The 56,569-nt window shown below is 40.0% G+C and carries 60 protein-coding genes, 1 other RNA gene, 4 pseudogenes and 1 riboswitch (2 of these 66 only partly in view); of the genes and pseudogenes, 28 read left to right on the top strand and 37 right to left on the bottom strand.

Annotated elements, in window-relative coordinates; all coding sequences use genetic code 11:
• The 3 genes from SYN7502_RS10145 to SYN7502_RS10155 form a co-directional block, all read left to right on the top strand.
• Window positions 1-524, top strand: the 3' portion of a protein-coding gene (locus SYN7502_RS10145) for a hypothetical protein (RefSeq protein WP_015168742.1). The gene continues 37 nt to the left of window position 1, outside the view; 524 of the gene's 561 nt are visible here — the last part of the coding sequence; its start codon lies off the left edge, out of view; the stop codon is at window positions 522-524.
• A 139-nt stretch (window positions 525-663) separates the two neighbouring features.
• Window positions 664-1,170, top strand: a complete 507-nt coding sequence (locus SYN7502_RS10150; RefSeq protein WP_015168743.1) for a hypothetical protein — start codon at window positions 664-666, stop codon at window positions 1,168-1,170.
• A 51-nt stretch (window positions 1,171-1,221) separates the two neighbouring features.
• The gene (locus SYN7502_RS10155) at window positions 1,222-1,839 is read left to right on the top strand and encodes a sensor histidine kinase (RefSeq protein ID WP_041429360.1); all 618 of its coding nucleotides are present in this window, start codon (window positions 1,222-1,224) and stop codon (window positions 1,837-1,839) included.
• Here SYN7502_RS10155 and SYN7502_RS18325 read toward each other — a convergent pair.
• Window positions 1,822-4,476, bottom strand: coding sequence for a response regulator (locus tag SYN7502_RS18325; RefSeq protein ID WP_015168744.1), 2,655 nt, complete (start codon window positions 4,474-4,476; stop codon window positions 1,822-1,824). The genes SYN7502_RS10155 and SYN7502_RS18325 overlap by 18 nt on opposite strands.
• A 160-nt stretch (window positions 4,477-4,636) precedes the next feature.
• Between SYN7502_RS18325 and SYN7502_RS10165 the strand changes: the two genes are divergently transcribed.
• Window positions 4,637-5,608: an NAD-dependent epimerase/dehydratase family protein gene (locus SYN7502_RS10165; protein ID WP_015168745.1), complete on the top strand. Its 972-nt coding sequence runs from the start codon at window positions 4,637-4,639 to the stop codon at window positions 5,606-5,608.
• 16 nt (window positions 5,609-5,624) lie between these two features.
• On the opposite strand, the gene SYN7502_RS10170 is transcribed toward SYN7502_RS10165, so the two are convergent.
• From SYN7502_RS10170 to SYN7502_RS10200, 7 genes are all read right to left on the bottom strand, one after another.
• Window positions 5,625-6,839 (bottom strand): dihydroorotase, encoded by a 1,215-nt coding sequence (locus SYN7502_RS10170; RefSeq protein WP_015168746.1) that lies wholly within the window; start codon window positions 6,837-6,839, stop codon window positions 5,625-5,627.
• A 3-nt stretch (window positions 6,840-6,842) separates the two neighbouring features.
• The gene (locus SYN7502_RS10175) at window positions 6,843-7,697 is read right to left on the bottom strand and encodes an Rpn family recombination-promoting nuclease/putative transposase (RefSeq protein ID WP_015168747.1); all 855 of its coding nucleotides are present in this window, start codon (window positions 7,695-7,697) and stop codon (window positions 6,843-6,845) included.
• Between the two features lie 4 nt (window positions 7,698-7,701).
• Entirely contained in the window at window positions 7,702-8,412 is a 711-nt protein-coding gene (gene ispD, locus SYN7502_RS10180; RefSeq protein ID WP_015168748.1) for a 2-C-methyl-D-erythritol 4-phosphate cytidylyltransferase, read from the bottom strand.
• The gene (locus SYN7502_RS10185; protein WP_015168749.1) at window positions 8,409-8,918 is read right to left on the bottom strand and encodes a GIY-YIG nuclease family protein; all 510 of its coding nucleotides are present in this window, start codon (window positions 8,916-8,918) and stop codon (window positions 8,409-8,411) included. The genes ispD and SYN7502_RS10185 overlap by 4 nt, the downstream gene beginning before the upstream one ends.
• The gene (locus SYN7502_RS10190) at window positions 8,919-9,134 is read right to left on the bottom strand and encodes a DUF2839 domain-containing protein (protein ID WP_015168750.1); all 216 of its coding nucleotides are present in this window, start codon (window positions 9,132-9,134) and stop codon (window positions 8,919-8,921) included.
• A gap of 219 nt (window positions 9,135-9,353) precedes the next feature.
• Window positions 9,354-9,743: a type II toxin-antitoxin system VapC family toxin gene (locus SYN7502_RS10195; RefSeq protein ID WP_015168751.1), complete on the bottom strand. Its 390-nt coding sequence runs from the start codon at window positions 9,741-9,743 to the stop codon at window positions 9,354-9,356.
• Complete coding sequence (locus SYN7502_RS10200; RefSeq protein WP_015168752.1) at window positions 9,727-9,936, bottom strand: hypothetical protein; 210 nt, start codon at window positions 9,934-9,936, stop codon at window positions 9,727-9,729. Before SYN7502_RS10200 ends, SYN7502_RS10195 begins: the two co-directional genes overlap by 17 nt.
• Window positions 9,937-10,115: 179 nt before the next feature.
• On the opposite strand from SYN7502_RS10200, the gene SYN7502_RS10205 reads away from it, so the two are divergent.
• The 4 genes and pseudogenes from SYN7502_RS10205 (at window position 10,116) to SYN7502_RS10220 (ending at window position 14,276) form a co-directional block, all read left to right on the top strand.
• Window positions 10,116-10,439 (top strand): hypothetical protein, encoded by a 324-nt coding sequence (locus tag SYN7502_RS10205; RefSeq protein WP_015168753.1) that lies wholly within the window; start codon window positions 10,116-10,118, stop codon window positions 10,437-10,439.
• A gap of 89 nt (window positions 10,440-10,528) precedes the next feature.
• A pseudogene (locus tag SYN7502_RS20980) lies at window positions 10,529-11,131 on the top strand (transposase); the annotation flags it as partial.
• Window positions 11,132-11,442: 311 nt separating this feature from the next.
• Window positions 11,443-12,162: a phosphoribosylaminoimidazolesuccinocarboxamide synthase gene (purC, locus tag SYN7502_RS10215; protein ID WP_015168754.1), complete on the top strand. Its 720-nt coding sequence runs from the start codon at window positions 11,443-11,445 to the stop codon at window positions 12,160-12,162.
• 161 nt (window positions 12,163-12,323) lie between these two features.
• Window positions 12,324-14,276: a BamA/TamA family outer membrane protein gene (locus tag SYN7502_RS10220; protein ID WP_015168755.1), complete on the top strand. Its 1,953-nt coding sequence runs from the start codon at window positions 12,324-12,326 to the stop codon at window positions 14,274-14,276.
• Here the strand turns inward: SYN7502_RS10220 and SYN7502_RS10225 are convergent, their stop codons facing one another.
• Window positions 14,277-15,035, bottom strand: coding sequence for a sterol desaturase family protein (locus SYN7502_RS10225; RefSeq protein ID WP_015168756.1), 759 nt, complete (start codon window positions 15,033-15,035; stop codon window positions 14,277-14,279).
• Window positions 15,036-15,074: 39 nt separating this feature from the next.
• Here SYN7502_RS10225 and SYN7502_RS10230 point away from each other — a divergent pair, with 39 nt between their 5' ends.
• On the top strand, window positions 15,075-15,857 hold the full coding sequence (locus SYN7502_RS10230) for an MOSC domain-containing protein (protein ID WP_015168757.1): 783 nt from the start codon (window positions 15,075-15,077) through the stop codon (window positions 15,855-15,857).
• An 18-nt stretch (window positions 15,858-15,875) separates the two neighbouring features.
• Here SYN7502_RS10230 and SYN7502_RS10235 read toward each other — a convergent pair whose 3' ends face one another.
• Window positions 15,876-16,460 carry a transposase gene (locus SYN7502_RS10235; RefSeq protein ID WP_371257757.1) on the bottom strand — a complete coding sequence of 195 codons (585 nt, stop codon included), beginning with the start codon at window positions 16,458-16,460 and terminating at the stop codon, window positions 15,876-15,878.
• Entirely contained in the window at window positions 16,414-16,725 is a 312-nt protein-coding gene (locus tag SYN7502_RS10240; protein WP_041429164.1) for a transposase, read from the bottom strand. The genes SYN7502_RS10235 and SYN7502_RS10240 overlap by 47 nt, the downstream gene beginning before the upstream one ends.
• Before the next feature lie 128 nt (window positions 16,726-16,853).
• Between SYN7502_RS10240 and SYN7502_RS10245 the strand changes: the two genes are divergently transcribed.
• Window positions 16,854-17,123 (top strand): BolA family protein, encoded by a 270-nt coding sequence (locus SYN7502_RS10245; RefSeq protein ID WP_015168758.1) that lies wholly within the window; start codon window positions 16,854-16,856, stop codon window positions 17,121-17,123.
• Window positions 17,124-17,506: 383 nt separating this feature from the next.
• Here the strand turns inward: SYN7502_RS10245 and SYN7502_RS10250 are convergent, their stop codons facing one another.
• The gene (locus SYN7502_RS10250; protein ID WP_015168760.1) at window positions 17,507-18,070 is read right to left on the bottom strand and encodes a hypothetical protein; all 564 of its coding nucleotides are present in this window, start codon (window positions 18,068-18,070) and stop codon (window positions 17,507-17,509) included.
• Window positions 18,071-18,266: 196 nt separating this feature from the next.
• Between SYN7502_RS10250 and SYN7502_RS10255 the strand changes: the two genes are divergently transcribed.
• Together SYN7502_RS10255 and SYN7502_RS10260 are read left to right on the top strand one after the other, a co-directional pair.
• Complete coding sequence (locus SYN7502_RS10255) at window positions 18,267-18,956, top strand: diacylglycerol/polyprenol kinase family protein (protein WP_015168761.1); 690 nt, start codon at window positions 18,267-18,269, stop codon at window positions 18,954-18,956.
• Between the two features lie 42 nt (window positions 18,957-18,998).
• Entirely contained in the window at window positions 18,999-19,832 is an 834-nt protein-coding gene (locus SYN7502_RS10260) for an isopenicillin N synthase family dioxygenase (protein WP_015168762.1), read from the top strand.
• 15 nt (window positions 19,833-19,847) lie between these two features.
• Here the strand turns inward: SYN7502_RS10260 and SYN7502_RS10265 are convergent, their stop codons facing one another.
• The 4 genes from SYN7502_RS10265 to SYN7502_RS10280 all read right to left on the bottom strand — a co-directional run bounded on the left by SYN7502_RS10265 (window position 19,848) and on the right by SYN7502_RS10280 (window position 23,185).
• Window positions 19,848-20,750 carry a cation diffusion facilitator family transporter gene (locus SYN7502_RS10265; RefSeq protein WP_015168763.1) on the bottom strand — a complete coding sequence of 301 codons (903 nt, stop codon included), beginning with the start codon at window positions 20,748-20,750 and terminating at the stop codon, window positions 19,848-19,850.
• Window positions 20,751-20,812: 62 nt separating this feature from the next.
• Window positions 20,813-21,103, bottom strand: a complete 291-nt coding sequence (locus SYN7502_RS10270; RefSeq protein ID WP_015168764.1) for a hypothetical protein — start codon at window positions 21,101-21,103, stop codon at window positions 20,813-20,815.
• A gap of 59 nt (window positions 21,104-21,162) precedes the next feature.
• On the bottom strand, window positions 21,163-22,563 hold the full coding sequence (locus tag SYN7502_RS10275) for a sensor histidine kinase (protein ID WP_015168765.1): 1,401 nt from the start codon (window positions 22,561-22,563) through the stop codon (window positions 21,163-21,165).
• Entirely contained in the window at window positions 22,508-23,185 is a 678-nt protein-coding gene (locus SYN7502_RS10280) for a response regulator transcription factor (RefSeq protein ID WP_015168766.1), read from the bottom strand. The genes SYN7502_RS10275 and SYN7502_RS10280 overlap by 56 nt, the downstream gene beginning before the upstream one ends.
• 395 nt (window positions 23,186-23,580) lie before the next feature.
• On the opposite strand from SYN7502_RS10280, the gene SYN7502_RS10285 reads away from it, so the two are divergent.
• Window positions 23,581-24,114, top strand: a complete 534-nt coding sequence (locus tag SYN7502_RS10285; protein ID WP_015168767.1) for a DUF2808 domain-containing protein — start codon at window positions 23,581-23,583, stop codon at window positions 24,112-24,114.
• 3 nt (window positions 24,115-24,117) lie between these two features.
• Here SYN7502_RS10285 and SYN7502_RS10290 read toward each other — a convergent pair whose 3' ends face one another.
• Both SYN7502_RS10290 and murJ read right to left on the bottom strand, forming a co-directional pair.
• Window positions 24,118-24,771, bottom strand: a complete 654-nt coding sequence (locus SYN7502_RS10290; protein WP_015168768.1) for a hypothetical protein — start codon at window positions 24,769-24,771, stop codon at window positions 24,118-24,120.
• 263 nt (window positions 24,772-25,034) lie between these two features.
• A complete protein-coding gene (gene murJ / locus SYN7502_RS10295) occupies window positions 25,035-26,690 on the bottom strand; it encodes a murein biosynthesis integral membrane protein MurJ (protein ID WP_015168769.1) in 1,656 nt (551 codons plus the stop codon).
• Between the two features lie 382 nt (window positions 26,691-27,072).
• On the opposite strand from murJ, the gene glnT reads away from it, so the two are divergent.
• Both glnT and glyQ read left to right on the top strand, forming a co-directional pair.
• A complete protein-coding gene (gene glnT, locus SYN7502_RS10300; RefSeq protein WP_015168770.1) occupies window positions 27,073-28,377 on the top strand; it encodes a type III glutamate--ammonia ligase in 1,305 nt (434 codons plus the stop codon).
• A 187-nt stretch (window positions 28,378-28,564) separates the two neighbouring features.
• The gene (gene glyQ / locus SYN7502_RS10305) at window positions 28,565-29,458 is read left to right on the top strand and encodes a glycine--tRNA ligase subunit alpha (protein WP_015168771.1); all 894 of its coding nucleotides are present in this window, start codon (window positions 28,565-28,567) and stop codon (window positions 29,456-29,458) included.
• 1,199 nt (window positions 29,459-30,657) lie between these two features.
• Here glyQ and SYN7502_RS20985 read toward each other — a convergent pair.
• A pseudogene (locus SYN7502_RS20985) lies at window positions 30,658-30,831 on the bottom strand (IS701 family transposase); the annotation flags it as partial.
• 120 nt (window positions 30,832-30,951) lie between these two features.
• Between SYN7502_RS20985 and ssrS the strand changes: the two are divergent.
• A non-coding RNA gene (ssrS, locus tag SYN7502_RS18610) (6S RNA) lies at window positions 30,952-31,139 on the top strand.
• Here the strand turns inward: ssrS and SYN7502_RS10315 are convergent.
• Both SYN7502_RS10315 and SYN7502_RS10320 read right to left on the bottom strand, forming a co-directional pair.
• Complete coding sequence (locus tag SYN7502_RS10315; RefSeq protein WP_015168772.1) at window positions 31,139-32,467, bottom strand: D-alanyl-D-alanine carboxypeptidase; 1,329 nt, start codon at window positions 32,465-32,467, stop codon at window positions 31,139-31,141. The genes ssrS and SYN7502_RS10315 overlap by 1 nt on opposite strands.
• A 161-nt stretch (window positions 32,468-32,628) precedes the next feature.
• A complete protein-coding gene (locus SYN7502_RS10320; protein WP_015168773.1) occupies window positions 32,629-33,114 on the bottom strand; it encodes an allophycocyanin subunit alpha-B in 486 nt (161 codons plus the stop codon).
• A gap of 209 nt (window positions 33,115-33,323) precedes the next feature.
• Here SYN7502_RS10320 and SYN7502_RS20205 point away from each other — a divergent pair, with 209 nt between their 5' ends.
• Complete coding sequence (locus SYN7502_RS20205; protein ID WP_015168774.1) at window positions 33,324-34,532, top strand: hypothetical protein; 1,209 nt, start codon at window positions 33,324-33,326, stop codon at window positions 34,530-34,532.
• Between the two features lie 161 nt (window positions 34,533-34,693).
• Complete coding sequence (locus SYN7502_RS10330) at window positions 34,694-35,134, top strand: Hsp20/alpha crystallin family protein (RefSeq protein WP_015168775.1); 441 nt, start codon at window positions 34,694-34,696, stop codon at window positions 35,132-35,134.
• A 112-nt stretch (window positions 35,135-35,246) separates the two neighbouring features.
• Here the strand turns inward: SYN7502_RS10330 and SYN7502_RS10335 are convergent, their stop codons facing one another.
• From SYN7502_RS10335 to SYN7502_RS10350, 4 genes are all read right to left on the bottom strand, one after another.
• Window positions 35,247-36,155 (bottom strand): FTR1 family iron permease, encoded by a 909-nt coding sequence (locus SYN7502_RS10335; protein WP_015168776.1) that lies wholly within the window; start codon window positions 36,153-36,155, stop codon window positions 35,247-35,249.
• Between the two features lie 12 nt (window positions 36,156-36,167).
• Window positions 36,168-37,202: a J domain-containing protein gene (locus tag SYN7502_RS10340; RefSeq protein WP_015168777.1), complete on the bottom strand. Its 1,035-nt coding sequence runs from the start codon at window positions 37,200-37,202 to the stop codon at window positions 36,168-36,170.
• A gap of 195 nt (window positions 37,203-37,397) precedes the next feature.
• The gene (locus SYN7502_RS10345) at window positions 37,398-37,862 is read right to left on the bottom strand and encodes a photosystem I reaction center subunit II PsaD (RefSeq protein ID WP_015168778.1); all 465 of its coding nucleotides are present in this window, start codon (window positions 37,860-37,862) and stop codon (window positions 37,398-37,400) included.
• A gap of 133 nt (window positions 37,863-37,995) precedes the next feature.
• On the bottom strand, window positions 37,996-38,523 hold the full coding sequence (locus SYN7502_RS10350; protein ID WP_015168779.1) for a GNAT family N-acetyltransferase: 528 nt from the start codon (window positions 38,521-38,523) through the stop codon (window positions 37,996-37,998).
• Between the two features lie 78 nt (window positions 38,524-38,601).
• Between SYN7502_RS10350 and asnS the strand changes: the two genes are divergently transcribed.
• From asnS to SYN7502_RS10365, 3 genes are read left to right on the top strand one after another with little or no spacing between them, the layout of a single operon-like run.
• On the top strand, window positions 38,602-39,993 hold the full coding sequence (gene asnS, locus SYN7502_RS10355; RefSeq protein WP_015168780.1) for an asparagine--tRNA ligase: 1,392 nt from the start codon (window positions 38,602-38,604) through the stop codon (window positions 39,991-39,993).
• A 56-nt stretch (window positions 39,994-40,049) separates the two neighbouring features.
• Window positions 40,050-40,364: an REDY-like protein HapK gene (locus SYN7502_RS10360; RefSeq protein ID WP_015168781.1), complete on the top strand. Its 315-nt coding sequence runs from the start codon at window positions 40,050-40,052 to the stop codon at window positions 40,362-40,364.
• 1 nt (window position 40,365) lies between these two features.
• Window positions 40,366-42,108, top strand: a complete 1,743-nt coding sequence (locus SYN7502_RS10365) for a succinate dehydrogenase/fumarate reductase flavoprotein subunit (protein WP_015168782.1) — start codon at window positions 40,366-40,368, stop codon at window positions 42,106-42,108.
• Between the two features lie 49 nt (window positions 42,109-42,157).
• On the opposite strand, the gene SYN7502_RS10370 is transcribed toward SYN7502_RS10365, so the two are convergent.
• Window positions 42,158-42,460, bottom strand: coding sequence for a hypothetical protein (locus tag SYN7502_RS10370; RefSeq protein WP_015168783.1), 303 nt, complete (start codon window positions 42,458-42,460; stop codon window positions 42,158-42,160).
• Window positions 42,461-42,539: 79 nt separating this feature from the next.
• Between SYN7502_RS10370 and SYN7502_RS18895 the strand changes: the two genes are divergently transcribed.
• The 4 genes and pseudogenes from SYN7502_RS18895 to SYN7502_RS21545 form a co-directional block, all read left to right on the top strand.
• On the top strand, window positions 42,540-42,716 hold the full coding sequence (locus SYN7502_RS18895) for a transposase (protein ID WP_015168784.1): 177 nt from the start codon (window positions 42,540-42,542) through the stop codon (window positions 42,714-42,716).
• Between the two features lie 173 nt (window positions 42,717-42,889).
• Window positions 42,890-43,201, top strand: a complete 312-nt coding sequence (locus SYN7502_RS10380; protein ID WP_015168729.1) for a transposase — start codon at window positions 42,890-42,892, stop codon at window positions 43,199-43,201.
• Window positions 43,155-43,502, top strand: a complete 348-nt coding sequence (locus SYN7502_RS10385; protein ID WP_371257759.1) for a transposase — start codon at window positions 43,155-43,157, stop codon at window positions 43,500-43,502. The genes SYN7502_RS10380 and SYN7502_RS10385 overlap by 47 nt, the downstream gene beginning before the upstream one ends.
• Window positions 43,503-43,516: 14 nt before the next feature.
• Window positions 43,517-43,621: pseudogene (locus tag SYN7502_RS21545) on the top strand (IS701 family transposase); the annotation flags it as partial.
• A gap of 92 nt (window positions 43,622-43,713) precedes the next feature.
• Here SYN7502_RS21545 and SYN7502_RS10390 read toward each other — a convergent pair.
• Window positions 43,714-44,184: a transposase gene (locus SYN7502_RS10390; protein WP_371257760.1), complete on the bottom strand. Its 471-nt coding sequence runs from the start codon at window positions 44,182-44,184 to the stop codon at window positions 43,714-43,716.
• A complete protein-coding gene (locus tag SYN7502_RS18900; protein WP_041429369.1) occupies window positions 44,138-44,437 on the bottom strand; it encodes a transposase in 300 nt (99 codons plus the stop codon). The genes SYN7502_RS10390 and SYN7502_RS18900 overlap by 47 nt, the downstream gene beginning before the upstream one ends.
• A gap of 48 nt (window positions 44,438-44,485) precedes the next feature.
• On the opposite strand from SYN7502_RS18900, the pseudogene SYN7502_RS10400 reads away from it, so the two are divergent.
• Window positions 44,486-45,406: pseudogene (locus tag SYN7502_RS10400) on the top strand (IS701 family transposase); the annotation flags it as partial.
• A gap of 51 nt (window positions 45,407-45,457) precedes the next feature.
• On the opposite strand, the gene cobI reads toward SYN7502_RS10400, so the two are convergent.
• From cobI to SYN7502_RS18905, 9 genes are read right to left on the bottom strand one after another with little or no spacing between them, the layout of a single operon-like run.
• Window positions 45,458-46,165, bottom strand: coding sequence for a precorrin-2 C(20)-methyltransferase (gene cobI / locus SYN7502_RS10405; RefSeq protein WP_015168786.1), 708 nt, complete (start codon window positions 46,163-46,165; stop codon window positions 45,458-45,460).
• A complete protein-coding gene (locus SYN7502_RS10410; RefSeq protein ID WP_015168787.1) occupies window positions 46,162-46,791 on the bottom strand; it encodes a precorrin-8X methylmutase in 630 nt (209 codons plus the stop codon). The genes cobI and SYN7502_RS10410 overlap by 4 nt, the downstream gene beginning before the upstream one ends.
• Complete coding sequence (locus SYN7502_RS10415; RefSeq protein ID WP_246828905.1) at window positions 46,788-47,474, bottom strand: SAM-dependent methyltransferase; 687 nt, start codon at window positions 47,472-47,474, stop codon at window positions 46,788-46,790. The genes SYN7502_RS10410 and SYN7502_RS10415 overlap by 4 nt, the downstream gene beginning before the upstream one ends.
• Window positions 47,475-47,479: 5 nt before the next feature.
• On the bottom strand, window positions 47,480-48,853 hold the full coding sequence (gene cobG / locus SYN7502_RS10420; RefSeq protein WP_015168789.1) for a precorrin-3B synthase: 1,374 nt from the start codon (window positions 48,851-48,853) through the stop codon (window positions 47,480-47,482).
• 6 nt (window positions 48,854-48,859) lie between these two features.
• Window positions 48,860-49,678: a DNA adenine methylase gene (locus SYN7502_RS10425; RefSeq protein ID WP_015168790.1), complete on the bottom strand. Its 819-nt coding sequence runs from the start codon at window positions 49,676-49,678 to the stop codon at window positions 48,860-48,862.
• Window position 49,679: 1 nt separating this feature from the next.
• Window positions 49,680-50,813, bottom strand: coding sequence for a hypothetical protein (locus tag SYN7502_RS10430; RefSeq protein WP_015168791.1), 1,134 nt, complete (start codon window positions 50,811-50,813; stop codon window positions 49,680-49,682).
• Between the two features lie 3 nt (window positions 50,814-50,816).
• Window positions 50,817-51,866, bottom strand: a complete 1,050-nt coding sequence (cobW, locus tag SYN7502_RS10435) for a cobalamin biosynthesis protein CobW (protein ID WP_015168792.1) — start codon at window positions 51,864-51,866, stop codon at window positions 50,817-50,819.
• An 8-nt stretch (window positions 51,867-51,874) separates the two neighbouring features.
• Window positions 51,875-53,074, bottom strand: coding sequence for a hypothetical protein (locus SYN7502_RS10440; RefSeq protein WP_015168793.1), 1,200 nt, complete (start codon window positions 53,072-53,074; stop codon window positions 51,875-51,877).
• A gap of 46 nt (window positions 53,075-53,120) precedes the next feature.
• Complete coding sequence (locus SYN7502_RS18905; RefSeq protein ID WP_015168794.1) at window positions 53,121-53,309, bottom strand: CbtB domain-containing protein; 189 nt, start codon at window positions 53,307-53,309, stop codon at window positions 53,121-53,123.
• 25 nt (window positions 53,310-53,334) lie between these two features.
• A riboswitch (cobalamin riboswitch) is annotated at window positions 53,335-53,487 on the bottom strand.
• A gap of 265 nt (window positions 53,488-53,752) precedes the next feature.
• Between SYN7502_RS18905 and gyrB the strand changes: the two genes are divergently transcribed.
• Window positions 53,753-55,693: a DNA topoisomerase (ATP-hydrolyzing) subunit B gene (gene gyrB / locus SYN7502_RS10445; protein WP_015168795.1), complete on the top strand. Its 1,941-nt coding sequence runs from the start codon at window positions 53,753-53,755 to the stop codon at window positions 55,691-55,693.
• Between the two features lie 17 nt (window positions 55,694-55,710).
• Window positions 55,711-56,569, top strand: the 5' portion of a protein-coding gene (locus tag SYN7502_RS10450) for an ABC transporter substrate-binding protein (RefSeq protein ID WP_015168796.1). 311 nt of this gene lie beyond the right edge of the window; 859 of the gene's 1,170 nt are visible here — the first part of the coding sequence; its start codon is at window positions 55,711-55,713; its stop codon lies beyond the right edge, outside the window.

Genomic DNA, 56,569 nt, shown 5'->3' on the forward strand with positions numbered 1-56,569 from the left:
CTAAGATGGTTTTAATTGAAAGTAGCTCTCTCAATGAAGCTTTAGTACATACAGAAGTAGATGTGAAGGAATTAAAAAAAAGTAATGCGACCGTTCCCCTCTTGTTTGAATTGGATTACAGTGAGACAGGTAGTGAATCTTTTCCCAAATCTGATCAAAGAATTTCTGTGATTGAAGTTTTTTCTTCTTATCAAGAAGCAGAAAGAGTCGTATTAGCATTCCAAAGACAGGGTTTAGCATCCTATCAGATTTCCATAATTAGTAAAAAAGAGCGAGATATTAAAGTCTCAATCAACTGTGAACATATTTCCATATCAAGGGAATTTTTGATCGAAGTTTTAGATGAATTACAAACAGATCATCATGCCAAACTAAGATTTATCAATGCCGTGGATGCTGGCAAGTTTCTAGTGATTGCGATCGGTACTGCTTGGGAAGCCAGAAAAGCACTTTATGTTCTTGATAATATTGCCCATTGGCATTTCATCAATCTTTTTAAATCAATTTTAACTTTCCCCTTGTAAATAACTAAATCATTAGCCAATTTATAAATTGCAGTGAGATTGAACTTAAGTTTAATAGTTCTGATCTAAGGTAAAAGCCCCAAATATCCGCAAAGTAAGCTAAAAAATTTAATTAATAGTAAATAAATTGAAGAATGTTATGAATACAGTAGTTTTTAATCTTGAGGAACTTGAGTTGGAACTAATTGATGCACAAATTGATCATAATGCGATCGCTGCCAAAGAAGGTTTAGAGAGGGATTTTAAGAATAATGGGCGTGTCTATAAATCTCCATATTCAGTCGGTAATGAAAGAGAACATAGCGTCACGGTAGTAGATATATTTTCCTGTCAGTGGGAAGCAAAAAATGCAGTAGTGGAACTACAACGTCAGGGCTTAAGTTGTCAGAATATTTGGCTGATTGCCCATGAATATCAAGCAATTACAGAATCTGTGGGCTTGGTTCGCAAAGAGAATGGGACAGTGACGGAAAACCTAACTTTATTTTTGAATCAGTTGGGAATTTCTAATCCAGACTTAGGGGAGTTGATAGAAGCAATTAAAGATGGCAACTATTTAGTAGTGGCGATCGTTACCAATCAAGAAGCCAGTCAAGCTCAGCATATCCTTAAAAATATTGGTCATTTAGCGATCGCTGTATATTAATTCAATTCACACTATAGGAAAGAATCCATGAATATTAGGAGGAAATATCCAATGGCTAATACCCAAGCCATAACTCAAACTGGATTAACGGATACCTATAGTAAAAATATTCATAGCTCCTCTTCTCCCCATCACCAGACAGATAGAGATAGCAATTCAAAAAAGCATTGGCAATGGTTAATTTTAGAAATTGAGGATATATCGAATTCCGCTTCAAGATTTAGAGTTGATGATGTAATTGCTGATACGATTTCCGTATTATCCAGAGTTGCTACACCTAAAGGTATTGATATTATTTTTACTCCCAATCCTGAGGCGATCGCCCATTCAGATCCAGATATAACCTATTCTATGAGCCATTATCTGCTTTCCAACTTGGTTAAACTAAGTCAGAGAGGTGAAACAATAAGAATTTCTTCTAAAATTGATCAAAACATAGTTCTTATCTCGATTACTAATGTGGAAATAGGAATGAATAAAGAAAAATTAGATCAGCTTTTTAAGGTGAACTCAGACTCGACAAGCATGGGACTAGTTGGAGATTTAGTACCTAGAATTGAGCTATTGCTATGTCAGAACTTTGCTAGAGAGAATATAGGTGTTTTATCGGTTATCTCTGGAGAAACTCAGGGTGTAACATTTACGTTTACTTTACCCAAGGTGACTTAAGACCTGACGGGAAAATTCTGAGATAATGCGATTAAAATCTTGAATCGGAATAGGCTTAGGCAGAAAGTCATTCATTCCTGCATCAATACAAAGTTGACGATCTTGTTCTAAGGCATTGGCTGTTAAAGCAATAATCCAAGGTTGAGGTTTGTCAGATTGACGAATAATTTTTGTGGCTGTAAGTCCATCTATTTCTGGCATTTGCATATCCATGAGAATTAGATCGTAAGATTGCTGTTCTACCATCGCTAATACTTCTAGTCCATTATTGGCAATATCGGCAATATAACCCAGTTTTCTAAGCATCATTGTCGCTACTTTTTGATTGACTGGATTATCTTCAGCAAGAAGAATTTTTATGGGTGGTTTAGCGATCACATTACTCTGTTGAGAACCTGATTCAGACTTAAGTGGAATTATTGATGATTGGATTTCAGTTTCAGAGAATGTTTTTAAGCGAATTGTAAAATAGAAACTAGAGCCGTGGGTGTTGCTTAGGGAATGCCAATCCCCAGGGAAGTTACCAGATATATTGCCAAGGCTTTCCACCCAAATCGTGCCATCCATTAACTCAACTAAGCTTTTACTAATTGTTAAACCCAATCCTGTACCACCAAATTTGCGAGAAATAGAAGAATCAGCTTGAGTGAAGGGGTGAAATAGTTGATGAATGCGATCGCTATTAATGCCAATACCAGTATCTTTGACGGATATTAATAACTCTAGGTGTGAATTGTTCAGAGTTTTATGTTTAGCCACTGTAATGATAACGCTACCATTTTCGGTAAATTTAATAGCATTTCCCACCAGATTTAAGAAGATTTGACGGAGGCGAGTGCTATCTCCGATCACTTTTAGGGGAATATCAGGGAAAATTACATACTTCAGATCAAGGTTTTTAGATAGGGCTTGCTTACTCAAAAGTTTACATACGGAAGTAATTAAATTATTTAAATCAAAGGGGTGATCTTCTAATTCCAGCATTCCTGACTCAATTTTGGAGAAGTCGAGAATATCATTAATAATAACTAACAGAGTATCGCCACTATCTTTGATCGTTTGGACAATATCCTGCTGCTCTTCTGTCAGATAGGTATTTGCTAGTAACTCTGCCATTCCCAAGACTCCATTCATGGGTGTACGAATTTCATGACTCATGTTGGCGAGAAACTCACTTTTAGATTTTGCGGCTGATTCGGCAATTTCTATGGCTTTGGCTAGGGCTATTTCTGCTTGTTTGCGATCGCTAATGTCAGATACTGCGACTAATACTTCATTATGATTGAGGGGAACAATACGAGCTTTTTCGTAGTAGGTTTGATCTTGATCAATAAATTTATACTCTTGTTTCTGAGTTATACCAGTGGAGATTGCCAGTTGAGCTAGCGCAATCCGTTCTTGGGCGATCGCTAAAGGCATGATGTCAATTATGTTATAACCTACGCTGTCTTGAGGTCGATCAGGTTTAGTATCGGGATTAGTGACTGCATGTAAACAGTGAATTGCCCCAGCATTAATAACTTCCATCTGTAATCCATCTTGCCGCATGCGGATCAATAGGTCTGGGATCGCATGAATTATGGCACGGGTAGTAGTTTCACTTTTTTGGAGAGCTAGTTCTGCCTCTTGGCGATCGGTAATATCTCGGACAATTACTAGTGCTTCCTTGTCGTTAACGGCAACTATGCGAATTTCTTCGGTGACTAACTTGCCGAATTTAAAGAGTTGATGACTATAAACCTGCAATTCCTTAGTAGCGATCGCCTTAGCAATGGTTTCAAGCTGGCGTTGCAGTAGATCGGGTGGCAAAAATTCCAATAGATGGTGCTGAATTGGCGCAAACTGATTGTCGGTGGAAGGGAAAAAACTATCCAGACAGTAGCCATCAAGATCAACCTGTAGGATTAAATCGGGCATTGCCTCAAGAATAGTTCTTTGCCGCAGTTCACTTACCCTTAAATTTGCTTCGCTATCTAAAAGAGTTTGATTGATTTTTTCTAATTCTGATATTCGAGCTTGAACTTGTGCTTCAAGATTCTCTTTCTCAGCCTGTAATTTCTCTAACAAAGATGCTTGATGGACGGCTATGCCCAGTTGAATGGCAATTTGCTGTAATCCATCGATTTCTTGGGGCTGCCAAGAGCGAGGTGCAGTGCAGTTATGAACAATAATTAGTCCCCAAAGTTGGGATTGATTGAATACTGGAATTACTAAAATTGCTTTGACTTGAGCTTGGTTTAAAAAGTCGGCATCGCAAGAGTTAAGGTTGCTACTGGAAATATCATTGATAGCTATAAAATTATGATCTTGATCAACAGCCAGTAAACCAGACTCAAGGTACTGATCACAGACTACCTGATTAATTAACGAAAACCGAGGATCGGAAATAGACTCTACTACTATTTGACCTTTTTGATGCGAAGTAAGATGGGGAGTAATGTGATTAAGCTGATAAATTAATACCCGATCGCATCCTAGCAGTTGATGTACTTGATCCGCAGTGGTTTGGAGAATTGTTTGTAGATTTGAGGACTGATGAATTTGCAACGCAATGGAAGCAATAAAGTTACTCCAAGCTAGTTGGGCAGAGTAATCTATATCACTGAGATTTTGAGTAGTAATAGGGCGTAAATCCATGCCGCAATTGTCCGTTGTAGGTATTGATTCGTCACTGCATAGGGCATTTTGTTTTAGGTTTTTCCGTCTCCATTATCCATAATAATTATAGATGATGGTTTATAGAAATTTCCGTGGGCAATTTGGTAGTAGGATCAGCTTAATTTTTGATGCAGGATGAATGACTAAAAAAGTTTTTATTACGGGTGCCAGTGGATGCGTAGGGCATTATTTAGTGGAGTCTTTAATTCATAAAACCGATTATGAGCTTTATCTTTTAGTGCGCGATCGCCACAAGCTTAAGGTGGATATAAACGTCCGTGCGGGCATTAATATTGTTGAAGGCACCATGCAGGATATTGAGACATATCGAGACTTGCTCGGCACCATGAATTATGTGATCAGTACGGCGGCGGCTTGGGGCGGAACGGAAGTTACCTTTGACACCAACTTACATAAAACCGTAGATTTATTTGCTGCCCTTAATCCTGCTGTGTGTGAGCGAGCGATTTACTTTTCCACTGCGAGTATTCTGGATCAAGATAATCAACTTTTACCCTCAGCAGGAGAAATTGGCACAGACTATATTCGCTCTAAATATGCTTGTCTGGAAAAATTAGAACATTCTGCCATTAGCGATCGTCTAATTACGGTATTTCCAACTTTGGTATTTGGCGGAGATGGCAATAAGCCTTATTCACACCTGTCGGGTGGTTTAAAAGAAGTGGCAGGATACATTAATTTAATTCGATGGGTAAAGGGTGATGGCAGTTTGCATTTTATTCATGGTAGCGATATTGCCCAGATTATTACTCAACTAATTACCAGTGATGATTGCCGTCTAAGTTGGGATTTAGATGACTTTAATTTCCCTGTGCGTTTGGTATTAGGAGAACCTAGACTTACGGTTAATCAGGCGATCGCCGAGGCTTGTGCATTTTTTAAAAAGCCCATTGGCAGATGGTCACCCCAACTAAATCTTACGCCTTGGTTAGTTGATATTGTGATCAAGCTCTTTAAGATTCAGGTGGCGGAATGGGATCGGTTTTGCATTAAGCAACGGCATTTCACCTATAAAGTCGTGAGTCCCGAAACCTTTGGGCTTAAGTCTAATTATCCGAATATTGCTAGTCTTTTAGCGGAGATCAATTAACCAAGATCAAATAAATTTACGGTCTCAACACCTTACCTGTGAGGGTTTTGCCATATACAGAAGTATTAGTGGAGAGAGAGGCGATCGCTTTGACTGTCCAAGTCTGATTAGGATCGAACAGAGTAGCAAGTTTTAGGTTTTGCGGATCAAGGTTTAAACATTGAGCAGGTCTAATACTGAGTGCTTGCCATAGTTCCAAGGGTGTGAGCTTTTCTGTTACTACCAGTTCTTGCCATAGAGTCGCTAAAATCAACTCCAACCCAATGACCCCAGAGGGTGCTGATTCAAAATCCACGGTTTTTTCTTCGTAGGTATAGGGTGTATGATCGACGGCGATCGCATCAATTGTGCCGTTTTTTATACCATTAATCAAGGCTGCCCGATCCTCGGAATTGCCCAAAGGTGGAGATAGGCGTAAATTGGGATCGTAGGAGTGTAAATCTTGATCCGATTGCCATAAATTCATCCAACAGACACTGGCGGTTACGGGTAAATGGGAGTTTTTGGCTTGGGCGATTAATTCCACACTACGGGCAGTAGAAATTTTCATAAAATGGGTGGGAGTTTTAGTCAAAGCTACTAATTCTAATAAGCTTGCTAAAGCTACGGTTTCTGCTATTTCAGGGATGCCAGCCAACCCATATTGTAAAGACCATTTACCTTCACGCATGACCCCAGATTCAGCCAAGTTACTATGCCACGCCCACAGCATTAGGGGTTTATGTAGAGGTTTTACATACTCCATCACTCGTCGGACTAACGCTAAATTCGATATGGGTTTGCCATCACTAAATCCGACCACATGGGGTGCTAGTTCTGCTAAATCTGTAATTGCCTTACCTTCGCAGTTAATAGTGATTCCTCCCCAAGGTAAAAATAAAGAATGCGATCGCCAAAATTCCGTAGCAGTGGCATTATCGATTGCTGGTTGAGTATTCGGTAAAATACCGACTTGAGAAAATCCCCCATTTTTAGCAGAGGCAGTCAAAGACGATAGGGTTTCCCGCTTTTCAAATCCCGGCTCTCCACTGTGGCTATACATATCAACTAAGCCTGTACCTAAAATGAGCCCAGAGCGATCGCTGATTTCTACATCTTCTGGAGGCGAATCTAATCCAATTTGAAAGTTACCATCAGATGTGAGCAAAATATCTTGAATAGATTCAGTCTGGGTAATGGCATCGATTACTTTAACTTGTTTAAATTGAGAAGCTTTAAATAATGCAGGCATGGGTTATTCTTGGACTTCCTTAGCTAAATTAGCTTGACTATTAAACCAATTTTCTAAGTCATCGATTGATTTGAAATCTAGTAATTGCTCGGCGAGTTCTTCGATTTGAGTGACTTCTAGTTTTTGGAGGGCTAGGATATGGCGATCGCTTAACTTTCCAAACCGTCGGTTAAGTATTCTTAAAACAAGGGATAATTCACCTTCTTGGCGACCCTCTTGGCGACCCTCTTGACGGGCATCTTGATAAACTCTGGTTTGCTTGAGGTCACTAATGGTAAACATTGCTTCGATCTCCTGTCGTGATAGTTTTGGAAATTTATAAACTAATACTGTTTCAATTAATTTTAGTATTTCTGCTTGGGTATTGGCATTGACCGCTAATTGCTTTGCTAAATTTATGGCATTTATCGGTTTTGCAATTACAAGTTGAACCACCCCTAGGGCAAGGGATTCGGGATTTACTAATAATTCATCTAGGTAAATGGGAATGATTCTGCCACTGTCAAAAAATTCTTGATAGTGATGTAAACTTCCATAATCCAGGGTGCGTTGGGCAAATATGGCTACAGCCTTCCACTGATTTGGAGGTTTGTACTGCCTTAAATATAAGCAGATTTCTGCCATTAAATCCCAGTAAAAATCTGATTTATGCTGGAATTGCACCTCAACAAAGTAAATCGGTTTTGCTTGTAGAGTATCGGGCGGTGTGAAAATCCCATCAAACCGAAAGGCTTTTTCTTTAACTTCTACGGATTCAAATTTATATCCCACGGCATTTTCAATTGGTTCACCTATTAGCTCAAACAATAAGGTGTCAAAGGTTTGAAATAATTGGTAAAAAATAGTATCTGTACGCATGAGTCTAGTTAAGCGGGTGGGGCGATCTTTGCTTTAAGATAAATTCGGCGATCGCTAAATCTTGAGGGGTAGTAATTTTAAGATTTGTCTCTTCCCCCATGACAATTTGTACAGGCAACCCAATTTTTTCAAATAAGGCGGCATCATCGGTTACTGCCCAGTTTAAGGTTTGAGCTTGAAAATGTGCTTGTTTTAGCTCTTTGACTGCAAATCCTTGGGGGGTTTGGGCAGCCCATAAGTAATTGCGATCGGGAGTGGATTGAACTATGCCATCATTGACAACCTTAATGGTGTCTTTAACTTGGATAGCGGCAATCAAGCCTAAATATGTTTGTAATGCCTCAGCACAGCGTGTAAATAAATCAGGAGTAGCTAAACATCTTGCCCCATCATGGATCAAAACATACTCAGAATTTGCAGGCAATGCGTTTAAGCCGTTAAATACGGATGCTTGGCGCGTATCTCCGCCTTGAATTAGGATAATGATTTTCTCAGAGTTTAATTTGGCGAATATTTCCCTAAACGCAGGAAAGTCATAGGGCTGACCAATGACACCAATCCATGAAATTGCGGAAGTTGAGATCGCTGCCTCCAGAGTCCATTGCAAAATTGGTTTACCTAAAAGTGGTAGTAAAAGTTTATTGCGATCGCTACCCATGCGCCTCCCACTCCCAGCCGCAGGAATTAATAATTCACAAGTTGGTACAGAAATCATGGTTTTAAATCCAAAATCCCCTGACCCTTGAGTTTGGGATTAAAGCGGACTTCAAAACCCACACCTCGGCTTGCTAGTTGCTGTAAAATGTCTTGTTCAATGCGTCGTGCCAAGTTCTTTAATACTTTTTCCTGTTCCGCTTCATTCATAGTATTTTCATAGGCAGCTTTTTCAGCATCGGTGATCCATCTCAGGCAGTTCAAGGGTTGTTCCCATAGCTCATGATCGGTATTTGCACAAGATGCTTGCCATGCTGCTTGAATTTCCAGTAAGGCAGTACGACTGGGCTTGGCAATGGTTTCTATTTTTAGCCAATGACATAAACTGGGAACCCTGACAATATGCAGCTTTAGACTTACCGCTATATCACGGGAAATGCCCACATACTGAAGTTGGCGATCGCTATCAAAGATGGCATACACTCCAATCTTACCCACTAGATCAGGAGAAATATTACCAGTTTGATCTAAGTAAGGTAAAAACTCAATATCAGTTAAAGCCGCCATTTAGTATACTTTCCACCAACCAAAGGCTGGACCAATAAACCGAATTGTCACCCAGTAGGCAACCATGATCCCAATGCCAATCCAAGCACCCGTCGTCGTAATTTGCACAAACTGATTAGCTTTTTGTTTTGTCAAAAAAGGGAGCCAAGATACAATCGGTTCTGGTTGTCCGTAATTATCCCCCAATTCCGCCTTACGTCGTTTTGACTCGCCCATAATCGTTTTTTCCTTAGACTATCTATTCAAATATATAGCTTAGGTTTACTTGATTCGGGATTTTGACAAAAGTTTAAGAAAAATGGGATCGATTAACCAATAAATTAAGACGGAAATCAATAAACGACATTATGATTACTCACATTGCCTAAAAGAACTATCTCTTCATTCGTGTCTTGTCATTTGTCCTACCGTTAGTGCCACATTTTCAGATTTAAGCTAGCTTATTGTTTGTAGCCAAGAACAACTAGTAAGATGAACGTCAACCGTTGCTAATTTTAGATTGTAAAAAACTGCTGAAGCAACTATAAATCGATCAGCAGGGTCTTGGTGAGGTAGTTCAATCTGGCGACTTAGTAATGCGATGTCATTGTTTAAAGTGGCTTCATAAGTTCCTAAGTTTTTTAGGGCTAGATTTACCCATGTAGTCGTGTTAGGCTGCAAAGATATTCGGTTTTTCTCGGCAAGGATAATGGTCTCCCAGATGCTAATCGGACTGAGCCAAAGCCCATTATTCGGGTCTGCGATCACGTTTTGTAAATTAGTTGAAAGTTTCGGATTTTTCAGTAAATACCAAAGCCAAATGTGAGTATCAAGCAAAAGCTGCACTCAGTACCTCCCATTCTGTTATAGATAGAGATGGCTCAACAATATCCTCTACAATTTCCCCAGTTCCTTCCATACAACCAAAAGAGGCTCGTTTGCCATTTGCAGATAAAGATGCCATTAAAGTATTGATTAAATGTTGTCGCTCTGCCTCAGATAGGCTCAAAGCTTCTCTTTCTAACTCATGAAATTTCATAGTCTTTCTTCTCTTCTTGCTTGGGTTTCTTGGTATTTAGAGTTTAAGTTTACCATTTGGGATATTTGCTTCACTGAATTTAGAGCTTAGTAATTGTTTGAAACCGTTGCACAGTAATTACTTGACAAAAATAAATGGGGGGGGGTAAGGTTAGCTATCCTCTGTAATTTCTAAGTTTAATGCTTAAATCTCTTCTGACTGCTTCTTTAGCGGCAATTGGTACGACACTAGCTACACTTCCCGTTCACGCCTTATCTCTTTCAACAACCTTTGTAGCTGGTAATAGTAGTAATGGAGCTATGTTTGATGCCACTACTTTTGGTAATTCTCTCAAGGTTACTGGATTAGAAATAAATCAAAGTTCTATCAGCTTTTCTGGACCCGATCAGCTAGAAGTGTATATTAAGCCTGGGACATATATCGGTTCTGATACAAACCCCGCTGCTTGGACTTTAGTATCTCAGACTTTAGTTTCAGCCATTAGTGGTGCAGAAAAGTCTTAAAAGGGTTGACAGACACTGGTTTTCATAATGAGACAGGGAAAGGGGTAAAACATGAGATGCTCAAGTTCTCCAACAAAAGTTCTAATGCAATGCCCCACCTCTATCTTCAGCTACAAACACAACTGCGTCAATGGATTAAGCCAAAAGATCAAAGACATCTCCAAGGATTTTCCGAGGCAGTAGCAGCCATACTCCAATCAAAAAGTGCCTGCTTGAGCCATTGGCTACCGTACTTAAGCCATCGGAACTGCAAAGCAAGAAGTCAAATGGAAAGACTAAACTACCTTGTCCATAACCCACACATTATCGCTGAAACATTTTATAACTCACTGCTGAAGAACTTTCTGCAAGCATTTGTAGGAGCATCGTTAGAACTAGTTCTAGACACAAGTGTACTGTGGGATAAATTTTGTTTGATAGAAGTATGCTTAATTTGAGGAGGAAGATCGATAAGCCTAGCGCAAGTAGTTCTAGAACATGGTAGTGCCACAGTTGGGTTTGAGCATTATCGTCCAGTGCTAGAACAAGTCCTCACCGTATTACCAGCCCAGAGTAATGTCACTTTGCTAGCCGACCGAGGGTTTGAACACGGAGAATTAATACGTTGGCTTCAGCACAATCAATGGTCATGGGCAATTCGGGCAAAGACTAATCTACAAGTGACTTTATCGAGAGGTAAGACTAAAAGTGTAAAAGGCGTTGCAGATATAGGTATGAAATATACAAACCTTAGAAATTAAAGCTTATGCTGGATATTATTCCTAGCCTTTAAACAATATTTGGTTCATACTAAACTCTGCAACGCCCAGATTTTGCCTAAATTCAATCCTCTTCCTGCCTGTGCTTCTCAATCTAAACGAGAGCTGTTGGATTACCGTATTGAATTCTCTCGTGTTACTCCTGTCTCATTCTAAGACTTAAAAAGTTTTCTGCACCACTAAGGGTCTAAAGTGAAGATTTTAGAGTTAGAATCTTAGCCTAGTGTCAAGTTTGCATATAACGCATGAGTCAAAAACTTTACGAAGGCAAAGCTAAAATTCTCTACACCACAGATAAACCAGAGATTTTGTTAACGCATTTCAAAGATGATGCCACAGCTTTTAACGCCCAAAAGAAAGGACAAATTACCAGAAAAGGGGAAATTAACTGTGCGATCGCTACTCATTTATTTCAGTTTTTAGAAAATCAAGGTATTCCCACCCACTTCATTGCCCAGACTGCCCCTAACCAAATGGAAGTAGCCGCAGTCAAGATTTTACCTTTAGAAGTTGTCGTTAGAAATATTGCCGCAGGAAGCTTTGTTGCCCGCACAGGGATTACATCTGGAACTGTACTTAAGTATCCTCTTGTCGAATTCTTTTATAAAAATGATGACTTGGGTGATCCACTATTTACGGAAGACCATATTCAACTTTTAGAGCTTGCTACTCCCACACAGGTGACTCAATTAAAGCAAATGGCACTCACTATTAATCAATACTTACAACAATTTTTTAGCGATCGCCACCTAACCCTAGTAGATTTCAAACTAGAATTCGGGCTAGACAGTTCAGGGAAAATTCTATTGGCAGATGAAATTAGCCCAGATACCTGTCGCCTTTGGGATACTTTAACCACCGATCCAAAGCAAAAGATCATGGATAAAGATCGGTTTCGTCAAGATTTAGGTAATGTTGCAGCTGCATACGAAGAAGTTTTAGCTCGAGTAATGTCGCAAAATTGACGAAATCATGGATACTATTAAGGACTAAAAATAAAAACTTTTATAAAAGCTAAGGTCTGTATTAAAAATCAAGAACTTAATTAGCTAAAGTTAGTCACTTAGATAAGTTATTTTGATAAGTTGTAAATTGCTGTTTATTAATTGGTGTAGGTGAATTCAGTATGCGTTTAAGCCCTGTTATCTTAGCAGCCCTAGTCTCATCTAGTTTTGCATCTCTAATTAATCCATCCCAAGCGCAGCCAACTAAACCTACAGCCCCAACCACTCCCTTAACTACTCCTGTAGTTCCAACTACACCCACAACTCCAACCGCTCCAGAAACCCAAGTTTTGATTGGTGAGGTTGTAATTTTAACCCCAGATGGCAAGAGATTACCCCCTCAGCTAGAACAGGAAGTCTATGATGTCATTACTACTAAACCTGGTCGCCCTACCACTGCTAGTCAAATTCAACGCGATCGCGAAGCCGTGTTTGCTACTGGCTATTTTACGGGGCTACCTGACGTTGATCCCCAAGATACTGACATTGGCGTTCGAGTCGTATTTACAGTGCTACCCAATCCCATTCTGAAAGCAGTGAATGTGGAAGGAGCAACAGTACTTGAGGCTGGGGTTGTAGATCGGATATTTTCTCCTCAATATAATAAGATCACCAATCTTTCTACCTTACAAGCGGGAATTAAAGAATTAGAGAAATATTACCAAGACAGAGGATTTGTGCTTGCCCAAGTTGTGGATGTTAAGTCTCAACAAGACGGTAATGTGAAGTTAACCGTGGCAGAGGGGCAAATTGAAGATATTAAAGTTGGTTTCTTAAATGAAGATAACAAAACTCAAAATGCCGATGGTACGCCTGTGAAAGGTAATACCCGTGACTTTATCATTACCCGTGAACTCAATCTCAAGCAGGGGGATGTATTTAATCGAAATTCTGTACAGTCCGATCTACAAAAAGTCTATGGACTGGGTATATTCGATGATGTCAATGTGGGGCTAAATCCTGGTACCGATCCACGAAAGGTTGTGGTCACAATTAATGTAAAAGAACGCAATACTGGCTCAATTTCCTTTGGAGCGGGTTTAAGTTCTGCCACGGGATTATTTGGCACCTTTAGCTATCAACAGTCTAACCTTGGGGGAAATAATCAAAGAATTGGCTTCGAGACTCAAGTTGGAGAGAAAGAGTTACTATTTGATGTCAGCTTTACTGACCCCTGGCTAGCAGGTGACCCTAACCGTACTTCTTTCACTGCTAATATTTTTAATCGCCGTCTATTTAGCTTTGTGTTTGATAGTCCTGTAGGTATTCTTAATCCTAATTTTGATGCCAATGGTAATAGACTTGATGACATTAATCCCCGTGAAAATCGTCTGGGCTTTGGTTTTAGTTTTGCTCGTCCTATTACTAATACAATTAATGCTTCTGCGGGATTTAGGTATGAGCGGGTAACTATTACAGATGACAATGGTAATGTTTCTCCTTTTGATCGACTGGGTAATCAGCTTTCGATCAGTCCTTCGGGTACCGATGACTTATTTTTATTTCAGTTAGCAGCAGCCCAAGATTTACGCAATGATCCGACTAGACCAACCAGTGGTTCTGTACTACGTGTAGCCACCGAGCAATCTATTCCTCTGGGCAATGGCTCTATCTTTTTTAATAGAGTAAGGTTGAGCTATAGCGTGTTTTATCCCATTAGTTTAATTAATTTTTCTGAAGGTCCGCAAACCATTGCCTTGAACTTTCAAACGGGAACCGTAATTGGAACTTTACCACCCTATGAAGCATTTAGATTGGGAGGAAGTAACTCTGTGCGAGGTTGGGATGAAGGTAAAATCGGTACAGGACGTAGTTTTGCTTTGGTTTCAGCTGAATATAGATTTCCGATATTTTCCATTGTTGGTGGGGTATTATTTGCTGAGTATGGCACCGATCTTGGCAGTGCCAGTAGCGTACCAGGGAATCCCGCAGGTGTGAGAGGTAAGCCCGGTAGTGGGGGTGGTTATGGGATTGGGCTACGGGTAAACTCGCCTTTAGGGAATATTCGCATTGACTATGGGTTAGCAACTAATGGCGGAACTCAGTTTAGCTTTGGGATTGGGGAGAAGTTTTAATTAGTTCTTGGGCTCATTATTCTTAAAGGGATAGATAAGCTGCTGCCAATAATTTTGAGGAACAAAACTATCTATTCCGTAGCGATCAGGCATACGATTTTTGGGCAAATAGAAAGTACCAAATATTAGATCGATCGCTGGAAAGCCAGAGAAGTTACAACTTTTAGAATCATTGTTGTGATGCCAGTGATGAAACTCTGGTGTAGCAATTAGCCATCGTAAAATTGGGAAAGATAATTTAGTATTGGCATGGTTGAGGATCGGAAGAATTGCTGAAAAAATCAAATAAATTCCAAAGGTATCTTTATTAAATCCTAAAAAAAATAGAGGTAAGCCTACGGCAACATTTGTAACTATACCCTCGATAGGATGAATGCGGACAGATGCTAGCCAATCTAGTTCACTACTGCTGTGGTGAATGGTGTGAAATTTCCATAGGTAGGGGTTGGTATGTGCTAACCGATGAATAATGTAAAAGGATAGGTGTGCGATCGCAAAAGCCTCTAAAAATTGGAGCAAAGGTGGTTGAGAACACACGGCAAGCAGCCAAGGGAAATCCATAAATTTATAAAACAGAAGATATAAAGCGACAAAACCCACATAACTTCCAACATTAATTAAAAAATGGCTGATAAAAAAATGCACAACATCGGTGAACCAGCCCGACCGAAAGCGTTTTTGCTGTGGATTTAAGGGAAAATAATGCTCTATGGCACCGAAAAAAATACATAAAATGATAAAACCAATTACAATCTTCATAGATTTCCACCCCGTGATTCAGAGTTATATTCTGAGATTATGCCTTACCTTGATAAGATTTTTATCTATCCAATTAAGTCTCTAGATCGAGTTGAAGTATCTGAGATTGAAGTATTACCCAGTGGGGCTTTGGTGGGCGATCGCTCCTATGCCATGATTGATAATTCTGGGCAGTTTGTTAATGCGAAGCGTTATCCTAAAATTCACCTGTTGCGATCGCAGTTTGATTTAAAGCACAAAACCGTAGAAATTAAAATCCAAGGACAGGATCAGAATTTTTACTTTGATTTAAGCTCCGATGCAGGCACCAAAGATTTAGAAGAATGGATGAGTGGTTTTTTTGAATTTAAGGTAAACCTAATTAAAAACTTAGAAATGGGATTCCCTGATGATACCGAGTCTCCTGCTCCCACTATTACTAGTACTGCAACTTTAGAGATGGTTCAATCTTGGTATGGGGATTTGAGTTTGAACGAGGTACGGGCAAGGTTTCGGGCGAATTTAGAGCTTGCTGATGTGGAACCATTTTGGGAAGATCAATTATTTGCTCGTAAGGGTGATAATTCAAAATTTCAGATTGGGAATGTGGAATTTCTGGGTATTAATCCCTGCGCTCGGTGTGTGGTGCCAACTAGAAACCCTGAAACTGGTGAAGTTTATCCCAACTTTCAAAAAACATTTAGTAAGAAAAGGCAGGAACTTTTACCTGCTTGGGCAGAGCGATCACAGTTCAATCATTTTTATCGTTTGACTGTGAATACAAGACTTAGTAACCTAGGAGATGGAATTTTACGAAAGGGCGATCACATCACAATTTTATAGACTTTTATAGAGCCTGTTTCATATCTCATGAGTAGCAATTCTTTTTAGCATCAAACGAATAAAGCAAAGATTGAGTTTAGCTGTAGCATTAACGAGAGTTCTCTCAAAGTTCTTAACTAAGATTTTGCATCTTTCAACCCAAGCATTTGACCTTTCAATTACCCACCTTGTCGGCACAACTACAAACCCAGACAGACCTTTTTCTGCCTTCTGTTGCTTTGATACCTTAGGAGAAATTTCAAACCTAATCTTAGTCATAATCTCAGGATATATCTTCTCTAGTTCTTGGATCAGTTTCTCGATATGATAACCACTATCCAGCAATATCGTAGTTAGCGTAATGTCATCTGGTTTCGATTTGAAGTAATCAATGTTAATCGTTAACATCTCAATCAGTCCTTGGTCATCTGATACATTTGCTCTTGTTAAATAGGTAAAGAAAGGAAATCCCAGAGTGTCAACGGCTAAATGTCTTTTGATCCCGTTAGTTGCTTTGTAGGAGCAGAAGCCCTTGGATTCTATACTTGCATTACAAGTATTTTTCACTGCTTGTGAGTCAATGATGATTAAAGTTGTCCATTTTGATTTTTTTTGACTGTTCACGGGCTGTTGAATGCAAGGTTTCCATAATCGCAGTAAATGTACCTGTATCTTTCCACTCCTTGTAGTATCGATAGACTGTAGAGAATGGTGGTAAGTCTCGGGGCATATCTCGCCAATTACAACCGTTTTTGAGTTGGTAGAGTATGCCGTCTAAAATTTGTCTTTTTGTCCAAGTTGGCGGTCTAGTTTGCTTTTTCTTTGGGAGCAATGGTTCTATAATTTCCCATTCTTTATCTGTTAGGCTACTTGAGTATGGATTTAGCATTTTCTAAGTATCATACATCTTGCTCATAATAGATATGAAACAGGCTCTATAAACCATCATAAAATGAGGGTTGTGGGTTCTGTGCTAAATTAGCAACAAATTCACTAAAAATATAACTAAAAATCCCAATGGTTTCTACTGAAGATATTAAGTCTTTAATTTTACAAGCTTTACCTGATGCTCAAGTCGAAGTATTAGACCCCAATCGAGATGGTCAACATTTTGCGGCGATCGTGATTTCTGCTCAATTTGAAGGATTATCAATGATCAAGCAACATCGATTTGTCAATGATGCCCTCAAGGAATACCTAAATAGTGGTTTAGTCCATGCTCTACAGCTTAAAACCTATAGCCCTAGTCAATATCAGCAGACCAATTTTAGGGTCGAGATTAGCTAAAAAATTAGACTAAGCATATAGTCTCAATAGGTGTTTCATCTTTACCTCGCTTTATCACATCTGAATTTTTGCATGACAGAACACCCCTGTTGTCCATCCCATCTGACGGACTGATTCGTAACATTTTTCCTCATCGATTAGATGGGTTAAGTTCACACTCAGCATAGTGTTAGCTGCTTCTGGGTTTCGCTACAGTATTATCAAACTCTTCCTTTCTTTCACCTTCCCGAAATACCTATTGAGCCTCTTTTTTAACTTTCCGCTTCTATACAGTCTTTTATGAGTTTGTGTATTACGGAGCTTGAACCTCTGCGTGGTGTGCAGCCCCATACCCCAACGTATTACTTGGTCGTAAAATAGGTTGTAATTTTCCAGTGAAAATGTTACTCGCTTAATTCATAATTGGAGTTAATCAAACTTGACTCTAGTTCTCTTTGTTCAGATTCAGCAACATCTATGGCAACCGTGGGCAGGGCTGCTCCTGTCAGTCCACGTTTAATCCGTTCAGGGGTATAACTACAAGTTACAAATAAAGGATAAAGATATTCGCCCTTATCATTCATAATCTGATGATGCTTCCAGGGGAGTAGCCAACTATACTCATTGCCAAGTATTACTTCTACCTGCCGCCACCGATTTAATAACTCAGAAAATTCTTCGTTGGGACGATGGATAAAGATAAATACCTCCCTCCCCGTTTTAATTTTCCACTCTGGGTCACACATAAGCAGAGCAACATCGCACATTAGTTGAAAGTTTTGATCATTTTCTTTGTAGTTAGATATTTTAACCACAGGTAATGGGATTGTAATTACACTATCCGTAGCTCGACGTAGGCTGGGAATCAACTCAAAATATGGTCTATAGCGTTTGAGTAAATTAATCGCTTCTAATTGATTGCTATAGGCGCAAAGTAAGGTTTCATAAAGAACTTGATCATTTGTCATTTTGACCTCATTGCCGTTAAATGCTGGCAAATATACGGATAAATAGTTGAGGATTGCGCTACTAGCACAGAGTTTGAGGTAAATTTAATAAAAGTTTGTCTAATCTTTATTCAATATAGCAATTTCTAACCTCGATCATGAGCATTTTAATATGCAGCAAGATAAATAATTTAACCAGCAAGCTTGATAGATTAATATGCCTGATTTAATTTCGTCTCCTTTTCCTCTATGGCTTCAAGTTGGGGCGATCGCCATTTGGCTAGGAGGTGTATTACTAATTGCAGAAATTTTACGGCAGTGGAAAGGTGAGTCAGAGCTAGTTCGTAAAGTTGTTCATATTGGCACGGGAAATATTATTGTTTTGGCTTGGGGTTTAGGTATTCCCTTGTGGGTGTGCCTAATTGCCTGTGTTAGCTTTTGCATTATTACTTATATCTCTTATCATCAGCCGATTTTGCCAATGCTGAATAGCGTGGGACGTAAGACCTTGGGCGTATTTTATTATGCTGTGAGTATTACCTGCTTGGTGGTGTGGTTTTGGAGTATTAAGCTACCTGAATATGCTGTGGTGGGTGTATTGGTGATGGCGTGGGGCGATGGCTTAGCTGCCTTAATTGGGCAAAAATGGGGCAAACATCCTTACCTATTTATGGACAGTAAAAAAACTTGGGAAGGCTCTTTAGCTATGCTAGTTACCAGTTATATAGTGACGGTTGTGGTTTTGGCGATCGCTGGTCAATTTTCATGGTTAATTCCTCTACCTGTGGCGATCGTGGCAACTTTGTTTGAAGCAATTTCACCGGGGGGAACAGATAATTTGACCGTACCTTTAGGGAGTGGATTTCTCTGCTATGGTTTATCGATGATGGCGGGGATTGTCGGTTAAAGAATTTTATCCTTAAGTATATTCAGAGCCAGATTTAGCAATATGCAATTTCCTCAGGTTAACTATACAGATCAAATTGCGCCGCAGTTATTGGCAGAGGCACTCCATAATATTGGCTTTGTCGTACTTTCCGATCATCCCATTGATGCCCAGCTAATTAGTGATGTTTATACCGAGTGGGCAGAGTTTTTTAATTCCCCAACTAAAACCCTTTATACTTTCAAGCCAGAAATTCAAGCGGGTTATTTCCCTTTCCAAACTGAAACAGCTAAGGGATATTCCCAGCCAGATTTAAAGGAGTTTTTCCATCTGTACAAATCCCATAATTTACCCAAGGGGATGAGCGATCGCAGTTGGCAATTATTTCAAAGTTTAATTAACCTTGGCGAAGAGTTATTAAGTTGGATTGAGTCAGTTTCCCCCGATGTGGTGCGTGACAATTTAACTATGTCCCTTGAAGGCATGATTAAAAATAGTCAAGAGAATTTATTACGAATTCTGCACTACCCGCCTCTAACTTCAGAATACACTGATGGTGCAATTCGAGCCGCTGCTCATGAGGATATTAATTTAATCACTTTGCTGCCTGCCGCTACTGCCACAGGGTTACAGGTTTTGGATAATTTTGGAGTTTGGCATGATGTGCCTTCAAATTTGGGTGATATTGTCATTAATGTTGGTGATATGTTGCAGTTAGCAACCGGGGGCTATTACCGCTCCACAACCCATAGGGTAATTAATGGTGAATCTGCTCATATTTCTCGCTACTCCATGCCGATGTTTCTCCATGCCCGTCCTGAGGTGGTTTTATCTGGGACAAAAACTGCTAGGGAATATCTACAAGAACGGTTACGAGAGATTGGTTTAATAAAATAGCCTTTAAAAAGAAAGTTAATTTAATTTTTCATCATCCCAAGATACTGGGTCTTCTATCGGTTCTAAGTGGGTAAATACATGGGTTTCTGGTAGGGCTAAAGCGATCGCCTGTTCAATTTCTTCGCAAATATCATGTCCTTTCTGCACTGTCCATTCGCCGGGTACAAGGATGTGAAAGGAGACAAACCGATGGGAGCCTGCAACTCTAGTCCGCATACAGTGAAACTGGATACCTTGGCGATCATAGGGAGAAAGAATATCCGTAATCAATTGCTGTTCTGTATGGGGAATTGCCGCATCTAAAAGAGCAGAGCCACTTTCCCCAATGAGCTTAACGCCTGTCCAGACAATATTAACCGCCACAAACAAAGCCACAATCGGGTCAAGTACTAACCAACCTGTTAAGGGTACGAGTAATAGTCCTAGAATCACACCAACGGAAGTCCAAACATCAGTAAGTAAATGATGGGCATCGGCGCGTAGAGTAATAGACCGCAACCGCTTTCCTGCTTTTAGTAGTATTAATGCCAATCCACCGTTTATGAGTGATGCTACAAAGGAAAGTGCTAGTCCTATGCCAAATTGCTCTAAGGGTTGGGGATGAAATAGTCTCTCTATAGCAGCGATCGCAATACTGACAGCAGCAACTAAAATTAAAGCTCCCTCTACGCCACTGGAAAAATATTCAGCCTTAGAATGACCAAAGGTATGTTCTTGATCTGGGGGCTTCGCAGCATAGGTCAATGCCCACACAGCAACTATGGCGGCAACTAAATTAACACCTGACTCCAAGGCATCGGAAAGTAGCCCAACTGAACCAGTGAGTAAATATGCACCTAATTTGAGGGCAATTGTCATTACTGCCGCACCAATAGACAGAAACGCATAAAAACGGGCTGATTTGCTACTTTTTTTCATGAAAGCGTTCCTATAATCTGGATTTGCTAATAATCTTAAGGTGTCTTAACTGCTGTCTTACTTTAGGATTTCTTAGGATTACGGCGGAATATACCAGTTAGAGAAATACCACTAACCAAAAGCCCAATCAACCCCAAACCACTTAAGATTGGATAAAATGCCTGCAAGTTAAAGATGGCACCTGTGTGTAAATCAAGCAAAAATCCCCGTGATAGGTGAATATCCAGAAATTGCCATTGCTCTTCTATGGTTACTGCCATGCCAGTTAGCACAATTAAGGTGAATGGAATCGCAATAATTATGGCAATCAGACGATGGAACTTGCGGAATAATTGGATGAGCTTAGCATTCATAGCAAATTCAAGAAGTTAATGCTCCAAGTTTATCATTAGTACCTCAGCAGTTAAGATACCTAAGCCGATGGTAAAACCAATGTGAAGCAACTACCGACATTGAGTTGGCTAGAGACAAAAATTTCCCCTTTGTGCATGCGGGCGATCGCTTGGGCAATTGCTAGACCCAGACCTGAACCTTCCTCAAAATATGAACGGGCTTGATCGGCACGCCAAAAACGGTCAAATACCCTATTAATTTGGTTAGGGGCAATCCCAATTCCAGTATCTTCAACTTTGATAGTGATTACGGTATCAGTTTTTAAGAGACTAACCCTGACCTCACCACCACTAGGAGTATATTTAATGGCATTATCAATTAAGTTTAGTAATAGTCTCCTTAAGTTACTAGCATCACCCTGAACCCCAAAATCCCCTGACCATTGCCCTTGAGATTGTAGAGAGATATGTTTTGCGATCGCCATGGGTTCCAATAATTCTAGTAAATCTTCTAAAACCTCATCAACAGGAATTGTAATAGCAATAGGAGCCAGAGGGTGTGTATCCATCCGATCTAAGAGTAGTAAATCCTCCACCAGTTGTCCCATTTGATGGGTAGCACTAACAATTGCCTCTAGTTTATTCACATAACTAGCATGAACTCGTTCAGGATGGCTTTGTATGACCTCTACCGCAGTTCTAATGGCAGTTAGGGGACTTCGCAACTCATGGGAGGCATCGGCTGTAAATTGTTGTAATTGTCGGATACTTTTCTCAATTGGCTGTAGCGATCGCTGAGTTAGCCACAAACCTGTACTGGCGATTAAAACCAAAGAAATACCACCCCCAATTTGCAATCCCATTAGTAATCGAGATAACTCATCAGCAGTGGGAATGCTAACTCGCACATAGCCGTACAAGACTTGTTTTGGGGGCTTAGAACTGGACATATATACTGGCATGGTTAAGGAGCGCAATCCATTTTCTTGGAAGGTCTGGAGACTTTTACCCAAGGGTCGGCTTGGTATGCGCTCGCCCGTACTCGCTAATTGCTTCCCCTGAGAGTCAAACCATTCTACAGTTTGGTGATTGCGGCGCAGGTCTTGCCAAGGAATTTCTAGCTCACCATCATTATCAAGGTTATGCAGAGTTTGGGTTACCACTAGATTTTTACTCATTTTGCCTGAGAGGGCATTGGGTAAGCTGTGAGCAGCAGCAGTAGCTAGGGTTGATAATTCCTGATCTAACTCACGATAGAGATTTTGGGCAAAAAACTGATACACAGCGATCGCTGAGACTCCCATAATTGCCAACATCGTAAACGTATAGGGTAATAACAATCCCCATGTCAAGTTAGAGAGAAAGGGTATTTTCGGATAAAGGCTTCTGGTTTTTCCTACGGAATAATATTTATATTTTATTCTTTTAAACACCCTGCTTAAGGCGGTATCCCAACCCATATACAGTTTCGATAAAATCATGACTCGCGTTTACAGCTTTGAGTTTTTGTCTTAATCCCCGAATATGGACTTTAACCGTTTCCTGACCGGGCGGGTCTTCCGATGACCACAGATGATCCAAAATATCGTTGCGACTAAGCGTACGACCATTATGACGTAAAAGTAATTCCAAAAGCATGTATTCCTTCGGAGTTAAAAAAAGTGGGTGATCGCCATAGGTAACCTTACAGGTAGCTGGATCAAGTTGCAGATCACCACAGACTAAAATTGGTGAACTTGATCTGGTTCCCCGCCGCAGTAAGGCTCGAATCCTTGCTAATAACTCCTTTAGATCAAAGGGTTTAATCACATAATCATCAGCCCCCACATCTAAGCCTGATACCTTATCACTGCTAGTGTCCTTGGCTGTTAACATCAATACGGGCATAGTATAGCCAGCTTGACGCAATTGATGACATAGGGAAATTCCATCTAGCTTTGGTAACATTAAATCTAATACCACCAGATCGTAGGGGAAAGTTTTAATCAGTTCCCACCCCGCTAGCCCATCGATGGCAGTATCAACGGCATAGTGGCGATCGCTCAAAGCTTCAACCAAAGACATTAAAATTCTCTGATCATCTTCAACCACTAATATTTTCATGACATATTTTCATGGCAAAATTTTTATAGATTGACGAGCTAAGAATAGCGACTTAGATAAGTAGGAACTGATAATTCAATTTTAATTAATGGATTTTATGGATTTTAAAGACCTGATCCTGATCAGGACTTACGCAGCATAAAAGAAAAACCTAGATTTAAAAGGGGTTTGGGGCAAAGTCCCAACTGAGGGCGTAGCCTCAAACTCCCTTCTACCATTACTTTATAAATTTGAGTGCGTAAGTCCTACCTGATAATAAGATCACAGATAAAAAATGTGGTCAATAACTTTAATGGGACTACAGAAATATTAATAATGTCAGTGCTAGACTAGTCCCTAAGGAGATTGCTACCTGAACTACTAAATTAGTTCTAATCAGTTTTATAGAGGGAATTATGGATCGCCTAATCTATCCTGTAATCTATAATTTAGGATTTGCCTTAACTTTATTCGCTGTGCTACCTATTGGTGCTAGTGAAGCTGTACGTTTGCGTGATGGTAAAACCTATTTTAATCAAGTTCCGCAACTGGTGGATGCCTACACCACCCAAAATCTTGTTAATGTTACCAATGCCGTTTATTACTTCAAAGTTTCTGTGCCTAAGGATGCGGGTGAATCTTTGCAAAGGCTAGAGATTAAACCCTATAAGTCCCTTGATGACGTTAATTTTGAAGTTGATAATACAGTTAATAACCCAACAGGGATAGCGATCGCTCAGGATCAAGACAAAAATATTACCGTGGTATTTAATCCTGCCATTGCTCCGGGTGAAACCATTAATATTCCCCTACGGGCAGTGCGTAATCCCCGATACGGAGGAGTCTATTTATTTGCAGTAACAGCTTTTCCCCAAGGCGATACCGCCCACGGACAGTTTTTAGGTTATGGGCGACTTAATTTTTATGACAGCGATCGCTTTGGTTATTAAATATTAAAAGTTATCCCTAGTTGTGAAGGTGATGTTGTTTCTAGTCACAATAGTAAAAGGAGTAGAGGGTTCAATGACCACAACTTGAGGGGCTGTAACATTTCCAACGATGACCCCTGCGGCAGCTCCACCGAGGATTTTTTCCGTAGAAATCGAGCGATCGCCAAAAATCCCACCTAAAAGCGCTCCAGCCAAACCACCAATCGCTGCATCACCGGCAATGGAACCAACTCCAGTTTCACGGGGGTCTTTAACATCATTGATTAGGTCGGATTCAGCCAATAGTCTTACGGTTCCACCTCTGCTAGTCAAGGTTTTAGCCACAAATTTTGCACCACCAGATACTGGGACAAACTCACCGCCAATGATCGCACCTTCAGGGATTAAAACGGTACCGTTAGCTGAGATTACATCTTGATCAACACGGAGGTCTGCGGTTTTTCTTTCACCTTTGCCGATATATAAGGTTTCAGAACTGTCTAGCCTAACTTCAATGCTTTCCCCTGCTCTTAATACTGAATTTTGGCGAAATACTTGAGCTATTTTAAAATTACGACTGGGATTAAACTGATTACTCTCTGCCTGAATGGGTGGGATATGCACGGCTCCACTCACGATCGCAGTTAGCACTAAGGATGAAATAGCTTTAGATAACATAGAATAACCTCCGTCTGAACTTATACACAACATGACCAAATGCGATCGCTTTCAGTTCCCATTTTAGTGATAACGGTTGAATTCATCGCATCATAACAAAAAGCCTATTTCTCCATTCCATCTGTCATTCGTCAATTTATCTTAGAAAATCTCTTACAACCTCTACCAACCTGAATCCATACATCGTCATTTCTCTAAATGCGTAAGTCCTATATCAAATCAAACTAACCACGGAAATTAAGAGCGGAGGTAATGCGGTTAAACTAGCTAGGACGGAAAAATTTTTGTTTGACTAGGGAAACTAATCCTTTTATCTCTGGTAATTTCATTTGCCAAGTTAAGACTGAGAATATTACTAAACCAACCAAACTCGCCAAACCTAATTGGATTAATTGCCATAACAAACCTTGATTTAGGCTTGGGGTAGCGACTAAGACTAGCCAACTACCAATACCAGCTAAAAAACTAGCCCCCGTTAATCCCAAAATTAGTAGGCTCCATTCTTGCCAAGGTAATCCATTCAGCCTACGATCTAAAAAATATAGTAAGGCAATCATAGAGGTAATATTCACACCTACGGTTGCTAATACTAAACCCGGCGCTCCGAACCTTTGTACTAGTAGATAATCAAACAGCGCATTCAAAAAAATATTGATAACACTAATGCGAAAAGGGGTATCACCATCACCGAGGGCATAAAATACCCGTATTAAAATATCCCTTGCCAAGTACACAAACATGCCAACCGCATAGGCAACTAAAACCGCAGCCGTTAGCTGGGAAGCTTGGTTATTAAAGGCGTAGCGTTCATATACTACTCTGGATATGGGTAGAGCCAGAGCAATCATTAAAGCACTTAGAGGCAACATGGTTAGAGCAGTGAGAATTAACCCTTGGCGAATCCTTTGTTTTAATTCATCCCAATCACTAGGATCGGTGAGCTTTGATAGAACTGGGAATAGAGGTACAAGGATTACACTAGATAAAATCCCTAACGGTGTTTGAATTAATAACCCTGCATAGCCCATTGCTGATACTGCCGCCGCCGCATTGGGAATAAAAGAGGCAAAAAATAAATCTGTCCAAACGTTAATTTGCAGCATTCCAGAGGAAAAAGTAGCAGGTGCCATAATTTTAATTACAGCTTTAACTTCGGGACGTTGCCAATCAAAGCGTAGGCGTAAACCTCCCATTCCCGATCGCCACTGAGTCGGAATTTGGACAAGCCATTGCAAAACAGCCCCTGCTAAAGTTGACCATGCCAATACTGCGCCACCTAAAACTGCATATTCTGGTGATAAAATCTTGCTCCCCAACGTCCAAGCCAAGCCCCCAATTCCTACTAGTACCGTAAGGCTGGAAAACAAAGGACTAACCGAAGGTAACCAGTAAGCATCCGCAGCATTAAGTGCGCCAAATCCTATGCCGATTAAGCCAGCGAGTACCGCCATCGGTGCCATAATTTGCAGTTGCTGAATGGCAATATCTCTAGTGATCCTTAGATCAGCGATCGCCGCCAGATCAAAACCCTTAGCCCGCAGTTCTGATTCCGCAATAAATAAACCCGGAGCAGCAAGATGCATTAACGGCTCTGCAAAGATCATAATTGCTAATGTTACCAGCAATAAAATTCCCGTAACGAGGGTGGTAATAGTCTCCATAATCGGAGCAACATCTTGACGATCATGCTTAGACAAGACACTAACGATCGCACTATGGAAAGGTCCATTAATTCCGCCCAGTAAAATTAGCAAAAACCCCGGAATTACATAGGCAAAGTTATAAGCACCATAGGCGGTTCCATTACCAAATGCAGCAGCGATCGCCACTTGGCGTAGTAATCCTAAAACTTTACTGAGCAGGGTTGCAACCGCAACAATTCCCGCAATACTGACAAGGGATTTAGATTTAGCTGTCATTACTAGTTCAAAACCCTAAATTTATGAGCTTAAGCATAGCTGGTAGTTGCGTTAATTCAATGTCAATTATGTTTTGAGATGTTAATTATAGGGGCTAACTTTACAGCAAAATTAATTTAGTATACAGCAATACTAAATCAGTTAAGAATTAGGTTCAAATCCCCGAATTTATTTTGCGATTAATCTTGAGATTAAATTAAGCGCCATTATTGTTCAGGCGATCGCACTCACTAGAAACTACACCACAAATCACAGATGTACTTTTTTGACAGTATTAAATGAATCAAAGATCAGAAAAATTATTTGGTAGTTTATTTGAGCTACATTTTTACTCTATAGAAATCTTTATTCAGACTGCTTAGGTAAACTTAGGTAAATAAATATGACCAGCCTCAGCACCATAGCTCAAGCCAAAGGAATTCGGTATTTTCTCATATCTTTTACAGATTTATTTGGCATCCAAAGGTCTAAACTCGTCCCAACGGCAGCAATTGATGATATGGCAGCTAATGGTGCAGGATTTGCTGGTTTTGCCACATGGTTGGACATGACCCCTGCTGATGCCGATCTGTTTGCTATTCCCGATCCCAAAAGTCTTTTCCAGTTACCTTGGCAACCTGAAGTTGCGTGGCTGCCTGCGGATTTGTATATGAATGGGCTACCCGTTGATCAAGCTCCCCGCCTAGTCTTAAAACGTGTGTTGGGGGAAGCCAAGGCTATGGGCTATCGCATCAAAACGGGTGTGGAGTGTGAGTATTTTCTGTTATCTGCCAACGGTGATCAAATTTCCGATCCCCGCGATCGCGCCAGTAAACCTTGCTATGACCAACAGGCATTAATGCGCCGCTATGACATTATTGCGGAAATCTGCGATGCTATGCTGACTTTGGGCTGGGGAGCCTATCAAAATGATCACGAAGATGCCAATGGACAGTTTGAGATGAACTGGAGCTATGCCGATGCTCTAATCACTGCTGATCGCCATGCTTTCTTTAAATACATGGTAAAAGCGATCGCCGAAAAACATGGTTTCCGTGCCACCTTTATGCCCAAGCCCTTTGCTCACTTAACTGGCAACGGCTGCCATACCCATTTGTCTGCATGGAGTCTAGATGGAGACCAAAATCTTTTCCATGATCCCCAAGGAGAATTAGGATTATCAGAGATCGCTTACCAGTTTATTGCAGGAGTTCTCCACTCAGCCGAGGCAATCTGTGCAATTACAAATCCTACCGTTAACTCTTACAAGCGTATTAATGCCCCAGTTACGACTTCAGGAGCCACATGGTCGCCAAATACCATTAGCTATACGGGCAACAACCGTACCCACACGATCCGTATTCCCGAAGCAGGACGGTTTGAGTTCCGATTACCTGATGGGGCAGCAAACCCCTATCTTTTACCCGCCGCATTAATTGCCAGTGGTCTTGATGGCATTAAGCATCAACGCTCACCGGGAAAACGTTACGATCACAATGCTTATACCGATCCCCTACCCGTAGGTACATTAAAGCAATTACCTAGCAATTTACTGGATGCCCTGCGGTGTTTAGAAACTAACGCAATTTTGCCCACAAGTTTGGGCGCAGATTTTGTCAAATCCTATTTAAAGCTAAAGTACCGCGAATGGAGTGATTATGGCGATCGCATTACCCCTTGGGAGTTAGAAAATACACTGGATTGCTGAGCTTATTGTTTCATCAGATATTCAACTTTCCTCAGAACTAGCTCTTAGGACTAGGAACTAAATAATATTTAGACTATTAAATCGCCATTAAATATTGGTATTTAAATTTGGTATAAATAGAAAGCTTATAAAATTCGAGCTTTCAAAGCTATAACTTTCCAAAATAACTTTCCAATTTATAACTTCTGTGGACTTTCAGTCAGTAATTCTAGCTTTACAATCCTTTTGGGGCGATCGCGGTTGTTTAATTGCCCAGCCCTACGATACCGAAAAAGGAGCAGGTACTATGAGTCCTCATACTTTTTTGCGGGCGATCGGTCCCGAGCCTTGGCGTGTAGCATACGTCGAGCCTTGCCGTCGTCCTACGGATGGTAGATACGGTGAGAATCCCAACCGTCTTCAGCATTATTATCAATTTCAGGTACTGATTAAGCCCTCACCCAATGATATTTTAGAGCAGTATTTAGAGAGTCTTAAATTTATTGGTGTTAACCCTGCTGATCACGACGTTCGTTTTGTTGAAGATGACTGGGAGTCTCCAACTTTAGGTGCATGGGGCGTAGGATGGGAAGTCTGGCTCGATGGTATGGAAGTTACTCAGTTTACTTATTTTCAGCAAGTAGGTGGGCTTGATTGCCGCCCAGTTGCGGTGGAAATTACCTACGGACTAGAAAGGCTAGTCATGTATCTACAAGGTGTTAATTCGGTATTTGATATTACATGGCAAGAGCATCCAGCCTTGGGCAAAGTAAAGTATGGACAAGTGCATCATCAAGGAGAAGTAGAGCATAGCTACTATAACTTTGGTAAAAAAAATAATGACTCAAGCCTACTCCTAGCTTTATTCAATTCCTACGAACAGGAAGCAGGTAACTTAATTTCTGATGATTTGGTTTTACCCGCCTTTGATTATGTGCTTAAGTGTTCTCATACTTTTAATTTACTCGATGCTAGGGGTGTGGTTTCCGTAACTGAACGAGTAAGATATATTGCCCGTATTCGTAATTTAGCTCGTCAAGTTGCCAAACTGTATTTAACCCAAAGAGAAAAAATGAACTTTCCCCTTGGTAATTGCCTTTAGCCATCTATGTTCCCATCTTTAGAATCTATTTAAGGAAGTATTTATACTTGACACAGGGAGAATATTACCAATAAAAAAATGCGCCAACCTTACGATAGTGACTTAACAGATCAAGAATGGGAAATAATTGTGCCAATGTTGCCAAAAGCATTCAAGCTAGGGAGACCAGCAACTGTTAATATGCAATGGTAAATAGGCTGTACATGGCAAAACTTATCCCCACCATACTCAAAAGTATATTTTTACTTCCGAAGATGGACAATCATTGGGTTAATCACAAAAATCAATTGAAAATTAAGAGAACAAATAAGGGTAGAGAACGGGAGAGAAGCAACACCAAGTTTATCAAGTCTTGATAGTCAAACAGTAAAGACAACTGAAAGTTCAGGAAGTTGAGGTTTTGATGGCGGGAAAAAGATAAAGGGCAGAAAGTGATACATCATCATAGACACCTTGGAATTATTGATAGGCGTATTTGTACATACTGCTGCGGGGAAAGAGCAGGTGCAAAACTTCTACTATCAAGGATAAAAAAGATACTGGTAGATAAAGGATATTCTGGGGCAGAGATGACTGATTGGGGTAAGGATAAGTTTAATTGGATCTGGGAGGCGAGTAAAAGTTCAGATAACCAGAAAGAGCTTATACCAGAATTGAAGCGTGAACCTTCGCATGGTTAGGTAAATGTCGGAGGTTAAGTAAAGACTATGAGTATCACGAAAAAATATCTGAGTCCTTTATATGACTTGAAAGGGAACCTGCAATAGAAATAATAATGGTGATGGTTTAGGCATTTTGTGGCTGGGCTTGTTATTCAATTGCTGAATCAAAACGTCGAAATAAAGAGCTATACGCATTACTAGAAGTGCTATATTCTAGCGAGTAGTAGACTTTATCTTGCCAAAGGGAAAAAATTTAGGTTTAACCTTCACAGATGAAGAAATAGAAAGACTATACCTTAACACTTAATAGACTTTACTTTATTACAAGACTGAAAGCAAAGAGTTAATAAGGAATTTAATTCTTGTTTATGAGTATTATGAGACATCTCATCACAATTATATGACTACCATTAATTGAAAGTTCAGACTATATTAGGACTTACACATTGACAAAAATGGCGATGTATGGATTCAGGTTGGCGCAGGTTGTGAGAGATTTTCTAAGATAAATTGACGAATGACAGATATAAAAAATCCCTCGATAAACAAGTCTTTAGGTGTATGATTCTCGAGCAATAAAAAATGGTTTACGCTGTCATGACTCAAATCAATCGCTCATGATCTTGGCTAAGACTTTGGTTCTGTAGGCAAATATAAAGTGTAGAGGTGGCAATTACACTTTGCTGTTGAGGGCTTTGTCTGTTCTCTCACTCCAAGACCACCAGATAAACGCTTAATTTACAATCACCATATCTTTGCTATTCTGTCAATGTGTAATTCCTGTAGAAAGATATTAGCTAAAGATTAAAATATCGAAGTTATAATAAGTTCAATCCTCTGTGATGTGCGTGACTGCCAAAAACGTTCTTTGATCTATAAGCGTTTTTAAGGAAGCACCCTCAGGTTAGTGGCAGTAAACCAGACTTGTATCTGGAAACTTTAAGCTAGCTAAATGCCCAGCTTCCACCTTGGTTATCCCGGGGTCAAAAACTGCGGTAAGACGGCATTACGGAGGGGGTTATTGAGGATTAAGCTCAAGCAACGGCAGGATGACTTCGCTACGATTACGCTCTTGCCAAGGAATGGGCTTAAAACTAGGAAAATTCGGAAAATTAGAGGCAATTCCCTGCCCCCATTTTTGGGTAAGTGTCAATAAAACCTGATCTTGTCCACGGTGAAAAATATCTATATCGCCCGCTCCACGGTTGAGAATAGCAAACCAAATAGTACCGCGATCGCGGGTTTGAAATACTCCTCCTAAGGCACTAACATCAGAGAGGGTTCCCGTTTTCACGATCGCCCCAAGGGGTAAATTACGATTTCTAATGGTGCCGCACCGACATTCAGTTGAAGCGAATAGGTCTGCTAAAGATAAACCCTGAGCCTGAGCCAAATTTTGAATGGCGATTAGCATTGCTACTGTAGCTCTAGGGGAAATTTGATTTTGCTGCCCTAATCCAGAGCCATTAATTAATCTAACCTCTCCCGATAATCCCGTAATATTAGTAACCTTTTGAGCGATCACCTTGCCACCACCAAGGGAACTTGCCAATATTTCCGCCATATCATTATTACTAAAGATATTCATGCGCTTGAGTATCTGCCACAGCGGTAAAGAGGAATGTTCAAGTAAGGGAGTTGTTGCCGTAGGATAAGCACTAGTGTAGAGAGACTTACCTAGAATCAGCACCTGTGGGGGGGATATTTGGGGAGTCATGGACTGGTATGTTCTTTGAATTGCTGCCGTCCATTGCTGAGAATTAATGGCTTGTCGTAAAAAAGTCGTACTTAATTTGGGATCGGTTTCAAAGTTCATATAGAACCCTTTAGTTACGATCAAGTTACCTTGGACTCGATAGATACCTAGACGATTAATAGCATTACCTATGGCGATCGCATCTTCCCACACAAATAAAGGATCAGTACTACCCTGAATAATTAAATCTCCTTGCAGAGTATTACCCACGATTCTGCCCGTTGTCGAGACCTTAGTTATAAACTGATAGTTACTACCCCAAGTATCCAGAGCCGTCAGCGTAGTGGCAATTTTAGTTAAAGAAGCCGCAGAAATTGGTTTTGTCCCGTTATGGTCAGCAAGAATGGTGCCATTGCTGGTTTGCATCCATATCCCCTGACTATCGGCGTTATAACCTTCTTTTTTTAAGTTGAGGAGTAAAGACTTAACCGCCAGATCAGCATCGGGGTCTGAGGTTGATGATGCCGAGGCTAAAACTATGGGACTAGTAAGCGACGAAAGTAGGGAAATCGGAATTCTGACCGCTTGCTGCTCGAGCTGAGATACTTGCACTTTAGATAAAAGAGCGATCGCTCCCACTAGATTCCACATAGGTTATTTGCGTGATCGTAAATTCTGGACTGATTATAGACTATGTGAGTTAGGGAAAAAGTTCACTAGAATCCAATAAATTACCAAAAAAGGGAGCCATAGCCACTCCCTAGTTAAAATATTTGATTTGGATTTTAATTACCAATTTGAATTGCCAAAAGTTAAGACATCGCTTGAATCACATAATCAAAGTACGGTTCGGCGAGGTCAGCATCTTCTTCGGACAATAGCTCAAGGGAAGCTGTTTTCAGGCACCGCACCGAGTCAGCCATCCCATTTACAGGCACACCCAAGGAGTTATACATTTCCCGCACGCCAATAATACCGATCGATTCGATGGGGTCTTTATCTCCCGCCAAAATCCCATAGCTAATCAGACGCACATACCAACCATAGTCACGCAGACATTGAGCACGCTGTCTTTGTCCATAGGCATTACCGCCAGGGGCAATATAGTCGGGATGAATCTTCCACAACTCAGCACTAGCTTTTTTAACAATTTTGCTTTCATTTTCTGCCAAAGTTGAAGCAATCCGAATCCGTTGCCCACCCGTCTGCAAAAAAGTTTTAATATCTTGAAGCTCGTCTATAGTAGGATAGCGGAGTTCATCGTCGGCTTTGAGTAAAACTTGACTAACTACACTCATAAAATTTAATACTCGTAAAATTAAATAAAACCGGTCAAAGTATAACTATTAGTTTACAGATACTTGCCCAGATGTAGTTAGTACTACTCTACAAATCTTCTAAAACAAAACTTAGATATTCATCTTACGGGTAGTGTTACAGTTTTAGCGAACCTATGTTTTTGCAAAGTTTTTGTAAACTCATTGAAAAAATATTTAACCAGAATCCTATGCTAAATCCATCCCATCTGCACAGACTATTTTTATATGGATCAATCCTTTTATCTCAGGTATTACCCCTTGCTGCCCAAGCAGAAACCCCCGAAGAGATAGCCTGTTACAACGATGTTCAAGGCAAAGTGGCATGGAATCAAAAAGGAACAAGAACTTGGGGTGAAGATAATGCCCGTAATTTATGTAAAGGTGTTGTGCAAAGAGCAAAGCGCATTTCCTGCTTTGAAGCTGGCATTCTGTCCCATAACAATTGGAGTAAAGCCATCAGTGACTGTGCCCAAACTGGTGGAGAAGCCATAACTGCGATCGTTCCAGGTAAACAATGTATCTACAATCGAGGCGGCTATGCTTTGACTGTACAGTGGTACAACCCCGGCTTAATTGTTTTTAATGGCGGTGATGCTGATGATTATAGTAAATACTCCACACCCGGCACTCCATTTAGGACTGAAAAAATTGCCTTAGGGCAAACTTCCTGTACAGATGCCGCAAATCGGGCAGCAGTTGTGAGGATCATTGGACAAGGATTTCTGAATGAAGGAATTACGATTGCCGTTGGCACAAGTGTAGGCATAGGAACTGGTGTCCTTGGAGCCATTGCCTGTGTTGGCACAGCAGGTGTGGGTTGTCCAGCAGCAGTGGCTGGAGTATCAGTAGCAACTGCAGGAGCAATTTCAGCAGTGGGCTTAGCTCTGCCTGAAGTCAAGGAAATCGCCTATATTGGGGTACCTGGTTCCACAAATTATTTGGACTTTTCTGGCACAGCTTGGAATGTGGGGATTTCAAATAAAGTACCACTTAGCCAAACCCGTAATTTTGCCAAGGAATCTGCCCAGACTGTCGCAAGCAGCATTAAGGACTTTGTCACTGGAGGCACCCCTGGACCAAGAAGTATTACCTTTAACAACCAAGCGGGCTATGTGGCAGAAATGGTGGTGATCTATCAGATTTATAAGGATTTTGGCAATGGAACTATAATTCCGATCCCAGTTACCAAGAGTTCTGGTCAGATATCTCTAGGATTTTCTAAGCACATTGATATTCCTGTGGAAATTGCAAATCTGCCGATTAGCGTGTTTATAAACGGTGTAGGTACTACTAAAAATCAGATCCTAGGTGCTACTGTTCCTGCTAACTTTTCTGGCAACAGATGCTTTAAGTCCTTCGGCACAATTTTTAATCCCCAAAGTAGCAACTGTAATTAAGAGTAGGGTTTTGCGATCGTAGAAACCGAACTTTGATCTCTTGAAGCTATTGTTAAGATAACTCTAGTGAAAAGCTAATAGTTAGTATTAGTTGAAATCACTAAATTACCTAGAAACGCTCGGTTTTTAGTTAAGTAATATTGATTTTAGGAGATAAGACTATGACTATTATTCGTTGGCAGCCCTTGCGTGAAATTGATGCTTTGCAAAGGGAAATGAATCGTCTATTTGAAGGTTTGACCCCTATCACTGAAAATGCTGCTTCCAACAACTTTGTGCCATCAGTGGAGTTGGAAGAAGATACTGACGTTATTCACTTAAAACTAGAAGTTCCCGGTTTAGAAGCTAAGGATTTAGATGTACAAGTAACGGCTGAATCTGTCTCTATTAATGGTGAACGCAAGTTTGAGCGTACTGCTAGTGAAAATGGCATAACTCGTTCTGAATTCCGCTATGGTAAGTTCCAACGGGTCATTCCTTTACCTAGTCGAGTGCAAAATACCGCAACCCAAGCTGAATATAAAGATGGGATTTTACGCTTAACTTTGCCTAAGGCTGAAGATGAAAAGAATAAAATATTTAAAGTTAGTCTAGGTAATTAGATGACTAATTTGAATATTAGAGATCTTAGTGTTTTAGGTATTAGTTAAGAGCGGGGAACAAAATAATTTAAGGATTAAATAGTCACATTGGGAGATTAATTTCTCCCTTTTTTTATGTATTTTTAGATGAATTTTTGATAGAAAATAATCTGGTATTTGTAAGGATTTGCCAGTAAATTGTGCCTATACCAACTAGAAATCCTAGGTAGGCGATCGCCTGAACCAAATAAAGTCGATCAGTGTAACCAAATAACGCCCGTAATACTATCCCTGGAAACTGTCTTTGAGGTAGAACAGTACTCAAGTTCCAAACTAGTCCACCAAGGATACAAGAGTTTGGACTTGCCCAGCATAGGGATAGGGACTCTGATTGGGATAGCAAGCGAAAAACGGTATCAAAATGTCCTAGGGTGGAAATTACTAGCCCCGATACAATCAGGATTAGAAGTACCCCCATCACCCGAAAGAAGTTGCCAATATTAATTTTGATCCCAAACTGAAATAGGCACACACCGATCAAAACACTGCTGATTAAACCTGTGATCGCCCCTAAAATTGGTAACGCCCCTTCTTGAAACTTGGCAGTAATGAAAATCACCACCTCAAATCCTTCTCGCAACACAGCAAATAGAATTAGGCTAAAAATTCCCCATTGTTCACCCCTCTGCCCTAGAGATTGATTGAGAGCAGATTCTACCTCTCCTTTAATTAATTTACTCTGTTGAGTCATCCACACTAGCATCCAACTCAGCATGGCGATCGCCACTAGGGTAAAACTACCTTCTAGTAAAGGCTTAAATATGGGAGCAACTTCTGGAGTATCAAAGGATTGTAGGAGCCAGTTAAAAGCCAAGCCCACACCACCACTAATTAATATTCCGCCCACAACCCCAGCAAATACCCAAATGTATAGGTAGGTACGCTCTAATTTCTGGAGGTATGCCATGACAATCCCCACGACTAAAGCCGCTTCTACTCCCTCTCGTAAAGCAATTAAAAAAGTTGGCAGGGCAAATTCCATAGGGATTTTAGTTTAGCTAAATAACATTTCCAATAATTCCTCATCAGAGATTTGATGGTGGAGAGTCAATGTCGCTGGGCCTTTTAAAAATTCTTTAATGGTGATACGGCGATCGCGAAAATCAGTAACAAACTTATATATTTCTTCCGTCATCTTAACTTGAGCTTCCATTCCTTCCACAGCCTCGGCAATAGGATCAATACCTAATTTGGTGATCTTTTTATACTCTGATGCCATGCCCCCTTCATTGGTATTTTTAGTGGTGCGAAGTTCCCGCTTCAAATTCTCAAATTGACTTTTCAAAAACGCATTTTCAGCTTCCACCTTGGCACATTGGCGGGATAGTTCATCGGTACTGTTGCGATTAATAATCTGTCCTAGTTCCTGCTGCTTTTCGATCGCTAAAAGTTTGGCTAAGTCTCCAGTTTGGTATGCCTGATTAACTTCCTTCATTACCTCGGTGTAGTATTCCTTATCCTCAGCATCGGTTAATTTATCGGGGTGAAAAATCTCTGCCAAGCGCAGGTAAGTTTGACGAATTTTTTTTAGCTCTTCTCGGTCTAGCTTTTCTGCATCTTGCTTAATTTCCCGTTGCGATCTCTGCTGCTTATATTCCTCATCTGGCTCACCTTCAGGAAAGTCAAAGTTAAACTCAAACATATTTTTGTGATTAGGTTCACGTTTAGGGCTAATTAAGCCACTAGCTTGCAGACTATAGTAAACAGATTCAATATTTTGGCGGGACTGTTTCCCTAACTTTCTCCCAGTAAAAATTTCTGTAAATACGGCATGAATCTGCCCATTTAGTTCTAGAAGCTGCTGCATGATGGGGATAGTGTGTTGTCTAATCTTGATCCCAAGCTCATTTATGCCATCAGTGAGCTTATTTAACTCTGTTCGTTTTTTCTCAATCTGCTGTAGTAGTTTGGCATTTTCCTTTTCTAAAAAATTTAAACGCACACGCAGTTCAGAAAGATCAAGCTCATTGCTTGAATTATCGGGTGGAGCCACAGCATTACGAGTTGAGGCTTTGGGTTTTCGAGCCATAGTTTAGATCGTTTGCTCCAGAGTCACAGCATTAATAGTTTAATATAGCTTTCCATAACCTCTAAGTAGCAAAGTTACACTACATCTATTCAAATACAACTTCATGGGCTTTAAATTCATACCTAACAAACAAAAAATCAAGGGTAAAGATTTTTCCTTACCCCTAAGCAATATTCGATTATGCCAAACTTAATTTTAGACTTCGTAGGTAGCTTTACCCGTGAATTTAACGGAGATAGGATTAGGATTATCACCAATTTTACGGCTGACACTATTTACAGCTACACGCCCAGCATTAACTTTCTCAGGGAAAACACCATCTTTAGGATGTAGATATACTTGATCCCCATTGGGAAATTCACGCCAAACTTTATAGTTATTGATTTTGAACTTTCTAAGCTGAGTGCCTAGAGCTAGTGCCTGTTCCTTTTTAGCAAGGTATAAAGCATTGTCACCCTGATTCATAATGGCTGCGCCACCAGTAGGTAACTCAAATACTTGTTCTTTGGGGCTATTCCAAGTAATCAGGTATTTTTCTTCTAAATAAGCAGCAGAGAGTAAGCCGCCAGTGCTACCGCCCCAGATCGGGGTTTTACCTGAAGGTTTACCAGGGGTAAAGGTCGCAGGGGTCTCTTGAACTTCTTGAATTTCTTCTGACATTAAATTTATCTCCCAGTTTATAGAAACTTTGTTTCTTATCTATGAGCAAACATATCACTATCACCTACCCCCTCTTCAATAGAACTTAATGATCCTTTACCTAGGCAGACTCTAATTTTAGTTGATGTTCAGTTTACAAACGCAGTCCCAAAATTGCTAAATCTCGCTCTACTTGATCTAGTTCCGCCACTTTGGGTAAAAATCCCCATTGGTTGAAGCCGAGATTAGCAAAAAGTTTAAGGCTGGGCAGGTTATGTCCAAAAATAAATCCCAGTAGGGTTGATATTCCGAGATTAGGACTAGCTTGAATAGTATGGCTCAGTAAAAGTTTACCTAAGCCTTGGTTTTGATAATTGGGATGAATGTAAATACTCACCTCGGCGGTTTTGTGATAGGCAACTCTACCATAGAAGGGCTGTAAGCTTACCCAGCCTAAAATTTGATCTTTTGGTTCTACTGCTTCTATGGGATTTTCTATGACCCAAATGGGATGAGTTGCAGAATTATGGCTAAAAAACCAGCTACGTTGACTAAATACGGATACTGGTTCTAGGTCTGCTGTGGCTGTGCGATCGGGAATGGCAGAATTATAAATCTCGACAATCGCCCCTAGGTCACTTTCCAGTGCTTCACGAATTTTTTTATAGACTTTATCGGACATTTGCACTTAATTCCATCATAGCAGCCTGTCTTTATAAGATAATAGCTAAAACCCTAGCAAATCTCTTAGCACTTTAGTATGCCCAGAATTAATGACCTAATCCGTGATGGCGAACCTAATCAGCAAGTAATCGCTCAGGGCTGGGTTAGAACCAAACGGGAGAGCAAGGGTATAACTTTTTTGGAATTAAATGATGGCTCTTGTTTATCCAGTCTGCAAGTGGTTGTCCAAAACGATCGCTATGAGGAATCTTTACTTAAGCAAATTACTACGGGAGCATCACTGCGGGTAAATGGGGTATTGGTGGCATCCCTAGGTAAAGGACAAAGAATTGAAATGCAGGCGCAAGCGATCGAAGTATTTGGCACTGCCGATCCAGAAACCTATCCTTTACAAAAAAAGCGACATTCCTTTGAGTTTTTACGGGAAATTGCCCATTTGCGATCGCGGACGAATACCTTTGGGGCAGTTTTTAGAGTCAGAAATGCCTGTTCCTATGCCATTCACAAATTCTTTCAAGAACGAGGTTTTATTTGGGTACATACCCCAATTATTACCAATAGTGATTGTGAAGGGGCAGGAGAAATGTTTGCGGTAACAGGGCTGGATTTGCCTAAACTGGCTACTTCTGGCAAGGCGATCGACTATAGCCAAGATTTTTTTGGTAAGCCCACATTTTTAACGGTGAGCGGACAACTAGAAGCTGAGGTCATGGCAACGGCTTTTACTAATGTTTATACCTTTGCCCCCACCTTTAGGGCAGAAAACTCTAATACTTCTCGGCACCTAGCGGAATTTTGGATGATTGAACCCGAGATGGCGTTTTGTGATTTGGAAGGGAATGCTGATTTGGCTGAGGAGTTTCTTAAGTATATTTTTAACTATGTCTTAGAACATTGCTCTGAAGATATGGCATTTTTTCAGCAACGGATTAGCGATCGGGTTATGCCCAATGCTGAGAAGATTATTAAAGAAAAGTTTGAACGTATTACCTATACTGAAGCTGTAAATATTCTGATAAATAGTAATCAAGCCTTTGAGTTTCCTGTTCAGTGGGGGCTAGATTTGCAATCAGAGCATGAACGATATTTGGCGGAAACCCACTTCCAAAAGCCTGTTATTGTCATGGATTACCCCGCAGGTATTAAGGCTTTTTATATGCGTCTTGATGATACCTCTAACCCTGATCGCCAAACCGTAAGGGCAATGGATATTTTAGCTCCTGGGATTGGAGAAATTATTGGCGGTTCCCAAAGAGAAGAACGGCTAGAGGTCTTGGAGGCAAAGATTAGAGCGATTGGGCAGAATCCTGAAGACTATTGGTGGTATTTAGATTTACGGCGCTATGGGACTGTGCCCCATTCTGGCTTTGGCTTAGGCTTTGAAAGGTTAGTGCAATTTATCACAGGTATGGCTAATATTCGGGATGTGATTCCGTTTCCGCGATCGCCTCTCAATGCTGATTTCTAAAACTTTTAATTAGCACTAAACTCATATTTATCAATAATCCTCAATTTACAATCAAAATGTCTAAAATTATCCTCACCTACAAACTTAAAGCTGAAGTGAACCGTGAACAATTTGAAACTTGGCAAAGAGAATTTGATTATCCGAGTATGCGAGGACTAAAACGCGTAAGTTCTTTTGTCAATCATCGAGTGATTCGTCCATTGATAGGTGAAAAAGCTCCAAGTGTAGATTATATTGAAGTCTTTGAAATTTCTGATCTGGAAGGTTTTATCCAAGAAGATATGGGTGGAGATGTCGTTCAATCAGTAATGGGGCAATTTATGGGCTATGTGGAAAATCCAGAGTTTCTGATTGTTGAAGAAGTAGTTTAATATGATCGACCATGATGTTTTAATTGTAGGTGGTGGTTTAGCGGGTTCAAGGGCTGCGGTAGCGATCGCCCAAAATTATCCTCAACTAAGTGTCGGCTTAATTTCTAAGGTACATCCCATTCGTTCCCATTCAGTCGCCGCCCAAGGAGGAATGGCAGCCACATTGGGAAATTTAGATAGTGAAGATAACTGGCTCAGTCATGCCTTTGACACGGTTAAGGGTTCGGATTATCTTGCCGATCAAAATGCCGTAGAAATTTTAACCAAGTCTGCCCCTGCAGTAATTATTGACTTAGAACATCAAGGCGTTCTGTTTTCAAGATTTGAGGATGGACGCATTGCCCAACGTGCCTTTGGTGGTCATAGTAATCGCCGAGTTTGCTATGCTGCGGATAAAACTGGACATGCGATTCTGCACGAATTGGTGACTGGATTAATCCGTTATGGTACCAAGGTTTACGAAGAATGGTATGTAATGCAGTTAATCTATGAAGAGGGAGAAGTAAAAGGATTAGTTGCCTACTGCCTAGAAACAGGAGAAGTGGAAGTATTCAGAGCAAAGGCAGTTTTATTTGCTACAGGTGGCTATGGTCGAGTTTTTAATACCACATCCAACGACTTCGCTTCTACGGGTGATGGTTTATGCTTGACCGCGATCGCAGGCTTACCGTTACAAGATATGGAGTTTGTGCAGTTTCATCCTACGGGTTTATATCCAGTCGGTGTTCTAATTTCAGAGGCAGTCAGAGGGGAAGGCGCATATTTAATTAATGATCTGGGCGATCGCTTTATGGGAAATTATGCTATCAGCAAAAATAAAATGGAACTTTCCCCCCGTGACATTACTTCTCGGAATATTGCCCAAGAGATTAGGGAAGGCAGGGGTATTAATGGTGGAGCTTTTGTGCATTTGGATGTTAGGCATTTAGGCAAACGGAAGATTATGAGTCGGATTCCTTTTGCCCGTGAGGAAGGGATAAGAATGTTGGGAATTGATTGCATAGAAGCTCCTTTACCTGTGCGTCCTACGGTGCATTATTCTATGGGTGGCATTCCGACTAATACTAATTGTCAAGTGATTGATGGAGATAGTGTTCCCATTAGTGGCTTCTTTGCGGCGGGAGAATGTGCCTGTGTATCTGTGCATGGGGCAAACCGATTGGGAGCAAATTCACTTTTGGAATGTGTAGTCTTTGGGAAGCGATCTGGTGAAAAAATTGGCGAATATGTCCAAAATCGCTCTTTACCTAAATTAAATTCTCAGTTTTACCAAAGTCAGGCTGAGTTTAGACTGCAATCAGTTCTTAATCAAAATGGTAGTACTTCTATTTTTAATCTTAGAACCCAACTCCAAGACCTGATGACCGAATATTGTGGTATTTATCGAGATCACGAAAGTCTAAGTACAGGCTTAGGGAAACTGCAAACTTTGAAAAGAATTTATAATCAAGATTTAAACCTAGGCGATCGCAGCCCTGTTTTTAATATGGAATTAACAGCAGCCTTAGAACTAAAAAGTCTAATCACCGTAGGCGAAATTATTATGGCAAGTGCATTAGCAAGAAAAGAAAGTCGTGGAGCGCATTCCCGCAGTGACTATACGCAACGAGATGATCAAAACTTCTTAAAACATTCTCTTGGCTATATGCGAAATAATCAAGTTTATACTAGCGATCGTCCCGTAGATATGAGTTTGATTGCCGTAGATAGCGATCGGTTCACCCCCCAAGAACGAAAGTATTAATCTCCTAAGAACCACTTAAGCATTACTATAGAAAGCTGATTCAGAGTATTTAAGCGGGTTGAATATCCCATCCAGTTAATTCATCAACTGAAAAAATTTGACCAATCGATATTACTTGCATTCCTCGTTCTCGCATCTGATCAATTTGCTTATTTCCGTGATCATTGACCTCAGTAATTCTAAAGATCACTTTTTCATTATTTTTAATCACTATTCCTTCAAAGGAGATACTTGTGACTAGGGTGCCAATTGCCTCCGGGTGGCTAGGAGATTGAGGAAATTCCGACCCTCTAGATATTCTTCCAACTACTTTTCCATCCAACTCAAATTTTCCTTGGATATTACTGTTCATATTTTTCTTGTGTTATTTATTAAGAACCCATTTAATAAAGCATATATACTTAGTAAAGAAAAAATATTAGTAATAAAAAATGCGCCAAGGCTATGACAGTGATTTAACAGATCAGGAATGGAAAATAATTGGAGGAATGCTACTAACCCCATCAAAGCTAGATAGACCAGTAATTGTAGATAAGCGAGAAGTCGTGAATGGTATTTTCTACATACTCAAAAATGGCTGTACATGGAAAAACTTACCGCATGATTAACCGTATATTTCTACTTCCGAAGATGGACATTCATCGGGCTAATGGTAGAGATCAATCAGAAATTAAGTGAACGAGTAAGGATAGAGGATGGAAGAGAAGCAACAGCAAGTTTGGCAAGTCTATATAGAGCCTGTTTCATATCTATTATGAGCAAGATGTATGATGCTTAGAAAATGCTAAATCCATACTCAAGTAGCCTAACAGATAAAGAATGGGAAATTATAGAACCATTGCTCCCAAAGAAAAAGCAAACTAGACCACCAACTTGGACAAAAAGACAAATTTTAGACGGCATACTCTACCAACTTAAAAACGGTTGTAATTGGCGAGATATGCCCCGAGACTTACCACCATTCTCTACAGTGTATCGATACTACAAGGAGTGGAAAGATACAGGTACATTTACTGCGATTATGGAAGCTTTACATGCAACAGCCCGTGAACAGTCAAAAAAAATCAAAATGGACAACTTTAATCATCATTGACTCACAAGCAGTGAAAAATACTTGTAATGCAAGTATAGAATCCAAGGGCTTCTGCTCCTACAAAGCAACTAACGGGATCAAAAGACATTTAGCCGTTGACACTCTGGGATTTCCTTTCTTTACCTATTTAACAAGAGCAAATGTATCAGATGACCAAGGACTGATTGAAATGTTAACGATTAACATTGATTACTTCAAATCGAAGCCAGATGACATTACGCTAACTACGATATTGCTGGATAGTGGTTATCATATCGAAAAATTGACGACTGATTTACATAGGACTTACGCAGAAGAATGATTTGAGGGAGAGCAATGTCAAAAAAGTTTACTACCCTAGATTATTGTCAGTACTTGCTAAGTAGTCAAATAAACTACACAATCACGAATTTAGCAGAACATATAGAGCCTGTTTCATATCTCATGAGTAGCAATTCTTTTTAGCATCAAGCGAATAAAGCAAAGATTGAGTTTAGCTGTAGCATTAACGAGAGTTCTCTCAAAGTTCTTAACTAAGATTTTGCATCTTTCAACCCAATTACCCACCTTGTCGGCACAACTACAAACCCAGACAGACCTTTTTCTGCCTGCTTTTGCTTTGATACCTTAGGAGAAATTTCAAACCTAATCTTAGTCATAATCTCAGGATAAACCTTCTGTAAATCAGTCGTCAATTTTTCGATATGATAATCACTATCCAGCAATATCGTAGTTAGCGTAATGTCATCTGGCTTCGATTTGAAGTAATCAATGTTAATCGTTAACATCTCAATCAGTCCTTGGTCATCTGATACATTTGCTCTTGTTAAATAGGTAAAGAAAGGAAATCCCAGTATGTCAACGGCTAAATGTCTTTTGATCCCGTTAGTTGCTTTGTAGGAGCAGAAGCCCTTGGATTCTATACTTGCATTACAAGTATTTTTCACTGCTTGTGAGTCAATGATGATTAAAGTTGTCCATTTTGATTTTTTTTGACTGTTCACGGGCTGTTGCATGCAAAGCTTCCATAATCGCAGTAAATGTACCTGTATCTTTCCACTCCTTGTAGTATCGATAGACTGGTAAGTCTCGGGGCATATCTCGCCAATTACAACCGTTTTTGAGTTGGTAGAGTATGCCGTCTAAAATTTGTCTTTTTGTCCAAGTTGGCGGTCTAGTTTGCTTTTTCTTTGGGAGCAATGGTTCTATAATTTCCCATTCTTTATCTGTTAGGCTACTTGAGTATGGATTTAGCATTTTCTAAGCATCATACATCTTGCTCATAATAGATATGAAACAGGCTCTATAGAAGGACATAGCCATGACAAGATCAACCGATATTTGGCATCCCAGAGATTAACACCGAGATTGCTATGGCAGAATGTGAAATCAACAATTGTGTCAGATGAAGCCGAGTATATGTACGTGCTGTTTGACGACACAGTATTAGATAAACGCCATGCCAAAAGACAATACAGTGGCAACGAACATGGAATTGTGCAAGGTATAGGGGTGGTCAACTGTGTGTATGTAAATGTCAAACGGCAAGAATTTTGGGTAGTAGACTATCGGGTTTATGACCCAAATGGTGATGGCAAGAGTAAATTAGATCATGTGTCCGATATGCTTAAAGGGTTGATCAATATCAAACAATTACCATTTCAGACGGTGCTGATGGATAGTTGGTATGCCACACAACGACTGATGGCAGAAATTGATAACTTCGGCAAGATTTATTACTGTCCACTCAAGTCCAATCGCCTAGTTGATGATAGTGGTGGAGTGGAAAAATATAAACGCATTGACCAGTTAACTTGGTCTGAACAGGAACTGTTGCAGGGAAAATTGGTCAAAATCAATAAATTCCCCAAAGATAAGAAGGGGAACCTATTCTGGGTCACTGTTTCTCCAAGCAGGACAGAATTTGTCGTGACCAACGACTTAACTCAAGACTACACCCCTGAAGTACTAGCTATTTGCTCCATAAGGTGGAAGATTGAGGAATTTCATCGTGAACTCAAACAACTGACTGGTGTTGAGGCTTGCCAATGCCGTAAGTCTAGAATTCAGCGTAATCATATTGCTTGTGCCATGCTAGTGTGGAATCACCTCAAGCGTTTGGCTTTTCAAGCAGGTAAGACTATCTACCAAATCAAGTTTGGACTTTTATCTGATTACTTAAAATCTCAACTCATAAATCCTTCTATTTCTATGATTCTTGCGTAAGTCCTAACTTATACTCAACTGCAACGAGTCTTTCCTTATCCCGAACTAACGTTAACTAGGCTTGGTTTGGCTGGGAATTAAAATAATTGCCCAGTAGGGAACTGCTGTCGGATCAACGGTGGAGATCGCCTTAATTACTTGATTAGACATGGTAACTCTTTCAATGTATAAAGCCCGATCTATTAGATTTAGATCAATGAGAACTTGCTTAACCTTGGCAAAATGACGACCTAATTTGATAATAATTGCCGAATCCGATCCAGCTAGGCGATCGCTTAAAATTTCCGCATCCAAAGTGGCAGGCATAATACTAAGGACATCATTACGATAGGTCAGAGGCGCACCCAACATCGCTGCACTAGCAAAGGTCGAAGAAATTCCGGGGATAACTTCCGTTGCAAAACTATGGGACAGGCGGTTAAAAATATACATAAATGAGCCGTAAAGCATAGGATCACCTTCACATAAAACAGCAACATCTCTACCTGCGGTTAGGTGTTGGGCAATATTTTCTGCCGCCAAATCGTAATAGGGCTGGGAAGACCTTTCTACACTAAAAGGTAAGGGCATAGGTAGTTCAATCTGGTCAGAACGGATAAAATCAGCCACGATCGCCCGTGCTAGGACTTTGCCATTTTCCATAGTGGGGTAAGCAATTACAGGAACGGAAGTGATGATGCGATGTGCCTTTAGGGTCAACAATTCTGGATCGCCAGGTCCAATCCCCACGCCATATAAGGTTCCTTTAATCTCGCTCATAGTTCCTGCCCCTGCCCTAAAGAATTTACTGCTGCTACTGCCATTGCACTGCCACCTCTACGTCCATGAATGGTCAAAAACGGAATACCTATAGTATTTTCAGCCAAGGCAGCTTTAGATTCGATCGCTCCGACAAAGCCCACGGGAAATCCCAGAATTGCCGCTGGTCTGGGAAAGCCTTGATCAAGTAATTCCAGTAGATAAAATAAGGCTGTGGGCGCATTACCGATCGCTACAATTGCTCCTTCGATATGATCACGCCATAATTCTATTGCTGCTGCTGACCTAGTATTTTGAATTTTTGAGGCGATCGCCACAACTTCAGGATCATTCAAAGTACAAATTACGGAATTATTAGCGGGTAACCGACTGCGGGTAATACCGTTAGCTACCATTTGCGAATCACATAAAATTTTGGCTCCATTTTTAAGAGCAGTTCGAGCAACTTGAACTAGATTTTCAGAATATGCTAAATCTTTGACAATATCTACCATTCCACAGGCATGAATTAAGCGCACTGCGACCACTTCTAAATCGGTTGGGAGAATAGATAAGTTCGCTTCCGATCTAATAGTGGCAAAGGATTGACGATAGATTTCATTCCCATCTCGGATATAGTCGATCATGACAGTACCTGATGATGGATAACTAACATTTGATTACCGCCTTTTTGCAATTCATAGGCTACATTCTCAATTTTGGTGATATATCCTTGAGCATTTAGATATTGGATAATTGCCTCTAAGTGGGGCGATCGCTCCAAGTTTAGGTTAAGTAAAGGGAAAATTCGTACCTCTTGACTGACTCGTAGCATCTCTAGAATTCCATTAAGATGAAACTGATAATCCAAGTGATCGGAGTATAAAAATAGGAGATGGGAACATAGAGCCAAATCATAAGTATGACTAGCAAATTTCAAATTTGGTAACTCTTCTGCTAAATATCTACCTTCCTTTTTACCCAATTCATAGTCAGCAATAAATTTATGAACAGTATCCACCCTACTTTTTTTCAGCATCTGAGGGGATTGATGATAAGTCCAAACCCAAGAATTTGGAGTATTCTCAACTTGAATTATGATTTGATCGACTACCTGATAAAAGCGATCAAGAATTTCAGTAGCACTAAACTGATAAATAGGATCGATAGAAGTCAAACTATAGCCAAGCTTGGTACCTTCAGCATTAAAACTAGCAGGCCCATCTCCTACTCCCAATATATTCTTTTGCAAGTCAGTGTTACTAAGATTAAACATCCTTAGGTATTCATCTAGCGATCGCCCAAAGGGAACCACTTTCTCTAATTTCATCACCATTATTTATGCCTCCTAATTCTAGGATCAAATAAATCCGAGTTTTGTGCAATCATAGAACTATTCACAAATGTCTTAAAACTGCGATCACCATTCTTGGGATCCAATTGATAGTTGTCAATAAGTTCAGAGATTAAATTAGGTAATTCGGATTTTTGATATCTGCCCAATTCTCTATTTCGATCACCTACAAAGACTTCATAGGTATCAATATCAATTCCTAATAAAGTAATGTCGCTGGTTTGATGGTAAGCGCAGGATTTTTCGCAACCCGTAAGATGAATACTTAGTGGACGATCTAAAGTGATAGATTTTTCTAAATAACTAGCGATCGCTCTACCATCAGTTTGAGTATCTGTTAATGAAGATTTACAGCCAGTAATGCCGGAACAAGCTACCATTCCAGCATAGGGATGATTTTTAGAAATAGATAAACCTAGTTCTAATATTTGAGTTTTGACTTCATCAAGTTTTTCATTTGGAATATTTGGGATAATAAGATTTTGAAAGGGAGTTAATCTTAGAGATTTAGATATCTTGCCTAAGCTACGAAATTGTTTGGAGCTTAATCTTCCTAAAGGCAAAACTATACCCATATATGAGTATTCGGATTGCTTCTGATTATGAATACCTAAGTGTTGATAATAATTTTCTAAGTTCTCTCGTAATTCATCTAACTTCTCTAACTCATAGCCCAAAAGTTCTTGTAAAGTATTGACATAGGCTGTTATTCCCCATTCATCAATTAAGTCTCTTAAACGAGGTAATTTTTGATCGAACTTCTGAAATGATTTTTGTAGAGTAAAATTGCGATAGATTTCTGTTAGAACTTTAAGCACATCCAAAGTATGTTCAGGGCTAATCAGAATTCCTGTAAAAAAATTCACTAAGTGTAAGGAGAAATAGATTTGTTGATTATATGTAATTGCCTGTAAACAAATATCATTACGCTGATTAGTAATCGAAACTGCTTCACCTCCATCTATGCCCAAACTAAACTTAGGTGACAGAATAGCTAATTCTGGATGAGTATCTATATATTCCTGCCATGCGATCGCTAACGGACGAGTATCCAATAAAGCCTGTGTATCAATTCCCGCGGTGGGACTAATCATAATATTCCGTAGATGATCTAAGTCTGGATTAGGAGCGGCTAAACCTAGTTTCTGAAAATCCTTAAGTACTAAATCGGATAAAGGTTCTGTGGTGCGGATTTGGATATTGGCACGATTGGTAATATGAATAGAGTCTGAGGTTAGAGCGATCGCTTCAACTTGCTCATAGGAAAGTATGCCAAAGGGAATCCGAATGCGAGTAAGAACTCCATCCACCGCAGTAGTAGGTTTAAATAAACTAGGACAAAGATTTGTATTCATCACTTATTAAAAGTTTTTTATGAGTAGTTCTTGCCCAATAGATGCAGATTCTTGCTTATAGTTATTCATCCCATATTGAAGTTTCCACTCAATAACTTTAGCAAAGGTAAATAATTTTCTAATTTCAGGATCATCATCATAGGTGATCAACCATCTATGCTCACATTTACGCATATTTGCGGCAAATCTTTCATGATCAAAATCAAGATGTAGTGATCCTCTTTTTCCATAAAGTCGAGATTTAGTCGCACTTAAATAGGGAGGATCAAGAAATAAAAATACTCCTGTTCCTGCTCTTAATACCAATTTCTCATAATCAAAGTTTGTGATCTTAGCATTAATTAGACAGGGTGAAAGTTGCTCAAGCCTATCGATTGATGAATCAGTAAATCTTTTTTCAAAAGCTTGTTGTGAATAACCTCCAGAATCGACAGTTCCCGAAAAAGTAATGCGATTTAAGACAAAAAATCTTACTGCTCGATCAAATTCATTTAAACTTAATTCTGGTTGAGTGTAATAGTTAAATAATTCTCTGCCATCAGTATATTTTTGCTTAATTTCGGAAATAGCACTTTTCAGATTTTTAATATCATCTCTAGCATATAACCATAGACAATATAAATCATAGTTAAGATCATTAATCCAATAGTGTTTAATTCTTGTATGAAGGAATTGATTTACAGCAATAAAAACCGATCCTCCCCCCACAAATGGTTCTCTATAGTCATTAATATTTAAAGGAATATGGGGTAGGATTTGATCAATTGCTTTTGACTTCCCTCCCGGATAACGTAAGGGACTTTTTATATGAGATTTAGTGACCATATTAGTTATTGCCTCCAATCACAATTGTTATATTCTCATTAGATGTTGACTCTGAAAGCAGGCGTCTGATAGTATTCATTTCTTTTTCACTTAGAATACACACATTTTCTACAAAGAAATTTCTAAGTTCAATTAATCCGCAGGGTAAGGTAATACTTCCTTTAATATTTTGCCCCGTTAGCTTTAGTCTTGTTGTAAATTCAACTTGCTGATTATTTAAGAATAAGGAATCAATATTAGAATACAGAATCAGTTTAAATAATCCATCTTGAATATCACTAAGTTCTGGTAATGCTTTCTTGGTTGAATTCTTTGACTCTTGAATTATATATACGTCTTGATCCTTAATTATCTCATCTATTGTTAGATAGTAAGTGCCACCAAGATAATTTTCAATACTTAAAGTTGCCTTTGTTCCATCGGTAAGATATTCAGAGCTATGAGTAGTTTTAACTTCTCGATTACTAGCAGCTTCAGAACTCTTTAGAGATAGGTTTTTGAAATTCTCAAAATTTTCTTTAATCATTTCTAAATAGCTATTCATACTATCTTGAGAGTGAATCTGAGCATTAGTTCTATTAGATATATCTTGATAACTATTAAGAGATTGCCTAAATATTTCCAAAAAACGATCTTCAAGTAAATTCCTATTCCAATGTAAAGCACTTTGCTTATAGGCAAATATCTCTTGAATTTGAGATTTTATGAACTGATTATTAAATCTCTGATTAGTAAGTTTATGTTTATTAACCTGTTTAGGATTTGTACTTTTCTCTGCATCTTCATAGTATCCAAGCACAATGTAGATATTTAATAAATTCATCCATGAAAATGTAGAATATTGAATTTTATCTAAATCACCATCTTTACCTTCATCTTTAATAATTGGTATGACTGTTAAGACTTTAGCCGCATTATAAGTGTTGTATATTCTTGCGAAAGGATAGCTTCTAGTGCGCTTAGGAGAAACCCATTTTGAGTATGCTATTTCGGTATCAGCCATACTAATCATTCCAAATGAGTTGGATGTATTGACATCAAAATTTTCAAATTCAATTCTTTCTAGTTCTTGTGCCAATCTAACTTTGTATTTTACCCCCCGTATAAATCCTGTAAAGTTTAATAACTCAGGCATGGCTTAACCCTTTAGATTTAAGATTTGACTTTCAATTAGCGATCGCTCTAAATTCTTACCAATAAAAACCAACCGAGTTTGACGGATTTCATCACTTTTCCACGCCCGATCATAGAAACTTTCTAGGCGATCGCCCACACCTTGTAGCACCATTCGCATCGGTTTATTTACTACATTTACAAAGCCTTTAATTCTATAAATTTCCTGCTTAGAGATTAATAGTTTGAGTGACTCCATTAATTTAATTGGCTCCAAGTTATGCTCAGAGACTATTTCCACCGAGTTAATATCATCATCGTGATCATGCTCTTCCTCAGTATCGTGATGGCTGGGACGAGCATCGAGGTTATCTTCTACCGCCGAGTTAAATCCTAAAATCACGGCTGAATTCACGGCTCCATCTTTACAGGCAAGAATTTTTACGCCTGATCGCAATTCAGTTTTCAACCAAGTTTCTACCTTTGATTGTGCTTCAGAATCAACTAAATCAGTTTTAGTCAGCAATACTAAATCCGCACAGGCTAATTGATCTTCAAATAACTCTTCAATGGGAGTTTCATGCTCAAGGCTGGAATCATCTTGGCGTTGGGCATTTACGGCATCAAGATCACTAACTAATTTGCCATTAGCTACTGCTTCACAATCGACCACGGTAATTACCCCATCTACAGTGGCACCATTCCGAATTTCTTGCCAGCGAAATGCCTGAATTAACGGTTTAGGTAATGCCAGTCCAGAGGTTTCAATTAAAATACAGTCAATTTGATCCCGCCTTTTTAATAGTTCCTGCATAGTCGGCAAAAACTCTTCTTGCACAGTACAGCACAAGCAACCATTGGTAAGTTCGACAATATTGGGCGTAATTTCTTTACCATCTTCGTCACAAACACGACACGATCGCAGGATTTCCCCATCTATGCCAATTTCGCCAAATTCATTGACTAAAACTGCAATTCTCCGCCCTTGATTATTTAGAAGTTGATTACGAATTAAGGTGGTTTTGCCACTGCCGAGAAATCCCGTAATCACGGTTACAGGTATTTTTGCTGCCATAAAATTCTCTAAAAATTGACCTTGTTATATCGCACTTTATTCCGCAAACGACGGTTTTGGAACCATAATCCTGCAATCAGCCCTAATGCTAAAACTATAGTGAAATAAAATAAGCCTATAAATCGCACTGACATCGGTGGGGCAATACCCTCCACTTCAATTTCTCGACTGACTTGGAATGGTTCAAATTGGAGATCGCTACCTAATCTAGGCGAAACTTCAACCTCAACTTTATGGGGCGCACCATCAAAAAATTGCTCCTGCCATGTCAGCAAGCCCTTATGATCGGGAACACCTTGATAGGCAAAGGATACCCAATTATTTTCTATCTGTGTGGACTTAACGGCAAAAAGAGCATCACTTATAGGTTGATTGGTTTGGCTATCCGTAAGTTTTAATTGGAAAGAAGCCATCTGCCCAACCGCCGTATGGTCATCCCCATTTAACTCTAATTTCAAGCCTTGGGACTGAATTAAACCAGAATTTTTGATCGAGTTTTCTATTGATATCTCAGCATGGGCTTTACCTAGCTCGGCACTGACATTAAAAAATAACAGGGCAGCGATCGCTAAAATAGTCACACCACTAAGCATCAAGCGGACTGGACGGGGTGCAATTTCACCATCTCGAATTTGTTGCCGACCACCAATCACCCAACCACCGCCAAACCCGATCGCTAACAAAACTAATAAAACGAAGGGGAAATACTTAAACTTTAAGGGATTTTCGGGAACCGTAAGACTTAAGCTCTGGGATATCGGTGCAAAACCATTGGTACCCAAGGAAGTCACATCAACCTGCAGCTGATACTGCCCTCGAATTGGGAAAACCTGATCTATTAAAAACTCACCCGTAGGCGCATCTCCTGAAATATCCAATAATTTTGTGCCTTCCACAATCGGGAAATCAGTTGTCAACCAGGGTGTTGGGGCAGGTGTGAGAATCTGTAGATGAAATCGAGCATTTTCTAAGGTTGACCCAGTGGCAGATTTTGCCTGAAATTTCAACTGTACTGGGGACTCATACTTACCTGAGCCTAAATATTTTGTTGCTTCGGCTTCCAGGGGAATTATTTGGGCGATCGCTGGATTAGTAGTTAACTGAATAGAAGGCTCAGATGATTGAGAAAACCCAATAAAGGCGGTACATAAGCCAATGATGCAGCAGGCTATACCAATCAAAGCGGATAGTTTGAACTTCGATAACATGATTAAAAACTCCTGATAAGTGCTGAATCCAAATATTAATAACCCATTAATGACAACTAACACCGAGGGTATGGTGTCGTAGCGAATGGACGGAATCGTGCACTGCAGGATAGGTAGTGAAGTAAACCAACCAAATAATTAGTGACCAGAGAAGTATATATAAAGTAGCTTGGGCAGGTATTGACAGTACAAACTGCTCAGTTTTCAACCATATAACTTGAAAAGAATTTCTCATGCTGTAACTCGCAGATGTGAATAATATATTGATCTAGACTTTGGCGGGCATTCTGACTTAGAGAACTTAGAGAATAGTAAAAAACTAAACTTCACTTTATTGCTCTTTTACAGTTGCGGTACAGCGTTGGATTTGCACCAAACTTTCCCCGATTAGAACCTAATCTTCAACGGCTGCTCCCCGTTAAAACCTTGTCAGTGCATCATACTATACTAAATCTGGATTATGGCAAATTGTTACCAAACTATGTATTCAGATAGTATTGAGATGCGTATTCCCAAAAGTTAATCTAAACCCTACTAAAATCAGCTTAGACGCTTTTGTAGTATAATGTCTTAGTGTTTTAACGTTTACTTCAACAAACCTGTTTAGAGGCATGAAAAAGCTCTAAAAACAAATGGTTTAAAAACACAACTTAACAAGAAATATTTGGAGTCTAGCCCATGATTCAATCTTTAACCCCCAACGAAACCTACAATGCCGATCAAATTCAGGTTTTAGAAGGGTTAGAAGCCGTTCGGAAGCGTCCGGGAATGTACATAGGCTCTACGGGACCTAAGGGTTTGCATCATTTAGTGTTTGAGGTCGTAGATAACAGCGTTGATGAAGCTTTGGGTGGATATTGCGATCGCATTGAAATTGAACTACTACCTGATGGCTCTGTATCTGTAACTGATAATGGTCGTGGGATTCCCACAGATATTCATCCTAAAACGGGAAAATCAGCCCTAGAAACAGTCATGACTGTCCTCCATGCTGGCGGTAAATTTGGCGGCGGTGGCTATAAAGTTTCAGGGGGCTTACATGGGGTAGGTATTTCCGTAGTTAATGCCCTCTCGGAATGGGTAGAAGTCAGTGTCTGGAGGCAAGATCAAATATATACCCAACGCTTTGAGCGGGGATTTCCCATTGGCATTTTGACAGGGGTTAAAACTGATAATCCTAGGCGAGGCACTCAAGTTAGATTCAAACCCGATGCCCAAATTTTCTTAACGGAAACCACCTTTGATTTTACGACTCTGGCGGGTAGGTTAAAAGAGCTTGCCTACTTAAATGCGGGTGTTTATATTCAGTTTAGCGATCGCCGTGGTGAAGAACCAAGAAGTGAAGTTTACCAATACGAAGGCGGTATCCGTGAATATGTCACCTATATGACCCGTGAAAAGGAGGCTATTCATAATGACATTATCTATGTGAACGGGGAACGAGATCATGTGCAGGTAGAAGTGGCTTTGCAATGGTGCAGTGATGCTTATAATGACAATATCCTTGGTTTTGCTAATAATATCCGTACCATCGATGGCGGAACTCACCTAGAGGGACTAAAAACTGTATTAACTCGGACAATTAATGCCAATGCTCGTAAATTAAAGAAGCTAAAAGAAGGTGACTCTAATCTAGCGGGAGAGAACGTCAGAGAAGGCTTAACCGCCGTAATTTCTGTCAAGGTTCCCGATCCAGAGTTTGAAGGACAAACTAAAACTAAGTTAGGTAATCCTGAAGTTCGAGGCATTGTTGATTCCTTCGTCGGTGAAGTTTTAAGCGAATATTTAGAATTTCATCCTGCGATCGCTGCCTCAATTATTGATAAAGCGGTGCAATCCTTTAATGCTGCTGAAGCTGCCCGTAGAGCTAGAGAATTAGTACGAAGAAAATCTGCCCTAGAATCTTCGACATTACCCGGAAAGCTGGCTGACTGTAGTTCCCGTGACCCCAGAGAATCTGAAGTATTTATCGTGGAAGGCGACTCTGCGGGTGGAAGTGCCAAGCAAGGAAGGGATAGACATTTTCAGGCAATTCTCCCCCTCCGAGGTAAGGTTCTCAATATCGAAAAAGCTGAAGATAGCAAGATTTATAAAAATGCGGAAATTCAAGCTTTAATTACAGGTTTGGGGATGGGTATTAGAGGTGAAGAGTTTAACCTAGCTCAACTGCGCTACCACAAAATCATTCTTCTAGCTGATGCTGATGTGGATGGTGCTCACATTCGCACACTTTTACTTACCTTCTTTTATCGCTATCAACGGCAATTGGTGGATCAAGGCTATATCTACATTGGCTGCCCGCCGTTATATAAAGTGGAACGGGGTAAGAGTATGCAGTATTGCTATAGCGATCGCGAACTTCAAGCACATCTTGCCACTTTTCCTGCCAATGCCAATTACAACATCCAGCGCTTTAAAGGTTTGGGCGAAATGATGCCGATTCAATTATGGGATACAACCATGAATCCTGCCACCCGTACCCTCAAACAAATTACGATTGAAGATGCTGCTGAAGCTGATCGGATTTTTACAATTCTGATGGGCGATCGGGTTGCACCAAGGCGGGAATTTATCGAAACCTACGGTTCTAAACTAAATCTTACCGACCTAGATATTTAGATATTTTAAAGATATTCATGAAATTTCTTAAACAACTTGTTATAGCCGTAATTACCTGCCTTCTTGTCATCGCTTGCTCTACAGATAATAGTTCGAGCATTGCCATTGGTGTTGCCGTAGCCCAAACTGGAAATGTCTCTTTGTTTGGACAAGAGCAAGTGATTGGTGCCAAAATTGCCGAGTCCTACTTTAACGCTCAGGGCGGGATTAATGGTACGCCGATCAAGCTAATCTTTCAGGATACCTCTGGTGATGAGCAAGGGGCAATTAATGCTTTTCAAACTCTAATTAATCAGGATCAAGTTCTAGGTATTGTAGGTCCAACTCTCTCCCAACAAGCATTTGGTGCTGATCCCATTGCTGAGAGGGCTAAGGTGCCAGTAATCGCTCCATCTAATACTGCTAAAGGGATTCCCCAAATCGGTGCATATATTTCCAGAATTTCTGCCCCAGTATCAATTGTTGCTCCTAATGCTCTTAAGGTTGCTTTGAAATTAAATCCCAATCTTAAAAATGTGGCGGTTTTATTTGCTCAAAATGATGCCTATAGCAAGTCAGAAACGGAAATATTTCAAACTGTAGTCAAAGAACAGGAACTAAATATCGCCACAGTGCAGAAATTTCAAACCACTGATACCGATTTTCAGACTCAAGCCACTAATGCTCTGAATGCCAAGCCCGACTTAGTGATAATTTCTGGCTTAGCTGCCGATGGTGGAAACTTAGTTAAGCAGTTACGAGAATTGGGTTATAAAGGTTTAATTGTCGGTGGCAATGGCTTTAATACCTCGAATGTGTTCCCCGTGTGCCAAAAAGATTGTGATGGTATTATTGTCGCCCAAGCATACAGCCCCGATGAAGTCTCGCCAATTAATC

The sequence above is a fragment of the Synechococcus sp. PCC 7502 genome (assembly GCF_000317085.1).
GTDB lineage: Bacteria > Cyanobacteriota > Cyanobacteriia > Pseudanabaenales > Pseudanabaenaceae > PCC-7502.

Bases quoted from the DNA above. Each gene is read 5' to 3' on its own strand.
- SYN7502_RS10150 (WP_015168743.1), top strand. From the start codon at position 664: ATGAATACAGTAGTTTTTAATCTTGAGGAACTTGAGTTGGAACTAATT.
- SYN7502_RS10155 (WP_041429360.1), top strand. From the start codon at position 1,222: ATGGCTAATACCCAAGCCATAACTCAAACTGGATTAACGGATACCTAT.
- SYN7502_RS18325 (WP_015168744.1), bottom strand. From the start codon at position 4,476: ATGGATTTACGCCCTATTACTACTCAAAATCTCAGTGATATAGATTAC.
- SYN7502_RS10165 (WP_015168745.1), top strand. From the start codon at position 4,637: ATGACTAAAAAAGTTTTTATTACGGGTGCCAGTGGATGCGTAGGGCAT.
- SYN7502_RS10170 (WP_015168746.1), bottom strand. From the start codon at position 6,839: ATGCCTGCATTATTTAAAGCTTCTCAATTTAAACAAGTTAAAGTAATC.
- SYN7502_RS10175 (WP_015168747.1), bottom strand. From the start codon at position 7,697: ATGCGTACAGATACTATTTTTTACCAATTATTTCAAACCTTTGACACC.
- ispD (WP_015168748.1), bottom strand. From the start codon at position 8,412: ATGATTTCTGTACCAACTTGTGAATTATTAATTCCTGCGGCTGGGAGT.
- SYN7502_RS10185 (WP_015168749.1), bottom strand. From the start codon at position 8,918: ATGGCGGCTTTAACTGATATTGAGTTTTTACCTTACTTAGATCAAACT.
- SYN7502_RS10190 (WP_015168750.1), bottom strand. From the start codon at position 9,134: ATGGGCGAGTCAAAACGACGTAAGGCGGAATTGGGGGATAATTACGGA.
- SYN7502_RS10200 (WP_015168752.1), bottom strand. From the start codon at position 9,936: ATGAAATTTCATGAGTTAGAAAGAGAAGCTTTGAGCCTATCTGAGGCA.
- SYN7502_RS10205 (WP_015168753.1), top strand. From the start codon at position 10,116: ATGCTTAAATCTCTTCTGACTGCTTCTTTAGCGGCAATTGGTACGACA.
- purC (WP_015168754.1), top strand. From the start codon at position 11,443: ATGAGTCAAAAACTTTACGAAGGCAAAGCTAAAATTCTCTACACCACA.
- SYN7502_RS10220 (WP_015168755.1), top strand. From the start codon at position 12,324: ATGCGTTTAAGCCCTGTTATCTTAGCAGCCCTAGTCTCATCTAGTTTT.
- SYN7502_RS10225 (WP_015168756.1), bottom strand. From the start codon at position 15,035: ATGAAGATTGTAATTGGTTTTATCATTTTATGTATTTTTTTCGGTGCC.
- SYN7502_RS10230 (WP_015168757.1), top strand. From the start codon at position 15,075: ATGCCTTACCTTGATAAGATTTTTATCTATCCAATTAAGTCTCTAGAT.
- SYN7502_RS10240 (WP_041429164.1), bottom strand. From the start codon at position 16,725: ATGCTAAATCCATACTCAAGTAGCCTAACAGATAAAGAATGGGAAATT.
- SYN7502_RS10245 (WP_015168758.1), top strand. From the start codon at position 16,854: ATGGTTTCTACTGAAGATATTAAGTCTTTAATTTTACAAGCTTTACCT.
- SYN7502_RS10250 (WP_015168760.1), bottom strand. From the start codon at position 18,070: ATGACAAATGATCAAGTTCTTTATGAAACCTTACTTTGCGCCTATAGC.
- SYN7502_RS10255 (WP_015168761.1), top strand. From the start codon at position 18,267: ATGCCTGATTTAATTTCGTCTCCTTTTCCTCTATGGCTTCAAGTTGGG.
- SYN7502_RS10260 (WP_015168762.1), top strand. From the start codon at position 18,999: ATGCAATTTCCTCAGGTTAACTATACAGATCAAATTGCGCCGCAGTTA.
- SYN7502_RS10265 (WP_015168763.1), bottom strand. From the start codon at position 20,750: ATGAAAAAAAGTAGCAAATCAGCCCGTTTTTATGCGTTTCTGTCTATT.
- SYN7502_RS10270 (WP_015168764.1), bottom strand. From the start codon at position 21,103: ATGAATGCTAAGCTCATCCAATTATTCCGCAAGTTCCATCGTCTGATT.
- SYN7502_RS10275 (WP_015168765.1), bottom strand. From the start codon at position 22,563: ATGATTTTATCGAAACTGTATATGGGTTGGGATACCGCCTTAAGCAGG.
- SYN7502_RS10280 (WP_015168766.1), bottom strand. From the start codon at position 23,185: ATGAAAATATTAGTGGTTGAAGATGATCAGAGAATTTTAATGTCTTTG.
- SYN7502_RS10285 (WP_015168767.1), top strand. From the start codon at position 23,581: ATGGATCGCCTAATCTATCCTGTAATCTATAATTTAGGATTTGCCTTA.
- SYN7502_RS10290 (WP_015168768.1), bottom strand. From the start codon at position 24,771: ATGTTATCTAAAGCTATTTCATCCTTAGTGCTAACTGCGATCGTGAGT.
- murJ (WP_015168769.1), bottom strand. From the start codon at position 26,690: ATGACAGCTAAATCTAAATCCCTTGTCAGTATTGCGGGAATTGTTGCG.
- glnT (WP_015168770.1), top strand. From the start codon at position 27,073: ATGACCAGCCTCAGCACCATAGCTCAAGCCAAAGGAATTCGGTATTTT.
- SYN7502_RS10315 (WP_015168772.1), bottom strand. From the start codon at position 32,467: ATGTGGAATCTAGTGGGAGCGATCGCTCTTTTATCTAAAGTGCAAGTA.
- SYN7502_RS10320 (WP_015168773.1), bottom strand. From the start codon at position 33,114: ATGAGTGTAGTTAGTCAAGTTTTACTCAAAGCCGACGATGAACTCCGC.
- SYN7502_RS20205 (WP_015168774.1), top strand. From the start codon at position 33,324: ATGCTAAATCCATCCCATCTGCACAGACTATTTTTATATGGATCAATC.
- SYN7502_RS10330 (WP_015168775.1), top strand. From the start codon at position 34,694: ATGACTATTATTCGTTGGCAGCCCTTGCGTGAAATTGATGCTTTGCAA.
- SYN7502_RS10335 (WP_015168776.1), bottom strand. From the start codon at position 36,155: ATGGAATTTGCCCTGCCAACTTTTTTAATTGCTTTACGAGAGGGAGTA.
- SYN7502_RS10340 (WP_015168777.1), bottom strand. From the start codon at position 37,202: ATGGCTCGAAAACCCAAAGCCTCAACTCGTAATGCTGTGGCTCCACCC.
- SYN7502_RS10345 (WP_015168778.1), bottom strand. From the start codon at position 37,862: ATGTCAGAAGAAATTCAAGAAGTTCAAGAGACCCCTGCGACCTTTACC.
- SYN7502_RS10350 (WP_015168779.1), bottom strand. From the start codon at position 38,523: ATGTCCGATAAAGTCTATAAAAAAATTCGTGAAGCACTGGAAAGTGAC.
- asnS (WP_015168780.1), top strand. From the start codon at position 38,602: ATGCCCAGAATTAATGACCTAATCCGTGATGGCGAACCTAATCAGCAA.
- SYN7502_RS10360 (WP_015168781.1), top strand. From the start codon at position 40,050: ATGTCTAAAATTATCCTCACCTACAAACTTAAAGCTGAAGTGAACCGT.
- SYN7502_RS10365 (WP_015168782.1), top strand. From the start codon at position 40,366: ATGATCGACCATGATGTTTTAATTGTAGGTGGTGGTTTAGCGGGTTCA.
- SYN7502_RS10370 (WP_015168783.1), bottom strand. From the start codon at position 42,460: ATGAACAGTAATATCCAAGGAAAATTTGAGTTGGATGGAAAAGTAGTT.
- SYN7502_RS18895 (WP_015168784.1), top strand. From the start codon at position 42,540: ATGCGCCAAGGCTATGACAGTGATTTAACAGATCAGGAATGGAAAATA.
- SYN7502_RS10380 (WP_015168729.1), top strand. From the start codon at position 42,890: ATGCTAAATCCATACTCAAGTAGCCTAACAGATAAAGAATGGGAAATT.
- SYN7502_RS18900 (WP_041429369.1), bottom strand. From the start codon at position 44,437: ATGCTAAATCCATACTCAAGTAGCCTAACAGATAAAGAATGGGAAATT.
- cobI (WP_015168786.1), bottom strand. From the start codon at position 46,165: ATGAGCGAGATTAAAGGAACCTTATATGGCGTGGGGATTGGACCTGGC.
- SYN7502_RS10410 (WP_015168787.1), bottom strand. From the start codon at position 46,791: ATGATCGACTATATCCGAGATGGGAATGAAATCTATCGTCAATCCTTT.
- SYN7502_RS10415 (WP_246828905.1), bottom strand. From the start codon at position 47,474: ATGAAATTAGAGAAAGTGGTTCCCTTTGGGCGATCGCTAGATGAATAC.
- cobG (WP_015168789.1), bottom strand. From the start codon at position 48,853: ATGAATACAAATCTTTGTCCTAGTTTATTTAAACCTACTACTGCGGTG.
- SYN7502_RS10425 (WP_015168790.1), bottom strand. From the start codon at position 49,678: ATGGTCACTAAATCTCATATAAAAAGTCCCTTACGTTATCCGGGAGGG.
- SYN7502_RS10430 (WP_015168791.1), bottom strand. From the start codon at position 50,813: ATGCCTGAGTTATTAAACTTTACAGGATTTATACGGGGGGTAAAATAC.
- cobW (WP_015168792.1), bottom strand. From the start codon at position 51,866: ATGGCAGCAAAAATACCTGTAACCGTGATTACGGGATTTCTCGGCAGT.
- SYN7502_RS10440 (WP_015168793.1), bottom strand. From the start codon at position 53,074: ATGTTATCGAAGTTCAAACTATCCGCTTTGATTGGTATAGCCTGCTGC.
- SYN7502_RS18905 (WP_015168794.1), bottom strand. From the start codon at position 53,309: ATGAGAAATTCTTTTCAAGTTATATGGTTGAAAACTGAGCAGTTTGTA.
- gyrB (WP_015168795.1), top strand. From the start codon at position 53,753: ATGATTCAATCTTTAACCCCCAACGAAACCTACAATGCCGATCAAATT.